The organism is Puerhibacterium puerhi (assembly GCF_009846865.1).
Taxonomy (GTDB): Bacteria; Actinomycetota; Actinomycetes; order Actinomycetales; family Cellulomonadaceae; genus Puerhibacterium; species Puerhibacterium puerhi.
In genome coordinates, this window is record NZ_WUWN01000018.1 from 1 (window position 1) to 46,253 (window position 46,253).

41 protein-coding genes are annotated in these 46,253 nt (G+C 75.9%); 18 read left to right on the plus strand and 23 right to left on the minus strand.

What is annotated here, in order from left to right:
- Positions 1 to 138 precede the first annotated feature (138 nt).
- Both GSF02_RS11055 and GSF02_RS11060 read right to left on the minus strand, forming a co-directional pair.
- Positions 139 to 2,361, minus strand: coding sequence for an acyl-CoA dehydrogenase family protein (locus tag GSF02_RS11055; RefSeq protein WP_159796032.1), 2,223 nt, complete (start codon positions 2,359 to 2,361; stop codon positions 139 to 141).
- A 52-nt stretch (positions 2,362 to 2,413) separates the two neighbouring features.
- Positions 2,414 to 3,193 (minus strand): TetR/AcrR family transcriptional regulator, encoded by a 780-nt coding sequence (locus tag GSF02_RS11060; protein WP_159796035.1) that lies wholly within the window; start codon positions 3,191 to 3,193, stop codon positions 2,414 to 2,416.
- Between the two features lie 171 nt (positions 3,194 to 3,364).
- On the opposite strand from GSF02_RS11060, the gene GSF02_RS11065 reads away from it, so the two are divergent.
- The 4 genes from GSF02_RS11065 (at position 3,365) to GSF02_RS11080 (ending at position 7,402) form a co-directional block, all read left to right on the plus strand.
- Positions 3,365 to 4,672: an acetyl-CoA C-acetyltransferase gene (locus tag GSF02_RS11065; RefSeq protein WP_159796203.1), complete on the plus strand. Its 1,308-nt coding sequence runs from the start codon at positions 3,365 to 3,367 to the stop codon at positions 4,670 to 4,672.
- A gap of 28 nt (positions 4,673 to 4,700) precedes the next feature.
- Positions 4,701 to 6,068, plus strand: a complete 1,368-nt coding sequence (locus GSF02_RS11070) for a 3-oxoacyl-ACP reductase (RefSeq protein WP_159796038.1) — start codon at positions 4,701 to 4,703, stop codon at positions 6,066 to 6,068.
- A complete protein-coding gene (locus GSF02_RS11075) occupies positions 6,065 to 7,105 on the plus strand; it encodes a MaoC/PaaZ C-terminal domain-containing protein (RefSeq protein WP_159796041.1) in 1,041 nt (346 codons plus the stop codon). The genes GSF02_RS11070 and GSF02_RS11075 overlap by 4 nt, the downstream gene beginning before the upstream one ends.
- A gap of 78 nt (positions 7,106 to 7,183) precedes the next feature.
- Positions 7,184 to 7,402, plus strand: a complete 219-nt coding sequence (locus GSF02_RS11080) for a helix-hairpin-helix domain-containing protein (protein ID WP_159796044.1) — start codon at positions 7,184 to 7,186, stop codon at positions 7,400 to 7,402.
- 45 nt (positions 7,403 to 7,447) lie between these two features.
- Here GSF02_RS11080 and GSF02_RS11085 read toward each other — a convergent pair whose 3' ends face one another.
- Entirely contained in the window at positions 7,448 to 7,918 is a 471-nt protein-coding gene (locus GSF02_RS11085) for a GNAT family N-acetyltransferase (RefSeq protein ID WP_268892871.1), read from the minus strand.
- Positions 7,919 to 8,011: 93 nt separating this feature from the next.
- Here GSF02_RS11085 and GSF02_RS11090 point away from each other — a divergent pair, with 93 nt between their 5' ends.
- The 5 genes from GSF02_RS11090 to GSF02_RS11110 all read left to right on the plus strand — a co-directional run bounded on the left by GSF02_RS11090 (position 8,012) and on the right by GSF02_RS11110 (position 13,339).
- Positions 8,012 to 8,905, plus strand: coding sequence for an LLM class flavin-dependent oxidoreductase (locus GSF02_RS11090; protein WP_159796050.1), 894 nt, complete (start codon positions 8,012 to 8,014; stop codon positions 8,903 to 8,905).
- A 56-nt stretch (positions 8,906 to 8,961) separates the two neighbouring features.
- Positions 8,962 to 10,467 carry an amidase gene (locus GSF02_RS11095; RefSeq protein WP_159796053.1) on the plus strand — a complete coding sequence of 502 codons (1,506 nt, stop codon included), beginning with the start codon at positions 8,962 to 8,964 and terminating at the stop codon, positions 10,465 to 10,467.
- Between the two features lie 86 nt (positions 10,468 to 10,553).
- Positions 10,554 to 11,243 carry a hypothetical protein gene (locus tag GSF02_RS11100; protein WP_159796056.1) on the plus strand — a complete coding sequence of 230 codons (690 nt, stop codon included), beginning with the start codon at positions 10,554 to 10,556 and terminating at the stop codon, positions 11,241 to 11,243.
- Positions 11,244 to 11,343: 100 nt separating this feature from the next.
- Positions 11,344 to 12,405 (plus strand): LLM class flavin-dependent oxidoreductase, encoded by a 1,062-nt coding sequence (locus GSF02_RS11105; protein ID WP_159796059.1) that lies wholly within the window; start codon positions 11,344 to 11,346, stop codon positions 12,403 to 12,405.
- Positions 12,406 to 12,469: 64 nt separating this feature from the next.
- The gene (locus tag GSF02_RS11110; protein WP_159796062.1) at positions 12,470 to 13,339 is read left to right on the plus strand and encodes an MBL fold metallo-hydrolase; all 870 of its coding nucleotides are present in this window, start codon (positions 12,470 to 12,472) and stop codon (positions 13,337 to 13,339) included.
- A gap of 44 nt (positions 13,340 to 13,383) precedes the next feature.
- Here GSF02_RS11110 and GSF02_RS11115 read toward each other — a convergent pair whose 3' ends face one another.
- From GSF02_RS11115 to purS, 3 genes are all read right to left on the minus strand, one after another.
- Entirely contained in the window at positions 13,384 to 13,818 is a 435-nt protein-coding gene (locus GSF02_RS11115) for a hypothetical protein (RefSeq protein WP_159796065.1), read from the minus strand.
- Positions 13,819 to 13,990: 172 nt separating this feature from the next.
- Positions 13,991 to 14,710 carry a phosphoribosylformylglycinamidine synthase subunit PurQ gene (gene purQ / locus GSF02_RS11120; RefSeq protein WP_159796068.1) on the minus strand — a complete coding sequence of 240 codons (720 nt, stop codon included), beginning with the start codon at positions 14,708 to 14,710 and terminating at the stop codon, positions 13,991 to 13,993.
- A complete protein-coding gene (gene purS, locus GSF02_RS11125; RefSeq protein WP_159796071.1) occupies positions 14,710 to 14,994 on the minus strand; it encodes a phosphoribosylformylglycinamidine synthase subunit PurS in 285 nt (94 codons plus the stop codon). Before purS ends, purQ begins: the two co-directional genes overlap by 1 nt.
- A 449-nt stretch (positions 14,995 to 15,443) precedes the next feature.
- Here purS and GSF02_RS11130 point away from each other — a divergent pair, with 449 nt between their 5' ends.
- A complete protein-coding gene (locus GSF02_RS11130; protein WP_159796074.1) occupies positions 15,444 to 16,448 on the plus strand; it encodes a DUF4190 domain-containing protein in 1,005 nt (334 codons plus the stop codon).
- Between the two features lie 93 nt (positions 16,449 to 16,541).
- On the opposite strand, the gene GSF02_RS11135 is transcribed toward GSF02_RS11130, so the two are convergent.
- The 4 genes from GSF02_RS11135 to GSF02_RS11150 form a co-directional block, all read right to left on the minus strand.
- Entirely contained in the window at positions 16,542 to 17,462 is a 921-nt protein-coding gene (locus GSF02_RS11135; RefSeq protein WP_235915507.1) for a phosphoribosylaminoimidazolesuccinocarboxamide synthase, read from the minus strand.
- Between the two features lie 406 nt (positions 17,463 to 17,868).
- Positions 17,869 to 19,158: a phosphoribosylamine--glycine ligase gene (purD, locus tag GSF02_RS11140; RefSeq protein WP_159796080.1), complete on the minus strand. Its 1,290-nt coding sequence runs from the start codon at positions 19,156 to 19,158 to the stop codon at positions 17,869 to 17,871.
- Positions 19,159 to 19,273: 115 nt separating this feature from the next.
- A complete protein-coding gene (locus tag GSF02_RS11145) occupies positions 19,274 to 20,566 on the minus strand; it encodes an adenylosuccinate synthase (protein WP_159796083.1) in 1,293 nt (430 codons plus the stop codon).
- Positions 20,567 to 20,777: 211 nt separating this feature from the next.
- On the minus strand, positions 20,778 to 21,236 hold the full coding sequence (locus GSF02_RS11150) for a DUF3151 domain-containing protein (RefSeq protein WP_159796086.1): 459 nt from the start codon (positions 21,234 to 21,236) through the stop codon (positions 20,778 to 20,780).
- 138 nt (positions 21,237 to 21,374) lie between these two features.
- Between GSF02_RS11150 and GSF02_RS11155 the strand changes: the two genes are divergently transcribed.
- Positions 21,375 to 21,791, plus strand: a complete 417-nt coding sequence (locus GSF02_RS11155; RefSeq protein ID WP_235915505.1) for an STAS domain-containing protein — start codon at positions 21,375 to 21,377, stop codon at positions 21,789 to 21,791.
- 50 nt (positions 21,792 to 21,841) lie between these two features.
- Here the strand turns inward: GSF02_RS11155 and GSF02_RS11160 are convergent, their stop codons facing one another.
- A complete protein-coding gene (locus GSF02_RS11160; protein WP_159796089.1) occupies positions 21,842 to 24,256 on the minus strand; it encodes an ATP-binding SpoIIE family protein phosphatase in 2,415 nt (804 codons plus the stop codon).
- A 158-nt stretch (positions 24,257 to 24,414) separates the two neighbouring features.
- Here GSF02_RS11160 and GSF02_RS11165 point away from each other — a divergent pair, with 158 nt between their 5' ends.
- A complete protein-coding gene (locus GSF02_RS11165) occupies positions 24,415 to 24,780 on the plus strand; it encodes an STAS domain-containing protein (protein WP_159796092.1) in 366 nt (121 codons plus the stop codon).
- Positions 24,781 to 24,940: 160 nt separating this feature from the next.
- Here the strand turns inward: GSF02_RS11165 and fbaA are convergent, their stop codons facing one another.
- Together fbaA and GSF02_RS11175 are read right to left on the minus strand one after the other, a co-directional pair.
- Positions 24,941 to 25,960, minus strand: a complete 1,020-nt coding sequence (fbaA, locus tag GSF02_RS11170; RefSeq protein ID WP_159796095.1) for a class II fructose-bisphosphate aldolase — start codon at positions 25,958 to 25,960, stop codon at positions 24,941 to 24,943.
- A gap of 139 nt (positions 25,961 to 26,099) precedes the next feature.
- Positions 26,100 to 26,840, minus strand: a complete 741-nt coding sequence (locus GSF02_RS11175) for a TrmH family RNA methyltransferase (RefSeq protein WP_159796098.1) — start codon at positions 26,838 to 26,840, stop codon at positions 26,100 to 26,102.
- A gap of 142 nt (positions 26,841 to 26,982) precedes the next feature.
- On the opposite strand from GSF02_RS11175, the gene GSF02_RS11180 reads away from it, so the two are divergent.
- Together GSF02_RS11180 and GSF02_RS11185 are read left to right on the plus strand one after the other, a co-directional pair.
- Positions 26,983 to 27,873 carry a VTT domain-containing protein gene (locus GSF02_RS11180; RefSeq protein WP_159796101.1) on the plus strand — a complete coding sequence of 297 codons (891 nt, stop codon included), beginning with the start codon at positions 26,983 to 26,985 and terminating at the stop codon, positions 27,871 to 27,873.
- A gap of 104 nt (positions 27,874 to 27,977) precedes the next feature.
- A complete protein-coding gene (locus GSF02_RS11185; protein ID WP_408003885.1) occupies positions 27,978 to 28,718 on the plus strand; it encodes an HAD-IIA family hydrolase in 741 nt (246 codons plus the stop codon).
- 162 nt (positions 28,719 to 28,880) lie between these two features.
- Here GSF02_RS11185 and pyrE read toward each other — a convergent pair whose 3' ends face one another.
- The gene (gene pyrE, locus GSF02_RS11190; protein ID WP_159796107.1) at positions 28,881 to 29,456 is read right to left on the minus strand and encodes an orotate phosphoribosyltransferase; all 576 of its coding nucleotides are present in this window, start codon (positions 29,454 to 29,456) and stop codon (positions 28,881 to 28,883) included.
- Between the two features lie 50 nt (positions 29,457 to 29,506).
- Here pyrE and GSF02_RS11195 point away from each other — a divergent pair, with 50 nt between their 5' ends.
- Positions 29,507 to 30,571, plus strand: coding sequence for a magnesium and cobalt transport protein CorA (locus tag GSF02_RS11195; RefSeq protein ID WP_159796110.1), 1,065 nt, complete (start codon positions 29,507 to 29,509; stop codon positions 30,569 to 30,571).
- A gap of 31 nt (positions 30,572 to 30,602) precedes the next feature.
- On the opposite strand, the gene GSF02_RS11200 is transcribed toward GSF02_RS11195, so the two are convergent.
- From GSF02_RS11200 to GSF02_RS11230, 7 genes are all read right to left on the minus strand, one after another.
- Positions 30,603 to 31,376 carry an SDR family NAD(P)-dependent oxidoreductase gene (locus GSF02_RS11200; RefSeq protein ID WP_159796113.1) on the minus strand — a complete coding sequence of 258 codons (774 nt, stop codon included), beginning with the start codon at positions 31,374 to 31,376 and terminating at the stop codon, positions 30,603 to 30,605.
- Between the two features lie 10 nt (positions 31,377 to 31,386).
- Positions 31,387 to 32,040: a hypothetical protein gene (locus GSF02_RS11205; protein WP_211100088.1), complete on the minus strand. Its 654-nt coding sequence runs from the start codon at positions 32,038 to 32,040 to the stop codon at positions 31,387 to 31,389.
- A gap of 115 nt (positions 32,041 to 32,155) precedes the next feature.
- Complete coding sequence (locus GSF02_RS11210; protein ID WP_159796119.1) at positions 32,156 to 33,298, minus strand: M24 family metallopeptidase; 1,143 nt, start codon at positions 33,296 to 33,298, stop codon at positions 32,156 to 32,158.
- A gap of 62 nt (positions 33,299 to 33,360) precedes the next feature.
- A complete protein-coding gene (locus GSF02_RS11215) occupies positions 33,361 to 35,196 on the minus strand; it encodes a dipeptide ABC transporter ATP-binding protein (protein WP_159796122.1) in 1,836 nt (611 codons plus the stop codon).
- Positions 35,193 to 36,056, minus strand: a complete 864-nt coding sequence (locus GSF02_RS11220; RefSeq protein ID WP_159796125.1) for an ABC transporter permease — start codon at positions 36,054 to 36,056, stop codon at positions 35,193 to 35,195. Before GSF02_RS11220 ends, GSF02_RS11215 begins: the two co-directional genes overlap by 4 nt.
- Positions 36,053 to 37,048 carry an ABC transporter permease gene (locus GSF02_RS11225; protein ID WP_159796128.1) on the minus strand — a complete coding sequence of 332 codons (996 nt, stop codon included), beginning with the start codon at positions 37,046 to 37,048 and terminating at the stop codon, positions 36,053 to 36,055. Before GSF02_RS11225 ends, GSF02_RS11220 begins: the two co-directional genes overlap by 4 nt.
- Positions 37,049 to 37,125: 77 nt before the next feature.
- Positions 37,126 to 38,730 carry an ABC transporter substrate-binding protein gene (locus GSF02_RS11230; RefSeq protein ID WP_159796131.1) on the minus strand — a complete coding sequence of 535 codons (1,605 nt, stop codon included), beginning with the start codon at positions 38,728 to 38,730 and terminating at the stop codon, positions 37,126 to 37,128.
- Between the two features lie 286 nt (positions 38,731 to 39,016).
- Between GSF02_RS11230 and GSF02_RS11235 the strand changes: the two genes are divergently transcribed.
- Entirely contained in the window at positions 39,017 to 39,847 is an 831-nt protein-coding gene (locus GSF02_RS11235; RefSeq protein WP_159796134.1) for an exodeoxyribonuclease III, read from the plus strand.
- A gap of 189 nt (positions 39,848 to 40,036) precedes the next feature.
- Positions 40,037 to 40,720: a septum formation family protein gene (locus tag GSF02_RS11240; RefSeq protein WP_159796137.1), complete on the plus strand. Its 684-nt coding sequence runs from the start codon at positions 40,037 to 40,039 to the stop codon at positions 40,718 to 40,720.
- A gap of 40 nt (positions 40,721 to 40,760) precedes the next feature.
- Here the strand turns inward: GSF02_RS11240 and GSF02_RS11245 are convergent, their stop codons facing one another.
- Both GSF02_RS11245 and clpB read right to left on the minus strand, forming a co-directional pair.
- Positions 40,761 to 41,948: a glutamate--cysteine ligase gene (locus GSF02_RS11245; RefSeq protein WP_159796140.1), complete on the minus strand. Its 1,188-nt coding sequence runs from the start codon at positions 41,946 to 41,948 to the stop codon at positions 40,761 to 40,763.
- Between the two features lie 202 nt (positions 41,949 to 42,150).
- Positions 42,151 to 44,790 (minus strand): ATP-dependent chaperone ClpB, encoded by a 2,640-nt coding sequence (clpB, locus tag GSF02_RS11250; protein ID WP_159796143.1) that lies wholly within the window; start codon positions 44,788 to 44,790, stop codon positions 42,151 to 42,153.
- Between the two features lie 282 nt (positions 44,791 to 45,072).
- Between clpB and GSF02_RS11255 the strand changes: the two genes are divergently transcribed.
- Positions 45,073 to 46,107, plus strand: coding sequence for an alpha/beta hydrolase (locus tag GSF02_RS11255; protein WP_159796146.1), 1,035 nt, complete (start codon positions 45,073 to 45,075; stop codon positions 46,105 to 46,107).
- Positions 46,108 to 46,253 lie beyond the last annotated feature (146 nt).

The window sequence follows — 46,253 nt, forward strand, 5'->3', positions numbered from 1 at the left end:
CGAGCGCCGAGGCGGTCACGGACGGTGCGCCGGACGCGGCGCCCGGCGAGGCGCCCGTCGGCGCCGAGCCGCCGGCCGCCGCGCGGCAGGAGCGGGCGCCCGTCGGCGCCGAGCCGCCGGCCGCCGCCTGACCCCGCGTCAGCGCCGCGCGGCGCGCTCCTGCTTGCGCAGAGCCTTCTCGCTGACCGGCGCCGCGCCCTCGGCGCGCTGCCGGGCGTAGTAGGCCCGGGCCTCGTCCTGCCGCTGCTTCTCCGCCCCGGAGGCGATCTTCGCCCGCAGGTGGTCCGGCCCGTAGCCCCACGCGTCGACGAGGTCGAGCACGTGCGGGCGGAGCCTGGCCAGCAGCGCCTCGAGGGCCGGTGCGACGGCGCGGCCGCGCTGCGTCGACAGCCGCCCGTGCAGCAGGAACCACGCGAGGTCGCGCTCGATCACCGTGAGCGCGTAGACGTCGCGCAGCCACGTCAGCACGGTGCGGGTGCCGGGGTCCTCGACCTTGGCCAGCGCCGCGGTGAACGCCTCCCAGCGCACGAGCTCGGCGTGGGAGCGGGCGGCGTCCACGAGCGCCACCTGGTTGTCGTCGAAGAGGCGCTGGGCCGTGACCGGGTCCGCCTTCTGCGCCGGGCGCAGCGCGAGCGCCGCCTCCTCGACCTTGGTGGCGACGCGGTCGGCGAGCAGCTCGCGCTGCGTCGCGGCGTCGAGCAGGTGCTCGGCGGCGCCGCCGGCGACGTCGCCGAGCACCTGCGCCGCGCGCTTGAGCGGGGTGCGGTGCAGCACGCGGTCGACCGCCTGGTCGACGACGAACCGGGCCATGCCCTGGCCGCTCCTGACCTGCTTGCCCAGCTGGCGGGCGTAGTCGCCCACGAGCCGCTTGGCGACGAGCTGCAGCAGCACCGTGTTGTCGCCCTCGAACGTGGCGTACACGTCCATGTCGTGGCGCAGGCTCGTGATGCGGTTCTCCGTGAGGAACCCCGCGCCGCCGCACGCCTCGCGGCACTCCTGCAGGGTCGTCAGGGCGAAGTCCGTGGAGGTGGCCTTGAGCGCGGCGGCCATGGTCTCGAGGTCCTCGCGGTTCTCCGGGGTGTCGCCGGCGCCGGAGAACACCTCGTCGAACAGGTCGAGCAGCCCGTCGTGCGCGAAGTGGATCGCGTAGGTCTCCGCGATGCGGGGGAACAGCCGACGGCGGTGCGTGGCGTAGTCGAGCAGCACGACCTCCTCGACGGGCGAGGCGCCGGTGAACTGCCGGCGCTCGGCGCCGTAGCGCACGGCGATCGCGAGGCCGAGCTTCGAGGCCACGGAGGCGGCGCCGTCGAGCGAGACGCGCCCCTGGACCAGCGAGCCGAGCATCGTGAAGAACCGGCGGCCGGGGCTGTCGATCGACGAGGTGTAGGTGCCGTCCTCCGCGACCTGGCCGTAGCGGGCCAGGAGGTTCTCGCGCGGCACGCGCACCCGGGTGAAGTGCAGCCGGCCGTTGTCGACGCCGCGCAGGCCGCCCTTGAGCCCGTCGTCCTCCCCGCCCACACCGGGCAGGAACTCCATCGTCCCGGCGTCGCGGACCGGCACGTAGAAGCAGTGCACGCCGTGGTTGACGCCGTTCGTCACGAGCTGGGCGAACACGGTGGCGGCGGTGGCGTGCGCGGCGGCGTTGCCGAGGTAGTCCTTCCACGCCGCCCGGAACGGCGTGTGGATCACGAACTCCTGCGTCTGCGGGTCGTACGTGGCGGTCGTGCCGATCGCCGCGACGTCGGACCCGTGGCCGGTCTCCGTCATGGCGAAGGCCCCCGGCACCGACAGGTCCATCGCGCCCGGCAGCCAACGGTCCTGCTGCTCCGGCGTGCCGAGGTGCAGGATCGCGGAGGCGAACAGCCCCCACTGGACGCCGGCCTTGATCTGCAGCGAGGGGTCGGCGACCGTCAGCTCCTCGAACCCGGCCAGGTTGGCGCCCGGAGCCTCACCGCCTCCGAGCCGCTCCGGGAACGCGAGCCAGACCTGGTGGGACCCCTCCTGCGCGAGGCGCCGCAGCTGCTCGAGCGTCCGCTCGCGGTGCTCCGCCATCGACAGCGACTCGTCCTTCCAGAAGTCCGGGTCGGCGGCACGGTCGCGGGCGGCCTGGCGCCACTGCGGCCAGCGGCCCAGCAGCAGGTGGTGCAGCGCCGGGACGTCGACGCGGGGGGCACCGTCGGCGTCCGGGCGGCCGACCGGCACGCGGCGCGGCCGGGGCGGCGCGGCGGGCGCCGCGAGCGCCTCGGGCGCGGCGGCCGCGTCGCGGACGAACGCCGGCCCGGTGAGCCGGTCCGTCTCGGGCGCCTCGGGCGTCTCGGCGGCGGTCGGCTGGGCTGCTGTGCGGTCGGAGGTGGTCGTCATCGGTGGGTCTCCGTGCTTCCGTGGGGTGTGCCGGCGTCCGCGCCGGCACCGGTCACAGGCTCGGCGTCGGTGCCGTGCTGGGTGCGGTCGGGTGCTGCTCGGTGTCGGGCGGCGTGCCGTGCAGGGCGTCGTGCGGGGTGCTGTGCAGGGTGTCGTGCAGGACGCCGACGGGGCCGTTCCACAGCCACCGGGTGACCTGCTCGGTGAGCTCCTCGCGCTCGGGGCGCTCGCCCGGGTGGCTGAGCCACCACTCCCCCGCGCCGCGCACAAAGCCGACGGCGCCCGCCGCCCACGCGGCGGCGACGCCGGGGGGCACGTCGGCCACCTGGGCGAAGGGGTGCGCGACGAGCTCGATGACCGAGTCGAGGTAGGCGCTCAGCGGGGCGTCGGCCGTGCCGACGGCGCCGGGCCGGCGGTCGGCGGGGCCGGCCGGGCCCGCGCCGTCCGCGGGGCTGTCGGCGGGCTCGACGCCCGCGATCGAGGTCCGGGTCACGAACCAGTAGACGTGCGGCGAGTGCTCGATCATCTCGAGGTAGACCCGCACCATGGCGCGCAGCGCGGCCAGCGGCGTCGGGGCCGCCTCGGCCGCCTGGCGCAGCGCGTCGTGCATGTCCGCGACGACGGCGGAGGAGACGGCGAGCCGCAGGCCCGCCTTGTCCTCGAAGTAGCGGTAGACGATCGACTTGGACGTGCCGGCCTCGGCGGCGATCTCGTCCATGGAGACGCCGGGGCCGTGCCGGTGGACCGCCTTGCGCGCGGCGTTCACGAGCTGGGCGCGCCGCGCCGCGCGATGATCGTCCCAACGGGTCGACCGCCCGTCCACCGCCGTCATCGTCCGCCTCCTGTGACCCGCCTCACGAGACCGAGAGTATCAGGTACTGTGAGTCCTACATCACGGGCAGCACCCACCCCCGAGCGAAGGAACGACGAAGTGGCCACACGCTCCACCGCCGCCGCGACCGCCTCCCGCAAGGCCCCGAAGGGCACCACCGCCGCGCCCGGCCTGCGCGACGCCGTCGTCGTCGGCGGCAACCGCATCCCGTTCTCGCGCGCCGGCAAGAGGTACGCCGACGCCTCCAACCAGGAGATGTTCACCGCCGCGCTCGAGGGCCTGGTGGCCCGCTTCGGGCTGCAGGGCGAGCGCCTGGGCGAGGTGGTCGGCGGTGCCGTGCTCAAGCACTCGCGCGACTTCAACCTGGTCCGCGAGTGCGTGCTCGGCTCGTCGCTGTCGCCCCAGACCCCCGCGTACGACCTCCAGCAGGCCTGCGCCACCGGCCTGGAGGCGGCCATCGCCGTCGCCAACAAGATCCGGCTCGGCCAGGTCGAGTCCGGCGTGGCCGGCGGCACCGACACCGTCTCCGACGCGCCGATCGCCGTGAGCGAGGGCCTGCGCCGGGCCCTGCTGGCCGCCTCGCACGCCAAGACGCTGCAGCAGCGCCTCAAGGCGCTGGCCAGGATCCGCCCGGGCGACCTCAAGCCGCTCACCCCGGCCACCGACGAGCCGCGCACCGGCCTGTCCATGGGCGAGCACCAGGCGGTCACCACCGCCCGCTGGGGCATCACCCGCGAGGCGCAGGACGAGGTCGCGCTCGCCAGCCACCAGAACCTCGCCCGTGCCTGGGAGTCCGGGTTCTTCGACGACCTCGTGACCCCGTTCCGCGGCCTGACCCGCGACGACAACCTGCGGCCGGACACGTCGGCGGAGAAGCTCGCGGCGCTCAAGCCGGTGTTCGGCAAGAGCCTGGCCACGTCGGGCACCCCGGCGGAGCCGACGATGACCGCCGGGAACTCCACCCCGCTCACCGACGGCGCCTCCGCCGTGCTGCTGGCCTCGCGGGACTGGGCCGCCGAGCACGACCTGCCCGTGCTGGCCCGCTTCGTGGACGCCGAGACGGCCGCCGTCGACTTCGTGCACGGCCACGAGGGCCTGCTCATGGCCCCCGTCCACGCCGTGCCGCGCCTGCTCGCCCGCAACGGGCTGACGCTGGAGGACTTCGACTTCTTCGAGATCCACGAGGCGTTCGCCGCGACGGTGCTGACCACGCTGGCCGCGTGGGAGGACGACGAGTACTGCCGCACGGAGCTGGGCCTGCCGGGCGCGCTCGGCAAGGTCGACCGCTCCCGGGTGAACGTCAACGGCTCCTCGCTCGCCGCCGGCCACCCGTTCGCCGCCACGGGCGGGCGCATCCTGGCCACGGCCGCCAAGCTCGTGGCGCAGCGCGCCGCCGAGACCGGACGACCGGCCCGCGCCCTGGTGTCCGTGTGCGCGGCCGGCGGCCTCGGCGCGACGGCGATCCTCGAGTCCGCCTGACCGCCCGGGACCAGGGAGGAGAACACCGATGACCGACTCCTACACCCGGCTCGTCAACACCGGGATCACCAAGACCCTCGCGAAGAGGCTGGGCCTGCCGCGCCCCGCCGTGCTGCGCCGGTACGCCCCGGGCCAGCCGCTCACCGTCGGCCCCGTGCTCGTGCTGTCCGACGCCGCGTCCAAGGCCGACGCCGACCGCGTCGCCCAGGCCCTGCTCGCCTGGGACCTGGACGTGCGGCGCGACCCCGTCGAGGTGCGCGCCGACCCCGGACGCCTCGGCGCCGCCGTCCTCGTGCTGACCGAGCTGGCCACGCCGCAGGACGCCTCCGAGGCCGTGCTCGCCACCGGGTCCGTGCTGCGCAAGCTCGCCCCGCAGGGCCGCGTCGTGACGGTCTCGCGCGCCCGCACCGCCGAGGACTCCCCCGAGCTCGCCGCCGCGCGCCAGGGCGTCGACGCCTTCTGCCGCTCGCTGGCCAAGGAGCTGCGGGCCGGGGCCACCGGCAACGGCGTCGTGCTCACCGACGGGGCGGCCGCCGACTCGACCTCCGCGCTGGGCGCGCTGCGGTTCTTCCTGTCGGCGAGGTCCGCCTACGTGGACGGCCAGCTGCTCGAGGTCGGCCCCACCGACGCCCCGCTGCCGACCACGTGGGACCGCCCGCTGGAGGGCCAGGTCGCCGCCGTCACCGGCGCCGCCCGCGGCATCGGCGCCGCCATCGCCCGCACGCTCGCGCGCGACGGCGCCACCGTGGTCTGCGTCGACGTTCCGGCCGCCGGCGAGGGCCTGGCGCGCACCGCCAACGCCGTGCGCGGCACCGCGCTGCAGCTCGACGTCACCGCGCCGGACGCCGGCGCCCGGCTGCTCGAGCACGCCCGGGCCCGGCACGGGCGGCTCGACGTCGTGGTGCACAACGCCGGCATCACGCGGGACAAGCTGCTGGCCAACATGGACGCCGCGCGGTGGGACTCCGTGGTGGCCGTCAACGTCGCCTCCCAGCTGCGGATCAACGCCCAGCTGCTCGAGGCGGCGGAGCGCGGCGAGGTCTCCGGGCTGCGCGTGGTGTCGCTGGCCTCCACCAGCGGGCTGGCCGGCAACCGCGGCCAGACGAACTACTCGTTCACCAAGGCCGGCGTCGTCGGCCACACCGCGGCCACCGGCCCGCTCCTGGCCGCGCACGGGGGCACCGCCAACGCCGTCGCGCCGGGCTTCATCGAGACCGACATGACCCGGGCGATCCCGTTCGCGACCCGCGAGGTGGCCCGGCGCCTGTCGTCCCTGCTGCAGGGCGGCCAGCCGGTGGACGTCGCCGAGGCGATCGCGTTCCTGGCCTCCCCGGCCGCGGCCGGCGTCAACGGGCAGACGCTGCGCGTCTGCGGGCAGAACATGGTGGGCCGGTGACCGCCGGACCGCTCTCCGTCACGACCGCAGGCGGCGGCGTGCTGGCGGTGGAGACGCTACCTTCGGTGCCCCGGCTGACCGGCCTCTACGCCCGCGGCGCGGCGTCGTCGGGCCGCATCGCGGCCGGGCGCGCGCTGCCGTCCCTGCCCGTCATCGGCGGCGGGGAGGACTCGCTCACGCTGCCGCCCGTCGCCTACCGCGTCGCCGAGGTGGACACCGCCGACATGGCGTCGCACCTGCGCGACTACCAGCGGCTGCTGCACGAGCCGGTCTCGGACCACCTGCCCTCGGGCTACCTGCACGTGCTCGCGTTCCCGCTCGCCACGGCCGTCATGGTGCGCGCAGACTTCCCGCTGCCGCTGCTGGGCATGGTGCACCTGGCCAACGACGCCGCCCTGGCCCGCCCCGTCCGGCTGGGCGACCGCCTCGAGGTCCGGGCGTGGGCCGAGGACCTGCGAGCGCACCGCCGGGGCGTGCAGGTGGACCTCGTGGCGGAGGTCCGCGTGCAGGGCGACGACGACGCGGTGCCCGCGTGGCGCGGGGTGTCGACGTACCTGGCCCGGGGGTTCGACCCCTCGGAGGTCGAGGGCGCCGACGGCGCTGACGGCGGCGACGGGCAGGCGCCGGGAGACGTCCCCGGGGACGCCGGCGGCGACGGCACGGCGCCGTCGGACGCGTGGGCGCCGCCGCTGCCGACCGGCCGGTGGGTGCTGCCCGCCGGCACCGGCCGCGCCTACGGCGCGCTGTCCGGCGACCGCAACCCCATCCACATGTCCGCGCTGTCCGCCAAGGCGTTCGGCTTCCCGCGGGCGATCGCGCACGGGATGTACACCGCGGCGCGGGCGCTGGCCGACGTCGGCATGGCCAGGGGTGACGCGTACCGGTGGACGGTGCGGTTCGCCAAGCCGGTGCTGCTGCCCGGCACCGTGGACGTCGCGGTCACCCCGGCCGAGGACGCGCCCGGCGGGTTCACCTACGTGGGGTGGAACGCGCTGCGCCGGCAGAAGCACTTCGAGGGGACGGTCACGCCCCTCTGAGCCCACCGGTCGCGCTTCCGGCGCGGCCGGTGGGAGCCCGCCAGGGCGCAGGACGAGACCCGGACGAGAGGCAGCACGATGGCCACGACCCCCGACGTCCGCCCGGTCGGCGACCTCCCGGACGCCATCGGCCGGACCGCCGCCCGCGCCCTCGCGCTCCACGGCGTCACGAGCCTCGAGCGCGTGGCCGAGCACTCGCGGGCGGAGCTGCTGGACCTCCACGGCGTCGGCCCCAAGGCCGTCGCCGTCCTGGGCGCCGCGCTGGCGGCGAAGGGCCTCGACTTCAGGGCGTCGTGAACCTCGCGCCGCGGCCCGGTGCGCGCCCCGGCCGCCGCAGGCGCCTCAGGCGCCCGGCGACGGCAGGCGGGCGGTCAGGTTCGCTCGGACGGTCGGCCACTCGTCGTCCGTGACCGAGAAGTAGACCGTGTCGCCCGAGGTGCCGTCCGCGGCGACCCGGTGCTTGCGCAGCACGCCCTCGCGCACCGCCCCGAGGCGCTCGATCGCCGCGCAGGAGCGGGTGTTGCGGGCATCGGCGCGCAGGGCCACGCGCTGGAAGCCCCAGGTGTCGAAGGCGTGGGCGAGCAGCAGCAGCTTGCACGCCGGGTTGGTGACCCCGCCCCACCACGCGCGCCCGTAGAAGGTGGAGCCGACGTCGGTGCGACGCTGCGCGGGCACCAGCTCGTAGTAGGAGGTGCTGCCGCGCACCTGCCCGTCGTCGGGCCCGCCGTCGGTGACGACGGCGAACACCATCTTCGCCTCGGCGGCCCGCTGGGCGCGGGCCCGCGAGGACGAGGTCGTGGTGCACGCCCGGATCCCATCACGGCGGTCGCCCGAGGCAGCACGGACGCGCCGTCGCCGACGGCGTGTCTGCGCCGGTCACCGCGCCGCGCGGGCGAGGGTCGGGGCATGACCGCACCGACGCTGGGGTTCATCGCGCGACCCACGCTGCCGCCCGCCCGGCACCTGGAGCTGGCCCGCGCCGTCGAGGCCGCCGGGATCGACGAGCTGTGGCTCTGGGAGGACTGCTTCAAGGAGACGGCGGTGGCCGGCGCCGCGGCGGTGCTGGGCGCCACCGAGCGGCTGCGCGTCGGCACCGGCGTGCTGCCCGTGCCGCTGCGCAACGTGGCGCTCACGGCGATGGAGATCGCCACGATCGACGGCATGTTCCCGGGCCGGCTCGTGCCCGGCGTCGGGCACGGCGTCCAGGACTGGATGGGTCGGGTCGGCGCCCGGGCGGCCTCGCCGCTGACCCTGCTGCGCGAGCACCTGACCGCGCTGCGCGCGCTGCTGGACGGCGAGCGGGTGACCACCCGTGGCCGGTACGTGACGCTCGAGGACGTCGTGCTCGACTGGCCGCCGGCCACCCGCCCGCCCGTGCTGTCGGCGGCCGTCGGCCCCAGGACGCTGCGCCTGGTGGGCGAGCACGCCGACGGGGTGATCCTCACGTCGTCGACCGGCCTGGACCGCCTGCCCGGGGCGCTCGAGCAGGTCGGCGCCGGCCGCCGGGCCGCGGGCCGCGAGGAGCCGTTCGAGGTCGTCGTCTTCGTCGCGGTGGCGCGCCGCGCCGAGCACCTCGCTGACACCCGGGCGATGCTCGCCGGCGAGGGCCACGACGTCGCCGACGACGCCGGGCTCGCCCGCCTCGCCGCGTGGGGCGAGGCGGAGCAGGTGGCCGCCACGCTGCGCGCCTACGCCGACGCCGGCGCCACCACCGTGGTGGCCGAGCCGGACGCGCACGAGCCGGACCCCGAGGGGCTGGCCGCGTGGTTCGGGCAGGAGGTGGCGCCGCTGCTGCGGTGAGCCGGCCGCAAGGTCCGGGGCGGTGCGCCGTCGCCGGCCCCTCCTAGGCTGACGGCATGACCGAGCTGCACGAGCGCACCGCCGTCGAGCTGCGCGACCTGCTCCGGGACGGCTCCCTGACGCCGCCCGACGTGGTGGAGCACTACCTCAAGCGCGTGGAGGCGGGCAACGCGGCCGTCGGGGCCTTCACCACGGTGACCGCCGACGCCGCCCGCGAGCGCGCCGCCGGCCTGCTCCGCGAGCGGGACGCCGGCGCGCTGGTGGACGACTGCCCGGACGACGACGCCGTGCTGTGGGGCCTGCCCTCGGGCGACAAGGACCTGTGGGACCGCGCGGGCGTGCCCACGGGCTTCGGCTCGCGGGCCTTCGCCGGCGAGCACCGCTACGTGCCCGAGGCGAGCAGCGACGTCGTGCGGGTGCTCGACGCCGCCGGGACGGTGTCGCTGGGCAAGACGGCCGCGCCCGAGCTCGGTTTCCCCGCGTACACCGAGACGCTGGCCGGCCCGCCGGCGCGCAACCCCTGGGACCCCGGGCGCGGGGCGGGCGGCTCCAGCGGCGGCGCGGCCGCCGCGGTGGCGGCGGGCCTGCTGCCGTTCGCGCCCGGCTCCGACGGCGGCGGCTCGGTCCGCATCCCGGCGGCGGCCTGCGGGCTCGTGGGGCTCAAGCCGACCCGCGGCCTGCTGCCGGCCGGCTCGGGCGTCGACTCGCTCGGCGGCCTCGTGGTCAACGGACCTCTCGCCCGCACGACGGCCGACGCCGCGCTGCTCCTGGAGGGCATGCTCCCGCGCCGCGGCGACGACGCCGTGGACCACCCGCTCACCCTGCGCACCACCGCAGGCCCGCGGGGCAGCTACCTGGCCGCCGCGCAGCGCGGCGAGGCCCCGGACGGCCGGCGCCGGTTCCACCTGGCGGTGAGCACGTTCAGCGCGTGGGACGGCTTCTACGACTTCCCGGCGGGCCCCGAGGCGCTGGCCGCGCTCGACGCCGCGGTGGCCGAGCTGGGCGCGCTCGGCCACGGCCTCGAGGAGCCGGCCTGGGAGCCGGACGCCGCCTACGCGCCCGCGTTCCGGACCCTCTGGATGGCGGGGGCCTCGGCGGTGCCGATCGACGACCCGGCGCGCCTCGAGCTGCTCGAGCCGCTGACCCGCTGGCTGGTCGGCGTGGGCCGCAAGGTCTCGGCCCGGCAGCTCGCCGAGGCGCTCGCCGCGCTCTCGCGCTTCGAGCGCACGATGGTGGCGCGCGTCGAGCGGTACGACGCCGTGGTCACGCCGGCGCTGGCGATGACGCCCCGCCCGCTGGGCTGGTTCGACGCCGAGGACCCGGAGCGCAACTTCGAGCAGCAGTGCCAGTACACCCCGTACACCTCGATGATCAACGTGTGCGGCCTGCCCGCGATCACGGTGCCGGTGACCTGGACGGAGCCCACGGACTCCGCGCCGGCGGGCCTGCCGATGGGCGTGCAGCTCGTCGGGCGGCCGGGCGGCGAGCACGTGCTGCTGGCGCTGGCGGCGCAGCTGGAGGAGCGGCTGCGGTGGTCGCTGCGGCGGCCGGCCGTCTGGTGACCTGACGGGTCTTCCCCTCGCCCGGACCCCCGCGTAGCGTTACCCCGAGGGGGTATACGGCCGCCCGGAGCACGAGGGAGTGACCCATGTCCGAGACCCCGGCCCTGCGCCCCGCGCCCGGCGCACCGACCCCGGCCGGCGCAGCCGCCGGCCACCCGCCCGCGGCGAGGTCGGCCCCGTGGCCCTGGCCGCGCACCGCCGCGTGGCTGGCGCTGGGCGCGCTCGCCGCGGCGGGCCTGCTGGTCGGCGGCGCGCTGCTCGACGGCGGCGCGCTCGACAGCGGTCCGGGCGGCGGCAGCCCGGGCGGCGCGATCCGGCTGGACGCCGTCAGCGCGACCACGCCCGCCACCGCCGTCGGCGTGGCGGCGCTGTGCTACCTCGCCGCGGCGGCCAGCGGGCGCCGCTGGGCGTCCTGGGCCGCCGTGCCCGTGGCGAGCGCCCTGCCGTTCCTGGCCGAGGTGCTCGGCGTGCCGCGGTGGACGGCGATCGCGGCGGCCGGAGCGGTGCTCGTCGCGCTCGGGGCGCTCGCTCGGCGCGGCGCGACGTGGCCGCAGGCGCTCGCCATGGTCGGCTGGTTCGGTGCCTGCGTGGTGGCCCTGGAGCTCGCCCCGCGGGTGGGGCTGGCGCTCGCCGGCGCCGCCCTCGCCGCCCACGCGGCGTGGGACGCGGTGCACTACCGGCGCGACGCCGTCGTGCACCGCTCGCTCGCCGTGTGGTGCATGGGCCTCGACGTGCTGCTCGGCGGGGCGTGCCTGGCGCTGGCGGCCGCCGGCTGAGCCCGCGCCGTCCCGGGAGCCGGGCGCGGGCGCGCCCGGCGGGACGCGCCGGCGCACCGGCCGCGGAACACGCCGCCGCCGCGCGGTGTTGCCCTAGGCGATGAACGCCGTGAACCCCTCCCCCGCGCTGTCCGTGCTCGACCTCGTCCCCGTCCGCTCCGGGCAGAGCACCGCCCAGGCGATCGCCTCGTCGCTCGAGCTCGTCCGGCTCGCCGACCGGCTCGGCCTGACGCGGTACTGGTTCGCCGAGCACCACAACATGCCGGCCGTCGCGGCGTCGACGCCGCCCGTGATGATCGCCGCCGCGGCGGCGCAGACCGACCGCATCCGCATCGGCTCCGGCGGCGTCATGCTGCCCAACCACGCGCCGCTCGTGGTCGCCGAGCAGTTCGCGGCGCTCGAGGCGCTCGCGCCGGGGCGCGTCGACCTCGGCATCGGCCGCGCGCCGGGCAGCGACCCGGTGATCACGGCGCTGCTGCGCTCCTCGGGCCCCACCGCGGACGTCGAGCGGTTCCCGCAGCACGTGCAGGACGTCATGGCGCTGCTGCAGCGTGACGGCGCCACGATCCGCCTCACCAGCGGCGAGACCTACCCCGTGCGCGCCACCCCCGCCGCCGAGGGCACGCCCACGGTCTGGCTGCTCGGCTCCTCCGACTACTCCGCGCGCCTGGCGGCCGAGCTCGGCCTGCCGTACGTGTTCGCCCACCACTTCGCCGGGCCCGGGCTCCAGCAGGCGCTGACGCTCTACCGCGACGGCTACCGGGCCAGCGAGGAGCACCCCGAGCCGCGCACCTTCGTCACGGCGAACGTCGTCGTCGCGCCGACGCAGGACGAGGCCGACGAGCGCGCGCTGCCGCAGCTGCGGTCGATGGCGCGCCTGCGCACCGGCAAGCCGATGGGGCCGCTGGAGACGGTCGAGGAGGCCAAGGCCGCGCCGCTGGACACCCTCGGCGAGCAGGCGGTCGCGGACATGCGCGCCCGATGGATCGTCGGCACGCCCGAGGCCGCCGCCGACGAGCTCGCGCGGCTCGCCGCCGCCCACGGCACCGGCGAGGTCATGGCCGTGCCCGTGGCGGCGTCGTACGCCGGCGAGGACCTCGCCACCACGCCGGGCCGCGCGCAGACGCTCGAGCTGCTCGCCGGCGCGCTCGCCGCGCGCTGACCGGCGCTCCGCGGGGCCGCCGGCGGGCGGCCCCGCGGCGGCGCCGCCGTCTAGGCTGCCGCGCATGACGACGCCCGCCCCGGTGACCTCGTTCGCGTCGGTGCTGCGCGCCGACAACCCGGGCCCCATGACGCTCGACGGCACCCGCAGCTACGTGCTGCGTGCGCCCGGCGCGGAGGCGGCCGTCGTCGTCGACCCCGGGCCGGACGAGCCTGACCACCTCGCCGCGCTGGCCGCGGCCGGCCCGGTCGCGCTGGTCCTCGTGACGCACCGGCACGCCGACCACACGGACGGCTCGCCGCGGCTGCGCGGGCTCACCGGGGCGCCGGTGCGCGCGGCCGACCCGGCGCACTGCCACGGCGGCGACCCGCTGGTGGGCGGCGACGTGGTCGAGGCGGCCGGGCTGCGCATCGAGGTGCTGGCCACGCCGGGTCACACGGCGGACTCGGTGTCGTTCGTCGTCGCGCCCGCCTCGGGTCCCAGGGCGTCCGGCGCGCCGGACGCGCCCGTGGTGCTCACCGGGGACACCGTGCTCGGCCGCGGGACCACGGTGATCGCCGAGCCGGACGGGTCGCTGCGCGACTACCTCGCCAGCCTCGACGCCCTGGAGCGCCTCGCGACCGGGGGCGTGCCGGTGCGCGGCCTGCCCGGTCACGGACCCGTGGTCGACGACCTCGGCGCCGTCGTGCGCGCCTATCGCGCGCACCGGCAGGAGCGCCTGGCGCAGGTGCGGGCGGCCGTGGCGGCCCTGGGCGTCGTCCTGCCGACCCCGGCCCAGGCGTCCGCGGGGGCGCCGGGCGACCTGCCCCCGGGCGTGCCAGACGACCTGGCGGACGCCGTCGTCGACGCCGTGTACGCCGACGTGGACGGGTCCGTGCGCGCGGCCGCGCGCCAGTCAGTCGTGGCGCAGCTGGAGTACCTCGCCGGGCGCTGACCGGGCCCGTCCGCCTTGGACGCGCGGACCCGCGAGCCCAGACCTCAGGCGTCGACCTCGTGCGGCAGCACCAGCGCCCCGCCCGTCGGCACCGCCAGCTCCCAGCGCGAGCCGTGGCCGCCCGAGGCGGCGTAGTACGGCGTCTGCACGACGACCCGGCCGGGCCGCACGGAGGCGATCTCGACCGGCGTCGGCTCGTCGACACCCTCGCCGCGCAGCAGGACCCAACGCTCGGCGAGCACGGCGATGCCGGTCGTGTGCAGCAGCTCGCGGGCGTCCGCCTCGTCGCCGGCCGGGCCGACCGGGTGGCCGAAGACCGTGGCGGGGACCCACTGGGGCTCGCCGTCGCCGCGCTCGTCGTCGCCGTCGGTGCGCCCGCCGGCGGGCAGCAGGTAGCCGACGAGCTCGCCGTCGTCAGGTCGGTGCACGGGGACCCAGGACGCGGGAACCGGGGCGGGGGCGTCGGCGGGACCTCTCATGCGCGGCACCGTAGCGACGCGGCACGGCGGACGGCACGGCATTTCCGTCCGTGCGTACCCCTTCCTCGCGCATCCGGGTCCCTGGCGGTCCGAGACAGAAGGGTCTGTCTCGGACCGCCAGGGACCCGGAACGGATCAGGCTCGCGAGGCCTGCAGGGTCAGGCGGGCGGCGTCAGGCGCGCACCAGCGACGCGAGCACCGACGTGAAGAACGTCAGGCCGTCGGTGCCGGCACGCACGCCGTCGGCGGCGTCGGGGCCGAAGCCGGCCTCGACCGCGTGCTCCGGGTGCGGCATGAGCCCGACGACGTTGCCGCGCTCGTTCGTGATGCCGGCGATGTCGCGGCGCGAGCCGTTGGGGTTCTGCCCGACGTAGCGGAACACCACGCGGCCCTCGCCCTCGAGCTCGTCGAGCGTGCGGTCGTCGGCGACGAACTGCCCGTCCTGGTTCTTCAGCGGGATGGTGATCGTCTGCCCCTGGGCGAACTGGTTCGTCCAGGCGGTCGAGGCGTTCTCGACGACCAGCTGCTGCTCGCGGCAGACGAAGTGCAGGTGGTCGTTCTTGACCATCGAGCCGGGCAGCAGGTGCGCCTCGGTGAGGATCTGGAAGCCGTTGCAGATGCCCAGCACCGGCATGCCGCCGCGGGCGGCGTCGACGACGGCGCCCATGGCCGGCGCGAACCGGCTGATCGCTCCGGCGCGCAGGTAGTCGCCGTAGGAGAAGCCGCCCGGCAGGACGACGGCGTCGACCCCGTGCAGGTCGGCGTCGGCGTGCCAGAGGGACACCGGCTCCCCGCCGGCGAGGCGCACGGCGCGCGCGGCGTCGCGGTCGTCGAGCGTGCCGGGGAACGTGAGGACGCCGATGCGGGCGGCGTCGAGCGTCGGGGCGGCCATCAGGCCGCACCCTCGACAGTCGTCGCGGCCGCGTCGGCGGCGACGTCGGCCACGCGGACGACGTCCTCGATGACCGGGTTGCTCAGCAGCGTCACCGCCGCCTCCTGGGCCGCAGCCAGGACCTCGGGCGTCACGTCGCCCTCGACCTCCAGCTCGAAACGCTTGCCCTGGCGCACGCTGGTGAACTGGGTGAAGCCGAGGCGAGGCAGCGCCCCGACCACGGCCTTGCCCTGGGGGTCCAGGATCTCGGGCTTGGGCATGACCTCGACGACGACGCGTCCCACGGGGGCTCCTCTGGTGGGTCTTCCGGCACGTGCCGCCGCTCCGGGATCCCGCGCACGGGCGCCAGCGGCCGGTGCGGTGCACGCGATCGGTGCACTCGACGTCTGGCGCGGTCTGGCGCAGGTGTGCGCGAGCGGGAGCACGACGGCGGGGTTCCGCGGCCAGTCTACCCGCGGCTCGCGGGCCGCCGGTCCGTCGTCCCGCACCGCTCGGCCACGACGGCTCTCTGTGAAGAACTTCCAGGTCACGATCCTGCAACACCCTGCCGCCCTGGCGGCGGACCAGTCCGGCGCGCGGGCGCCGCGCCCGATAGGGTCGCGGCGGCGGCTCGCACGACCGCGCCCTCACGGGCCGGGTGCGCCGTCGTCCTCGAACCCCGCCTGTACCCGTGGCGCCGTCCCGCGGGGTGACACCTGCCCGCGCCACGACAACGCCGACCTGTGAGGCCGCATTGAGCACCACGCCCCCGGAGGGCACCGCCCCGGACCCGTTCGCCCCGCCGTCCTCGACCCCCGAGACGCCGGCTCCCACCCCGTCGGGCACCACGCCGCCCGCCGCGCCGTACGGCACGCCGTCCGCGCAGCCGACGCCTGAGCAGCCGGCGCCGTACACCGAGGGTGGCGCGCCCAGCACCGACGCCCCCGCCTCGCCCTACGAGGCCGCCCCGTCGTCGCCGTACGGCACGGCTCCGGCCGCGCCGCAGGCGCAGCACGGCTCCCCGTACGGCCAGCCCGCCGCCCCGGGCACCGACGGCTTCGCCATCGCGTCGCTCGTCACGGGCATCCTGGGCACCGGCATCGTCGCGCTCGTGCTCGGCATCGTCGGCCTCAACCGCGTCAAGAAGTCCGGCCAGAACGGCAAGGGCATGTCCATCGCCGGCATCGTGCTCGGCGCGCTGGGCATCGTCGGCGGGATCATCTGGGCGATCTTCCTCGTGTGGGCGTTCAGCAACGCCGACGAGCTCCAGGACCTCGACACCGCCTCCGGCACCTCGGTCGTCGAGGAGACCGAGGCGCCCGCCGCCACCGACGCGCCGAGCGACGACGCCGCCGAGGACACCGCGGACGAGTCCGGTGCGACGTCCCTCCAGGGCGCCGTCGCGGCCGACGCCGGCTTCGAGCTCGGCGGCTGCTTCGACGCCCCGCCCAGCGGGAACGTCTACGACATCGACTTCGTCGACTGCACCCAGTCGCACGAGTACGAGGTGTACGCCGTCGACGCCTTCGCCGAGGGCTCCTACCCCGGCGACGAGGCGATCACCGACGTCGCCGTCGACTTCTGCAAGTCCTCCTTCGAGGACTACGTGAGCGTGGACTACTTCGACTCGTCGCTCGACTACGACGCCTACATCCCCGACGCCGAGTCGTGGGAGCAGGGCGACCGCGAGCTCGCGTGCTACGCGTACTCGATGGACGGCGATCCGCTGACCAGCAGCGTCAAGGGCTCCGGCCTCTGACCGGTCCGACCCGGCCCCGTGGGGCCGCTCGGCGCACCACGGGGCGCCCTCCGCACGGAGGGCGCCCCGTCGTCGTCTGGGCTCAGCGGCGGCTCAGCGGCGGCTGAGCGGCGCACCGGTCAGGCGCTCGTACGCCTCGAGGTAGCGGTCGCGGGTGCGCAGCACGACGTCGGCCGGCAGCGCGGGCGGCTCGCCGCCACCCGCACGGTCCCAGCCCGAGGAGGGCGAGGTGAGCCAGTCGCGGACGAACTGCTTGTCGAAGCTCGGCTGGGCGCGGCCCGGCTGCCACTGGTCGGCCGGCCAGAAGCGCGAGGAGTCGGGGGTGAGCACCTCGTCGCCCAGGACGACCTCGCCCGTGACGGGGTCGGTGCCGAACTCCAGCTTGGTGTCCGCCAGGACGACGCCGCGCTCGCGCGCGATCTCCTCCGCGCGGGCGTAGACCGCCAGGGTGAGGTCGCGCAGCGTGCTCGCCGCCGCCTCGCCGACGCGCTCGACGACTGCCGAGAACGGCACGTTCTCGTCGTGCTCGCCGATCTCGGCCTTGGTCGCGGGCGTGAAGATCGGCTCGGGCAGGCGCGAGCCGTCCACGAGGCCGTCGGGCAGCGGGATGCCCGTCACCTCCCCGGACGCGCGGTACTCGGCCAGCCCCGAGCCGGTGAGGTAGCCGCGGGCGACGCACTCGACGGGGAACATCTCCAGGCGCCGGCAGATCATCGCCCGCCCGGCCACGACGTCGGGCACCAGCCCGTCGAAGGGCGCGGCGCTGACCTGCGTGCTGACGACGTGGTTCGGCACCAGGTCGGACAGCTGCTCGAACCACCACAGGCTCAGCTGGGTGAGCACCACGCCCTTGTCCGGGATGCCGGGGGCGAGCACGTGGTCGTACGCCGAGACGCGGTCGGAGGCGACGACGAGGACGACGTCGCCGAGGGGGTGCGCCCCGCCGAGGGACGGCAGGTCGGGCTCGTACAGGTCCCGCACCTTGCCCGAGTAGACGTGCCGCCAGCCAGGCAGGTCGAGCGGGCCGCCGGCGAAGGCCTCGGGGACGTCGTCAGCAACGTGGTCAGCGCGCGTGTCGGTCACCCGGTCAGTGTCCCATCCCGCCGGCGGACGACGGCGCCGCGTCCCGCGGGCGGCGCCCCGGCGGTCGGCGCCGGTGTCTGGTGCGGTCGGCGCCCCGCCGCTCGGCGCCGGTGTCTGGTGCGGTCGGCGCCCCGTCGCTCGGCGCCGCGTTCTGTTCGGTGAATCGTTGGCTGATCGGTGATCCGGATCGCCGATCAGCCAACGATTCACCGAACAGACGCGGGGCGGGGCGCGGGGCGGGGCGCGGTGCCGCGCGGTGCGGGGCTCGGTGCGGCCGGGGCGGAGTGCGGGGCCCGGCGGGGTGCGCCGGGGCGGGGCGGGCGCCCGGCCGGACGTGTCAGCCCGCCGTCGGGACCGTGACCTCGCCCCGCGCCGCCCTGAGCGCGATGTCCGTGCGGTGGTGGGAGCCGGCGAGCCCGATGCGGGCCACGCCGTCGTAGGCGAGCCGGCGCGCGGCGTCGAGGTCCGCACCGCGCGCGACGACTGACAGCACCCGCCCGCCGGAGGCGACCAGCGCGCCGCCGGACGTCGCCGTGCCGGCGTGCAGCACGTGCACGCCGTCGAGCGCCTCGGCGTCCTCGATCCCGGTGATCGGGTCGCCCTTGCGCGGCGTGCCCGGGTAGCCGGCGGCTGCGACGACGACGTTGACGACGGCGTCGTCCGACCAGCGCAGCGGCTCCAGGTCGCCGAGCCCGCCGGTGGCGGCGGCGTGCAGCACCGACGACAGGGGCGTGGCCAGCCGGGCCAGCACCACCTGGGTCTCGGGGTCGCCGAACCGGGCGTTGAACTCCACCACCCGCGTGCCGCGGGAGGTCAGGGCCAGGCCCACGTAGAGCACGCCGGCGAACGGGGTGCCGCGGCGGGCCATCTCGTCGACCGTCGGCTGCGCGATCCGCTCCAGGACCTCGTCGACGAGGCCGGCGGGCGCCCAGTCGAGCGGCGAGTACGCGCCCATGCCGCCGGTGTTCGGGCCGGCGTCGTCGTCGCCGACGCGCTTGAAGTCCTGGGCGGGCACGAGCGGCACCACGGTGGCGCCGTCGCTGATGCAGAACAGGGAGACCTCGGGCCCGTCGAGGTACTCCTCGACGACGACGCGGCCGGCGCCGCCGGCGGCCCCGAGAGCGGCCTCGGCGTGGGCGAGGGCGGCGGCGCGGTCGGCGGTGACGACGACGCCCTTGCCGGCGGCCAGGCCGTCGTCCTTGACCACGTGCGGGGCGCCGAAGTCGTCCAGCGCGTCGGCGACCTCGGCCAGGGTCGTGCACACGTGCGCCCGGGCGGTCGGCACGTCGGCGGCGGCCATGACCTCCTTGGCGAACGCCTTGGACCCCTCGAGGCGCGCCGCCTCGGCCGAGGGGCCGAAGCACGGGATCCCGGCGGCGCGGACGGCGTCGGCGACGCCGGCCACCAGCGGGGCCTCGGGCCCGACGACGACCAGCTCCGCGCCCAGCGAGGTCGCCAGGGCGGCGACGGCGGCGCCGTCGTTCGCGTCCACCGCGTGGAGCGTCGCCTCCCGGCCGATGCCCGGGTTGCCGGGCGCCGCGTGGAGCTCGTGGCCCCCGGGCTCGCCCGCCAGGGCGTGGACGATGGCGTGCTCGCGAGCACCGTTCCCGACGACGAGGATCTTCACGGGCGCCCAGTGTAGGTGGGTGCCCGGGACGCACGACGCGCCCGCCCGGTCCGCGGCCAGGGCGGCCGGGGACGTGCCGGGCGGGCGCGTCGGGTCAGCGACCGGGGGGCGCCGGTCAGCGACCGTGGATGAGGTCGTGCACGGGGATGATCTCGTCGCGGCGCGGGCCGACGCCCACCGCGGAGATCCGCGTGCCGGAGACGCTCTCGAGGAACTTCAGGTACTCCTGGGCGTTCTTCGGCAGGTCCTCGATGGTGCGGGCGTGGGAGATGTCCTCCCACCAGCCCGGCAGCTCCTCGTAGATCGGCACGGCGTGGTGGAACGCGGTCTGGTCGTCGGGCATCTCGTCGTAGCGGGTGCCGTCGACGTCGTACGCCACGCACACCGGCACCTTGTCCATGCCGGTGAGCACGTCGAGCTTGGTGACGACGAGGTCCGTCAGGCCGTTGACGCGCGAGGCGTAGCGGGCGATGACGGCGTCGTACCAGCCGGTGCGGCGCGCGCGGCCGGTGGTGACGCCGTACTCGCCGCCGGTCTTGCGCAGGTACTCGCCGGAGTCGTCGAACAGCTCGGTCGGGAACGGCCCCTCGCCCACGCGGGTGGTGTAGGCCTTGATGACGCCGATGACCGAGTCGACCCGGGTGGGGCCGATGCCGGAGCCGGTGACGGCGCCGCCGGCGGTGGCGCTCGACGACGTCACGAACGGGTAGGTGCCGTGGTCGATGTCGAGCATCGTGGCCTGGCCGGCCTCGAACAGCACGGTCTTGCCGGCGTCGAGGGCCTGGTTGAGCACCAGCGGGGTGTTCGCGACCATCGGCTTGAGGCGCTCGGCGTACGCCAGCAGCTCGTCGACCGTCTGGTCCACGTCCACGGCGCGGCGGTTGTAGACCTTCACCAGCAGGTGGTTCTTCTGGTTCAGCGAGCCCTCGACCTTGTCCCGCAGGATCTTCGGGTCGAACAGGTCGGAGATCCGGATGCCGACGCGGTTGATCTTGTCCGCGTACGCCGGGCCGATGCCGCGGCCCGTGGTGCCGATCTTGCGCTTGCCGAGGAACCGCTCCGTCACCTTGTCGATGGTGCGGTGGTAGCCGGTGATGACGTGCGCCTGGCTCGAGACCAGCAGGCGCGAGACGTCGACGCCGCGCGCGATGAGCGCGTCGAGCTCCTCGAACAGCACCTCGATGTCGACGACGACGCCGTTGCCGATGACCGGCGTGACGCCCGGCGACAGGATGCCCGAGGGCAGCAGGTGCAGGGCGTACTTCTCGTCCCCGATGACGACCGTGTGCCCGGCGTTGTTGCCGCCGTTGAACTTCACCACGTAGTCGACGCGGGACCCGAGCAGGTCCGTCGCCTTGCCCTTGCCCTCATCGCCCCACTGGGCACCGACGAGCACGACCGCTGGCATGGGGGATCCCTCTTCCCTAGGTAGACGAGGCCGGCGCCCGCCTCCTGGCGGCGGCCCGACCGCCTGCCGAGTTTACCCTCTCGTGACCTTTCCCCGGAGGGGAAGGCCCGAGGCGGTGGACGACGTCGCGGGGCGGCCGGTGGAGGACACCGCGGGCGGGCCGGTGGCCGACGCCGCCGGCGGGCCCGTCACCAGGCGCGATGCCCGCGCGTCAGCGCAGGCCGGCGACCTCGGCGGAGGAGGTGCCGGAGTCGACGAGGAACTGCTTGCAGCGCTCGACCTCCTCCGTCTCGCCGATGAGCTCGGCGGCCGTGGCCAGCGCCAGCAGCGCGCGCAGGAAGCCCTGGTTCGGCGCGTGGTCGGCCGGGATCGGGCCGCGCCCGCGCCAGCCGGCCCGCCGCAGCGCGTCGAGGCCCCGGTGGTAGCCGGTGCGCGCGTAGGCGTACGCCGTCACGACACGAGCGGTGCCCAGCTCGGCCCGCTCGTCGCCGCCGTAGCCCTCGAGCGTGTCCTCGGCCAGCGCCGCCCAGGCGAGCGACGACGACGGGTGGGCCGCGGCGAGCGCCGCGGGGTCCTCGCCGGCGTCGAGGCCGGCGGCCACCTCGGGGTGCTCGTCGGGCAGCAGCGTGGGCTCGGGGGCCAGCAGGTCGGGCCGCGGGGAGTCGCTCATGGCCCCATCGTCCCACCGCGGCCCCGGGCGCGTCGGGCGCCCCGCCGCCACGCCGCCACCCCGCCGCGGTCCGGCCACCGCGCCGCCGCGGTCCCGCCACCGCGCGTGCGCCCCGCGCCAGCACGTAGGCTCGATCACATGATCGAGATCGCGACGTCCTCGACGACTGCGACGCTCGTGATCGCCGGAGACCTCGACCTCGCTGAGCGGGACCAGTTCCCGGAGATCGCGGCGCGGGTCGTCGGGCTGCGACGTCAGCTGCTGGTCATCGACATGTGCCGGGTCACCTTCATGGACTCCACCGGCGCGGCGTTCCTCATCTCCCTGGCCGACGCCGGCCGCAAGCGGGGCGGGGCCACCGTCCTGCGCGGCGCCGACGAGCGCGACCTGTTCGTGCTGGAGGTCTGCGGGGCGCTCGACCTGTTCCGCGTCGACGCCGACCACCGCTGCGACCCGGCGTCCATGCCCGCGACGCCGCCGCGGCCCACCAGCGCCCAGCCCCCGGCGTACGGCGGCCGCCGCGCCGCGCTGTCCCAGCGCCGTCGGCGCGCCTGAGCCCGCCGCGTCGACGCCTCAGGCGGACGGCTCGTCAGGCGGACGGCTCGTCAGGCGGACGGCTCGGCGACGCGCCCCTCGGGCGCACCGGCGTGCCCGCCGTCCGCGGGCCGCCCCGCCTCCGCCCCAGCCTCGCCCGCGACGCCGGGGCCGGCCCCGGGCTGCCGGAGCCGGGCCCACACGAGCTTGCCCGTGGCCGTGGGGCGCCAGCCCCAGTCGGCCAGCCGCTCCACGATCTGCATGCCGAAGCCGCCCATGCGATGGGCGTGGCCGTCCGTGGCGACGGGCGGGGCGGGGTTGGAGTCCTCGACCTCGATGCGCAGACCCTCGCCGGTGTCATAGAGGCGCAGCGCCACGTTGCCCCAGCCGTGCAGCACGCCGTTGGCCACCAGCTCGGAGACCACCAGCTCGGCCGCCGCCGACTCCGCGATGCCCCACGCCTCGCACGAGCGCAGCACCGCGTGGCGGGCCCGTCCGATGGAGGTCGGCTCGCTGGGCAGCAGCCAGCGCCGCGAGCGCGGGCTGAGCGTGCGGCCCGCCGCGGCGTCGTTGACCGGGTCGGGCACGCGTACGACGACGAGCGCGACGTCGTCCTCCGGGGCGTCGGCGAGCCGGGCGAGCAGCTCCTCCCCCACCCCGGCGGCGTCCCGGGCAGTGATCCGCCCGGAGGTCTCGACGAGCGCGTCGAGCCCCGTGCGCAGCGAGCGGTCGCGCCGCTCGATGAGCCCGTCGGTGTACAGCAGCAGCACGTCGCCCGGGCGCAGCTCCGCGGTCGCGGTGGTCCGCTCGGCGAACCCGAAGCCGACCAGCGAGCCGCCGACGGCGGCGAGCTGGTGCACCTGCCCGTCCCGCAGCAGCAACGGCGGCAGGTGCCCGGCACGGGTGTACTCCACGGCCCAGGTCTGGCCGGCGGCGCCCCGGTCGCCCTCGGCGTCCGACGTCGAGCGGCGCAGCGCCGCGTAGACGAGGCTCGCCGAGCGCGGCACGCGCATGCCCCGGACCAGCTGGTCCACCCGGTCCAGCACCACGCCGGGCGTCGTGAGCTCGTACGCGTACGAGCGCACCACCGAGCGCAGCTGGCCCATCGCCGCGGCCGCCTCGACGTCGTGCCCCACGACGTCGCCGATCACCAGGCCCACCGTGGTGTCGTCGATCTGCAGCACGTCGTACCAGTCGCCGCCCACCTGCGCGTGCTCGGAGTTGGGCGCGTAGTAGGTCCACACGTCCAGGCCGGTGACGTCGGCCTGCTCGGGGAGCATGGCCCGCTGCAGGGCCTCGGCGAGCCGGTGCTCGCGCGCGTACAGCCGGACGTTGTCGATGGCGGTGCCGGCGCGGCGGGCGAGCACCTCGACGACGGTGCGCACGTCCCCGGACTCCGGCTCCTGGCGCTCCTGCGACGCCCAGGCCGGCACCTCGGCCGGCGCGTCGGCGGGCGCACCGGCGTCGTCGCCGGGCCACGTGACCAGCAGCCCGAGCACCTGCCGCCGCCCGCCCACGGCGTGCACGACGACCGAGCCCGGCCGTGCGCCGGTCTCGGCGCCGATGCGGCGCACCAGGTCGCGGCGCAGCCAGCCGGACGCCGAGAACGGCGGGTAGGCGACGTCGAGGCGCAGCGCGACCGGCCCGTCGACCAGCCCGTCGAGGAGGTCCTGCACGGCGTCGACCGCCTCGGCGCCGCGCGTGGGCACCGACGGGTCGTCCTCCAGCGCGTCGAGCGCCGCGTCGCCGACGTGGCGGGCGTGCCGGCGACCGCGACCGCTCGGCGGGGCGGCGACGTCGATGCCCTCCGCGAAGACCAGGCCGTCGTCGTTGAGGTAGAAGCCCGCCCACGGCACGAGGCTGCGCAGCAGGGCGGCGATCTCCCGCAGGGCGTACGGGTGGTCCAGGTCAGCCAGGAGCTCGGTGGACCGGGCGACGAGGGCGAGGTCGGCGCGCTCGCGGCGCTCGACCTCGAGGGAACGCTGCTGCGCCGACTGCTCGTCCACGAGCCGCGAGACGTCGATGCTCACCATGAGGTAGTGGGTCACCGCACCGGCGGCGTCCTGCCGGGGCGTGAACGTGGTCAGCGCCCAGTACGTCGCGCCGTCCCGGCGCCGGTACTGCAGCGTGACGGTGACGACGTCGCCGCGGGCCAGCCCGGCGCGCAGGTCGTCGTCGGCGCCGGGGTCGGCGAGCAGCGCGACGAGGCCGCCGAGACCGCCGGCCGGCGCACCGGCGCCGTCGTTCCCGGCTCCGTCGTTCCCGGCACCGTCGTTCCCGGTGAGATCGCTCTCGTTGAGGTTGCTGCCGGCGAGGTCGTCGAGGCGGTAGCCGGTGGCGGTGGTGAAGGCCTGGTTCGCCCACAGCAGGGGCATGCCGGCGTCGTACGGGCCGGTCAGGAGCACGGGGACCGACGTCGCGGCGGCGATGTCGGCCAGGACGGACGGGTCCCCGCGCCACTGTGACGGACCGGACAAATCCGTCATTGCGCCTCCGCCGTCCCGAGTCGTAGGTGAAGATGGTGTTCCTGCAGGTCAATCAAACCGTAGTGTGGTGCCTGACGAGGCGCGAGGGATGCGCAGCAGGCACCCGGGGGGCTGGAAGGAGCACCGTGCGCGACGGAACGGAACCGAAGGCGGCCGCGATGAGCGGCACGGAGACCGACGACCACCTGCCGTCGGACGGTGACCCGGCGAGCGTCCACCTCATCGTGGGCACGACCCGGGCGCGCATCGTGCTGTCCGGCGAGATCGACGCGGACATCGGCCCGGAGCTGGGCGAGGCGGTCGCCGAGGCGGAGGCCTCGGGCCTGCCGGTCGAGATCGACGCGCACCACATCACCTTCATGGACTCCTCGGGCGTCGCGTTCCTCGCGCGCCTCGCGTCGCGGATGCCGCACAAGGTGCGCATCCTGCGCGCGCCGCCCACGGTGAAGTTCCTCCTCGAGGTGACCCGGATCGGCGAGATGCTCGAGATCGTCGACACCGACGAGGGCTTCGACGTCCAGTGACGCCGAGATAGAGAGCTTCGGCGCCGAGATAGAGAGCCCCCCGGCCGAGATAGAGAGGCCCCCCGGCCGAGATAGAGAGGCCCCGCCCGCCGCGATCGGATCGCGGCGGGCGGGGCCTCTCTATCTCGGCGCCGAAGCTCTCTGTCTCGGCCTCGGTGCGTCACATCTTGTGGCCGGCGGAGCGCAGCTGCTGGCAGGCCTCGACGATGCGCTGGGCCATGCCGCCCTCGGCCTGCTTGCCCCAGGCGCGCGGGTCGTAGGCCTTCTTGTTGCCGACCTCGCCGTCGATCTTGAGCACGCCGTCGTAGTTCTTCATGACGTGGTCGACGACCGGGCGGGTGAACGCGTACTGCGTGTCGGTGTCGATGTTCATCTTGATGACACCGTTGTCGACCGCCTGGGCGATCTCCCCGGCCGTGGAGCCCGAGCCGCCGTGGAAGACCAGGTCGAACGGCATGTCCTTGCCGATCTCCTTGCCGACGGCCTGCTGGATCTCCAGCAGGATCTCCGGGCGCAGCTTCACGGCGCCCGGCTTGTACACGCCGTGCACGTTGCCGAAGGTCAGCGCGGTGAGGTAGCGGCCCTTCTCGCCGGCGCCGAGGGCGCGGACCGTCTGGAGGCCGTCCTCGGGCGTCGTGTAGAGCTTGTCGTTGATCTCCGCGGCGTGGCCGTCCTCCTCGCCGCCGACGACGCCGATCTCGATCTCGAGGATCGTGCGGGCGGCCTGCGACAGCTCGAGGAGCTCGGCGGCGATGGTGAGGTTCTCGTCGATCGGCACGGTGGAGCCGTCGAACATGTGCGACTGGAAGGTCGGCAGCTTGCCGGCCTTGACCTGCTCGGCCTCGAGCGCCAGCAGCGGACGGACCCACGAGTCCAGCTTGTCCGCCGTGCAGTGGTCGGTGTGGATGGCGATGTTCACGGGGTAGTTCTTGGCGACCTCGGTCGCGTACGCCGCCAGGGCGAGGGAGCCGGCGATGCGGTCCTTGATCGTCGAGCCCGAGGCGTACTCCGCGCCGCCGACCGACACCTGGATGATGCCGTCCGACTCGGCCTCCGCGAAGCCCTGCAGCGCGGCGGTGATGGTCTGCGACGAGGTGATGTTGACCGCGGGGTAGGCGAACTTGCCGGCCTTCGCCCGGTCGATCATCTCGGCGTAGACCTCGGGGGTAGCGATAGGCATGTCAGTGCTCCAAGGACGAACGGATCTGCCTGGTCGATCCTCCCACGGCGTACCTGCGGGCGTCATGCCTCCGGCGGCTGCATCGACGCCCGCGGCGCTCGCCGGCACGGGCGATGACGAGGCGTCGGACGCCCGGACCCTATCGGGTCTCGGCCGCGGCGGCACCGGCGTGTCCGCCGACGGCGCCGGAGACGGCGTCGGTGCTGGTGGGAATGCCTGCGGCGGCCCCGGGCCGCGCGTGCTGGAGCGCCCAGGCGTGCATGGCGATCGCGGCGGCCGCGCCGGCGTTGAGGGAGCGGGTGGACCCGTGCTGGGAGATGTGGACGACGTCGGCGCAGACTGCCTGCATCGCCGGCGTCAGCCCCGTGGACTCCTGGCCGAGCACCAGCACGCAGCGCTCGGGGAACCGGTAGCCCTCGATCGGCACGGAGCCGGGCACGTTGTCGACGCCGATCACCGGCATCCCGGCGTCGGCCGCCCACGCGGCGAGGGCCGCCGCGTCGGGCCGGTGGTGCACGTGCAGGTAGCGGTCGGTCACCATCGCGCCGCGGCGGTTCCACCGCCGTCGGCCCACCACGTGGACGCCGGCGACGTTGAACGCGTTCGCGGTGCGCACCACGGACCCGATGTTGAGGTCGTGCGCCCAGTTCTCGATGGCCACGTGCAGCGGGTGCCGGCGCGTGTCCAGGTCGGCGACGATGGCCTCCACGGTCCAGTACCGGTAGCGGTCGACGACGTTGCGGCGGTCGCCGTGGGCCAGCAGCTCGGGGTCGTAGCGCGGGTCGGGCGCGCCGTCGGGCCCCGTGGGCCACGGGCCGGGCCAGGGGCCGACGCCGACCTCGGGCGCGGACGAGCCGGGCGCGGCCAGAGGGTCGGTCATGCGCCCATCCTCGCGCACCGGCCTCCCGCACCCGACCGGTGCCCGACCGGTGCACGGCTGCGCGCCGCCGGCCGCGCCCGGGCACAGGACCCGACCAGGGCGCCCGCGGGTCGGGCACACCGGCCCGGCTAGGCTCGTCCCCATGCTTGCGACGACCGCGCTCGCGGACGCCCTGCCCGCGCTGGCAGCCCACCTCCCCGCCGCCGGCGCCGTGCACGCGCTCGGCCCGGACTGGATGGACCCCCAGACCCTCATCGACCGGTTCGGCGACGCCGCGCTGGTGGGCATCGCGCTCGTCATCTTCATCGAGACCGGCCTGCTGTTCCCGATCCTGCCCGGCGACTCCCTGCTGTTCACGGCGGGCGCGCTCGTGGCCCAGGGGACGCTGCACATCAACCTGCCCGTGCTGTGCGTGATCCTGTTCGTCGCGGCGTTCCTCGGCGACCAGACCGGCTACCTCATCGGCCGGTTCGCCGGCCCCAAGATCTTCGACCGGCCCGACTCGAAGATCTTCAAGCGCCAGTACATCGACCAGACCAACGCCTACTTCGACAAGTACGGCGGCCGCACCATCGTCATCGCTCGGTTCGTGCCGATCGTGCGCACCTACGCGCCCGTCGCGGCCGGCGTCGGGCGCATGGGCTACCGCCACTTCGTCGGCTTCAACGCCCTCGGGGCGCTGCTGTGGGCGGTGGGCATCACCGTGCTCGGCTACCTGCTGGGGAACATCACGTTCGTCAAGGACAACATCGAGGCGCTGATCGTCCTGATCGTGCTGATCTCCGTGGTGCCGATGGTCGTGGAGGTGCTGCGGGCGCGCAGGCAGGAGAAGGCGGCCGCACAGGCAGCCGCGCGGGCGGGCGACGCCGCGGCCGCCACGGTGACCGGCAGCGCGCCGGAGGCCGCCGGTGCGCCGACGGCCACGGGTGCGCCGACGGCCGTCGGACCCGCCGCGCCGGGTGCCGCGCCGTCGCCGGGTACTCCCGGTACCTTCCACGACGACGGCACGCGCCCGCCCCGCCACGCGCGCTGACCGCACCGCCACCGCGCCGGCGCCTGCCGGCGCCCCGCTCCGAGAGAGGTACAGCGTTGACCGAGCGACTGATCGAGCGCCCCATCGAGTCCTGGCTGACGGACATGGACGGCGTGCTCGTGCACGAGGGGTACGCCATCCCGGGCGCGCCGGAGTTCGTCAAGGCGCTGCGCGACGCCGGCAAGCCGTTCCTCATCCTCACGAACAACTCGATCTTCACGCCGCGCGACCTGCGCGCCCGCCTCGCGGCGAGCGGCATCGACGTGCCCGAGACGGCGATCTGGACCTCGGCCCTGGCCACCGCCCGGTTCCTCGACGACCAGAACCCGGGCGGGTCGGCGTACGCGATCGGCGAGGCCGGCCTGACGACGGCGCTGTACGAGGCGGGCTACACGCTCACCGACAACGACCCGGAGTACGTGGTGCTGGGCGAGACCCGCACGTACTCGTTCGAGGCCATCACCAAGGCGATCCGCCTGGTCCAGGGCGGCGCCAAGTTCATCGCCACCAACCCGGACGTGACCGGCCCGTCGCAGGAGGGCCCGCTGCCCGCCACCGGCGCCGTCGCCGCGATGATCACCGCCGCCACCGGGCGCCAGCCGTACTACGTGGGCAAGCCGAACCCGATGATGTTCCGCTCGGCGCTCAACCGGATCGACGCGCACTCGGAGACGACGGCGATGGTCGGCGACCGCATGGACACCGACGTCGTCGCGGGCATCGAGGCCGGCCTGCACACGTTCCTGGTGATGACGGGGTCCACCACGTCGGCCGACGTCGAGAAGTACCCCTTCCGCCCGTCGCAGGTCGTCGACTCCGTCGCGGACCTCATCACGCTCGTCTGACGCCCGGCATCACGCTCGTCTGACGCCCGGCCGGGCCGCCCGAAGACCCCCGGAGACGCCGACGGCTGGAGAACTGGGACGAAACTCGCGGAGTTTCGTCCCAGTTCTCCAGCCGTCGGCGTCCCAGGCGCGGCGGGCGGGTGCGGCGCGTGCCGTCCCGGCTCAGCTCAGGCCGAGGTCCGCCAGCCCGAACAGGTAGTGGTAGGCGTAGCCGCGCTCCTCGATCTTCTCGCGGGCGCCCGTGTCGCGGTCCACCAGCGTGGCGACGCCCAGGATCTCGGCCCCGGCCGCCTCGACGGCGTCGATCGCCTGCAGCAGCGAGCCGCCCGTGGTCGAGGTGTCCTCGACGACGACGACCTTGCGGCCCGCGATGTCCGGGCCCTCGATCTGGCGCTGCATGCCGTGCGCCTTGGCGACCTTGCGCACCACGAACGCGTCGAGGTCCTGGCCGCGCGAGGCGGCGGCGTGCAGCAGGGCGTCGGCGATGGGGTCGGCGCCCAGGGTCAGGCCGCCGACGGCGTCGATCTCCGCCGTGCCGAGGCCGACCTCCTCCAGGTGGTCCAGCAGCACGTGCCCGACCAGCGGCGCGGCGCGGTGGTGCAGCGTGATGCGGCGCAGGTCGACGTAGTAGTCGGCCTCCTTGCCGCTGGCGAGCGTCACCTTGCCGTGCACCACGGCGAGCTCCTTGATCAGCTCGGCGAGCTGCTCGCGCGGGGTCGGGGAGAAGTCTGCGGTCATGGCGGCCAGCGTAGTGCGCGCCCGACGCCGTCTCGGCGCAGAGTGTCCCCGTGAGCATCATCGACAACGCCGTGTACGTGGACGGCCGCCGCACCGCGCCGCCGTCGCTCGAGCTGACCTTCGAGACGCTCCGCGACCGGGGCGGCGTGGCCTGGATCGACCTGTACCGCCCGTCGGAGGCCGAGCTGCGGGCGGTGGCCCAGGAGTTCGAGCTGCACCCGCTGGCGGTCGAGGACGCGGTGCACGCCCACCAGCGCTCCAAGCTGGACCGGTACGACGACGTCGTCTTCGTCGTCGTGCACCCGGCGCGCTACCTCGACGACGCCGAGCGGGTCGAGTTCGGCGAGCTGCACGCGTTCGTCGGGCCCGACTTCGTGGTCACGGTGCGCCAGGCCGAGTCGCCCGACGTCGCGGCCGTCCGCGCGCGCCTCGAGGCGGACCCGGACCGGCTGCGCCACGGGCCCGTGCCCATCCTGCACGCGCTGCTCGACCAGGTGGTCGACGAGTACGCGCCGGTGCTCGACGGGCTGCGCAACGACGTCGACGAGATCGAGGACCAGCTGTTCGACCGCAGCCCGGGCGTCTCCCGGCGCATCTACGAGCTGTCGCGCGAGGTGATCGCCTTCCAGCGGGCGACCCACCCCCTGGCGGACATGCTGCGCGCGCTGGAGTCCGGCGCGGTGCTGGCCGGGGCCGTGGGAGCCGGCCGCTCGGGGGCGGCGAGCGCGGCGCCGGACGGGACGCTCGACGTCGAGATGCAGCGCAGCCTGCGCGACGTGCTCGACCACACGATCCGGTGCGCCGAGCAGGTCGACGAGTTCCGCACCCTGCTGGAGAACGCCCTGACCGTGCACTCCACGCTCGTGGCGCAGGAGCAGAACGAGGAGATGCGGCGGCTGTCCGAGACCAGCGTGCGCCAGGCCGAGCAGGCCAAGAAGATCTCGTCCTGGGCGGCGATCCTGTTCACCCCGACGCTCGTGGCCTCGATCTACGGCATGAACTTCGAGCACATGCCCGAGCTGCACTGGCTGCTGGGCTACCCGATGGCGCTCGCGCTGATGCTGGTGCTCGCGGTGGCGCTGTACCGGGTGTTCAAGAAGGTGGACTGGCTCTAGGGGCGCCCCGCCGCGCCGGCCCGGCCGCCGGTCAGCGGTACTTGCCCACGCGGCGCACCGCGCCGCGCGGCAGCACCCGCAGCAGCGCCGAGGCCGCCTTGTAGCGCGCCGACGGCACGGACAGCACGACGCCGCGGCGCACGTCCGCGAGCGCCTCGGCCACGACGTCGGACGCGTCGAGCCACGCGACCTCCGGCATCCGCGACATGTCGAGGTCGGCGCGGGAGTGGAACTCGGTGTGCGTGAAGCCGGGCGCGACGACGGTGGCGGTCACGCCGGTGCCGCGCAGCTCCACGGCCAGCCCCTCGGTGAAGGAACGCACCCAGGCCTTGGCGGCGGCGTACGTGCCGCCGGCGGTGAGCGCCGCGACCGACCCGACGTTGAGGATCGCCCCGCGCCCGCGCTGCGTCATCTGCCCGACGGCGGCCCGGCTGAGCACCAGCACGGCGCGCACCATGACGTCCAGCGCGCGCTCCTCCACGGCGAGGTCGCCGTCGACGAACCGCTGGCCGGTGGCGAAGCCGGCGTTGTTGACGAGCAGGCCCACCGGGCGGCGGCCGTCGCCGTCCTCGGCGCCCGTGACCGCGAGCCGCTCGGCGACCCGGTCCAGGTCCTCGCGCACGGACAGGTCGGCGGGCAGCACCTCGACGTCGACGCCGGCCACCACGCGGATGCGCTGCGCGACGACGTCCAGGCGCTCGGCGTCGCGCGCCACGAGCACCAGGTGGTGCCGGGCCGTGGCCAGCTGCCAGGCGAACTCCAGTCCGAGGCCGGCGGTGGCGCCGGTGACGAGCGCGGTACCCATGCGGGCCAGCCTAGAGGCGGGCCGCCGCCGCGCGCGCGAAGGCCACGATCCGGCGCGCGCGGAACACCAGCGCGAAGCCGATGGCGGTGACGTGCCCGGCGACGCGCATCCGCTCGTTCACGGCGCCCGGCAGCACCGGGTCCGCGTCGGGGACGATGCCGTCCTTCGCCGAGCGCAGCGACAGCACGCGGGCCCGCTCGGCCGGCCCGATGCGCTCCAGCAGGCGCGGCACGGCGTGCAGCGACTCGTCGAAGACGTCGTTGTAGGTCAGCACGGGGTCGGGCAGGTGGTCCGGATGGCGGAACTTGCCGACCACGAGCACGGCCGCCGCGAGCGTCGGGTGCTCGGCGAGCACGGCCAGCGCCGCGCCCGCCCCGGCGGAGGCGCCGACGACGACGACCCGCTCCCCGCGCGCCTCGTACCCGCGCACGACGTCGAGCAGCGCCGCGGTGCGGTCCGCGAACCGGGCGTCCGAGGACCAGCCCACGCGGAACACCGCCGTGCGCACGCCGAGCGACCGCCAGGTGCGCAGGCCCTGGCGCTGCAGCCAGACCAGCCAGCCCATCCGGTCGCCCAGGCCGGGCACCAGCACGACCCGCAGGGGCACCCGGTCCCGGCGGCGCGGACCCGCGGGCGCGACGCGGCGGCGGGACTGGCGGGGCACGGCGGTCATCGTGCCAGGCGGGACGCCACGGCGCGCGGCGTCCCAGGGCACGGCGTGCCAGGGCGAGGCGTCGCAGCGCGCGGCGTCACAGGGCGCGGCGTCACAGGGCGCGGCGTCACAGGTCGAGCGCGAAGTCGCTCATCACCTCGGCACCGTCGGCGCCGACCCGGACCATCCACTCGAGCCGGACGCCGCCCACCTCGGGGTCGTACGCGCCGGGCTCCAGGAGCACCACCATGCCCTCCTCGAGCGGCACGTCCACCCCTGGCGCGATCGTCGGGAACTCGTGGCTCGCCGCGCCGACGCTGTGGCCGGTGTGGTGGGGGTACGCGTAGCCGTCCCGCGCGAGGGCGGCGCGCACGACGTCGTCGAGCGCCCCGGCCGTCACGCCCGGCCGCAGGGCCGTCAGCCCCGCGTCCAGGGCGCCCCGGACGGCGGCGTGCATGGCGCGCAGCCGCGCCGTCGGCTCGCCGAGCACGAACGTGGCGGCGCTGTCGCCCCAGTAGCCGTCCAGGCGGGGGGCGAGGTCGGCGATCACCGGGTCGCCCTCCCGCAGCACCCGGTCCGTCGCCCAGCCCACCACCGCGGCCGTGCGCTCGACGCCGGAGACGAAGTCGCCCGTCACCTCGCACCGGTGGCCGACGTCGCCGTCCCACACCGCGCGCACGTCCGCGAACGCCTCCAGCTCGGTGCGCCCGGGCAGGGCGACCTCGCGCGCCCGCCGCTGCGCGGCCGACGTCAGCCCGGCGCACCGCCGCAGCGCCGCGAGCTCCTCGGCGGTCTTGACCTTGCGCGCCGTGCGCAGGGCGTCGGTGGCGTCGACCAGCCGGTGCGCGCGCTCGCGCAGCAGCTCGGCGACCGGGGCCGTCAGCGAGTCGGGCTGGACGAGGACCCGTCCCGCACCACCCAGCGCCTCGCCCGGTGCCCCGTCGAGCAGGCCGCGCACGGCCGCGGCGTAGGCGGTCGCCGGGGCGAGCGCACCGAGCGTGTCGTCCCCGTACTCCACGACGTGGTCGGCGCGCGAGGCCCGCGCCGCGCCGGCGCGCATCCGCGGGACCACCAGCCAGGTCTCCCCCTCGGGCGAGACCACCGCGAGGTCGGGGCCGCCCGCGACGAACGGCACCCCCAGCTCCTGGGACACGAGCATGCCGGTGGCGTAGAAGACCGCGTCGTACCCGCTCAGCACGGCGAACGACGCCTCTGCGGACCGGACGGCGGCGGCCACCCGCGCGGTGCGCTCGTCGAGCGTGGTGCTCACGCGATCTCCTTCGATCGGGGTCGGCAGGCGGGCACGACCGCCTGCGCCGGAATGCTACGGGGCTAGCGCCGGGTCCGCGCCAGCACCGGCGTGGCGGCCTGCAGCCGACGGGTGTACTCGTGCTGCGGGTCGGCCCAGACCTGCTCCGTGCTGCCCTGCTCGACGATCTCGCCGGCCCGCATCACGGCGACGCGGTCGCACAGGTGGCGCACCACGCCGAGGTCGTGCGAGACCAGCACGAGGGTGAGCTCGCGCTCGTCGGCGAGGTCGGCCAGGAGGTTGAGCACCTGCGCGCGCACGGACACGTCGAGGGCGCTGACCGGCTCGTCGGCGACGAGCACCCGCGGCCGGCACACGAGCGCGCGGGCGATGGAGATGCGCTGGCGCTGCCCGCCGGAGAACTGGTGCGGGTAGCGGTCGGCGGAGTCGGCCGGCAGCCCGACGGCGGCGAGCATCTCCGCCACGAGCCCGCGCCGCCCGTCGGCGGTCGCCGCCTCCGGGAGGGCCGCGCGGTTGGCGGGGTTGAGCAGCGGCTCGGCGACGACGTCGCCCACGCGCATGCGCGGGTCGAGCGACCCCATCGGGTCCTGGAAGACCATCTGCAGGTCGCTGCGCACCCGCGCGAGCTCGCGCGGGCCGGCCAGCCGCTGGCCGGCGGGCCCGTCCTCGGCCAGCCGCACGCCGGCCACCTCGACGCTGCCCGACGTCGGGGTGTCCAGGCCCGCCAGCAGCCGCAGCGCCGTCGTCTTGCCCGAGCCGGACCCCCCCACGAGGCCGAACCGCTCACCCGGCGCGACGTCGAACGAGACGCGGCGCAGGGCGTCGACGACGTGGGCGGGCCGCCGCCAGCCCGCGCGCGAGCGCACGTAGCGACGGGTCAGGTCGCGGACGCTGACGACCGGCGCGGCCGCTGCCCCGTCGCGCTGCGGCGCCCGGTCGACGGCGGTCGCGGCCGGCGGCGCGGGCGCCGGCGCTGGGGCCGGCACGGCCGCGGCGGCCGGCGAGGCGCCGGGCCGGTACCCGTCCGCCGTCGCCACCGTGAACAGCCGCCCCCGCGCGTCGGTGGCGGTGAGGTCCGACGCGGCGAGCAGGCCTCGGGTGTACGGGTGCTGCGGGTCGGCGAAGACCTCGGCCACGGGCCCGGACTCGACCACCTGCCCGTCGCGCATCACCACCACGCGCTCGCAGACACGCGCCACGACGGCGAGGTCGTGGGTGATGAACAGCAGGCCGGTGCCGCGGCGCGCCACGAGGTCGGTCATGAGGTCGAGCACCTGCGCCTGGACGGTGACGTCGAGCGCGGTGGTCGGCTCGTCGGCCACCAGCAGCGCGGGGTCGTTGGCCAGCGCCATGGCGATCATCACGCGCTGGCGCTGGCCGCCCGAGAGCTGGTGCGGGTAGGCCCGCGCGGCGCGGTCGGGGTCCGGCAGGCCCACCTCGCGCAGCAGCCCGACGGCGTGCTCGGCGGCCTCGGCGCGCCGGCGCGCGCCGTGCAGCGTCATCACCTCGGCCACCTGCGCCCCCACCCGCACGAGCGGGTCGAGCGCCGTCATCGGCTCCTGGAACACCATCGACATCAGCTGCCCGCGCAGCGGCGCCAGCCGGCGGTCGCCGCGCGCCAGCAGGTCGCGCTCGGCGGCGACGTCCACGCCGCCGGACGCCGTGACGCCGTCGGGCAGCAGGCCCAGGACCGCCAGGGCCGTGAGCGACTTGCCCGACCCGGACTCGCCGATGAGGCCGACGCGCTCGCCCGCCCCGACGGTCAGGGAGACGCCGTCGACGAGCACGCGGTCGGGGGTGCGGACGGCCAGGTCGCGCACGGCGAGCGCGGGCGGCCCGGCGGGGCGCGCGGCGCCGCGGGGCTCCGCCCGGCGGGGCGCGGACGAGGCGGCGGTCATCGCACCCCCCGCAGGCGCGGGTCGAGCACGTCGCGCAGGCCGTCACCGAGCAGGTTGAACCCGAGCACGGCGACGGCGATCGCGACGCCGGGCGCGAGGGCGAGGTAGTCGTGCGTGCCCAGGTACTGCTGGGACTCGGCGAGCATGCGCCCCCACGACGGGGTGGGCGGCGCGGTGCCCAGGCCCAGGAACGACAGCCCGGCCTCGGCCAGGACGGCGAGGGCGAAGTTGACCGAGCACTGCACCACCACGAGCCCGGCGACGTTGGGGAGCACGTGGCGCACCGCGACCGCCAGCGCCGGCCGGTTCGCTGCCCGCGCGGCGAGCACGTAGTCGGTGCGCACCACCTGCAGGGTGCCCGAGCGCGCCACCCGCGCGAACGCCGGGACGGAGCCGATGCCGAGCGCCACCATCGCCGTCGTCGTCCCCGCCCCGAACGCCGCGCCGAACACCAGCGCGAGCAGCAGCCCCGGGAACGCGAGCAGCACGTCGGAGCCGCGCATCAGCAGCGTGCCCGGCACCCCGCCGCGCATCCCGGCGACCACGCCGACCGGCACGCCGACGAGCGCGCCGATGCCCACGGCGACGACGCCCACGTACAGGGAGATGCGGGCGCCGACCATGAGCTGGCTCAGCACGTCACGGCCGAACCGGTCGGTGCCGAGCCAGTGCGCGGCCGACGGGCCCTGGAGGCGGTCGAGAGGGACGGCCCGTACCGGGTCGTACGGGGTCCAGACGAGGGAGACCAGGGCGAGCACGACGACGACTGCCACGAGCGCCGCCCCGACCACGAGCTGGGCGTGGACGCCGGGCTCGCGGCGGCCGGGGACGTCGACGGCGGCCGGCTGCAGGAGGCTCATCGCGCGCCTCCCGCCGCCAGCACGCCCGCGCCACGCACGCCGGTGCCGCCGGCGGTGCGCAGCCGCGGGTCGAGCACGGTGTACAGGGCGTCGACGAGGAAGTTCACGACGACGACCAGCAGCACCAGCACCATGACGATCGACTGCACGGCGAGCAGGTCGCGGTTGGCCACGGAGTCGACGAGCAGCGAGCCGAGGCCGGGCACCACGAACACCCGCTCGACGACGACGGCGCCGACGAGCAGGGCGGCGAGCTGCACGCCCACGACCGTGACCACCGGCACGCCCGCGTTGCGCAGGCCGTGGTGCACCAGCGCGCCGGTGCGCGTGCGGCCGGCCGCGCGGGCGGTGCGCAGGAAGTCCTCGCGCATCACCTCGAGCACGGCGCTGCGCACGTACCGCGTGACGATCGCGGCCTGCACCGTGCCGAGCGCGAGGACCGGCAGCGCGACGTGCCGCCAGAACTCCGCGGGGTCCTCGGCCGGCGGCACCCAGCCGCCCGCCGGCAGCCAGCCGGCGCGCACGGCGACGAGGGAGACCAGCAGCACGCCGACCAGGAAGTTCGGCACCGCGACGCCCACCTGGGAGGCGCCGGAGACCAGCGTGCCCCACAGCGACCGCTGCGTCACCGCGGCGAGCGTGCCCAGCGGCACGGCCACCACCAGCGCCAGCAGCATGGCCAGGCCCACGAGGATGAGCGTGACCTGCACGCGGTCGGCCACCAGCGGCGTGATCGGCCGGCCGGTGACGAACGACGTGCCGAGGTCGCCGCGCAGCAGCCCGCCCACCCAGTCGAGGTACTGGACCACCAGCGGTCGGTCCGTGCCGTGCTCGGCCCGCCAGGCGGCGAGCGCCTCGGGCGTCGCGTGCACGCCGAGCGCCACCGCGGCGGTGTCGCCGGGCAGCACGCGCAGCACGAGGAACACCACGATCGAGGCGACCACGAGGGTGGTGACGAGCTGCGCGAGGAGGCTCAGCAGGTGGCGGGTCATGGGTCCAGACCGGGGAGGGGGACGGGGACGGGGGGACGAGGGCGGGACGCGAGGGGGACGGGCCGGCGCTGGGGCGCTCAGGACCAGTGCAGGTCCGTGAGGTCCATCGACTCGGTGACGGCGTTGGCGGGGATGCCCTCGAGGCCCCGGGCGGCGACCACGAGGTTCGGCATGAGGTAGAGCACCTGGCCGGGGGCGTCGGCGACGATCGTGCGCACCACCTGCCGCATCCCCGCGACGTACTGCTCGGGCGTGCCCGCGTCCGCCGCGGCGGCGGCGTCGGCGATCTTCGCGGCGTCGTAGCCGACGTAGTAGTCGGGGTCGCCGTAGATCGTCATCAGGTCGTGGGCCTCGGAGTGCAGGATGAGCGTCATCTGGTAGTCGTGGCGCGCGAACACCTTGTCGAGCCAGACGGCGGGGAACTCGTCGGTGACGATGTCCGCGGTGACGCCCACGTCGGCGAGCTGGGAGACGATCACCTCGGCCGCCGAGGTCGCGTACGCGCGGTTGGGCACGTCGAAGGTGATGTGCAGGTCGCTCGCGCCGGCCTCGGCCAGCAGCTCGCGGGCCTTGTCCGGGTCGTACGGGTAGGCGTCCGAGAGGTCCTCGTAGTACGGGTCGGTCGGCGGCACCATCGCGCCCAGCAGGGTGCCGTGGCCGCCCGCGGTGGCGTCGAGGACCGCCTGGCGGTCGATCGCGTGGTTGAGCGCCTGGCGCACGCGCACGTCGTCGAACGGCGCCACCCGGTTGTTGTAGCTGAGCAGCACCTCGCCGGTGGACGTGCCCTCGACCACCTGCAGGCCGGTGTCGGCGGCGAGCTGGTCGACCGAGTCGGCCTGGACGAGGTTGAACAGCATGTCGACGTCGCCGGCGCGCAGCGCGTTCTGCGCGGCCACCGGGTCGGTGAGGTAGCGGACCGTGATCGTGTCGAGCGCCGGCGCGCCGCCCCAGTAGTCGTCGCGGCCGGTGAGCGTGATGTGGTCGCCCTGGACCACCTCGGTCACCTCGTACGGGCCGGACCCGACGGTGGTGGTCCTGAGGTCGACGTCGAGCGTGTCGGGGAAGACCGCGCCGACGGCGGTGCCCATGTCGAACAGCCACGCGTTGGACGGGTGGGCCAGCGCGACGCGCACGTGCGTCGGGTCCACGGCCTCCGCCTCCGCGACGACGTCCATCTTGTTCTTGAGGCTGGTCGTCCAGTCGGTGCGCACCCGCTCGATCGAGGCCACGACGTCGTCGGCGTCGAGCGGCGTGCCGTCGCTGAACGTGACGCCGTCGTGGAGCGTGAAGTCGTAGACGGTGCGGTCGTCCGAGACCGTCCAGCTCTTCGCCAGGAGCGGCTGCGGCTCGCCGTGCTGGTCGATCTTGACGAGGGTCTCGTAGACGTTGTTGAGCAGCAGCTGCGGGATCGCGGCGCCGGCGGTGGTGGTGAAGTCGAGGTTGACCGGCTCGGCGCCGACCGCGACCGTCACGTCGGTGCGGGTCGCGCCGCCGCCGTCGTCGGTGGCGGTGCTGCCGGCCGAGCAGGCGGCCAGGGCGAGGGCTGCGGCACCGGCGACGACGGCCGCGGCGCCGCGCAGCGCGCGGCGGGCCCGTCCGACGGCGGACGGACGGCCGGTGGCGCGCCCGGCGGCCGTGCCGGACGCGTCGGGGCGCGGCCCGGGGCGGGCGCTTCGTGCCATGACGGCTCCTTCGTGGCGCCTCCGGCGGGAGGCGGTCGGTGCGACGCGGGCCGCGGCGGCGGGACGAGGACCGGAGTGGGGCTGGAACTGGGTCTCACCGGCGCGGGCTGTCCGCAGACCGTAGAGCCGCGCCGCACAGGGGCGCAAGACGTCCATCATCCCGCGTCACGGGCGCGTCCGCGCGGTTTCTGGGGTTTGGGGCAGCGCCTGGGATGCTGTCTCAGCAAAGTCGAGACGCCGTCTCGACCCGGGTGGGGCGGCGCCGCTCCCCCTAGGCTTGACGACCGTGCGCCTCGCCAGCTGGAACGTGAACTCGATCCGTGCCCGCGTCGACCGGGTGGTCGCCTTCCTCGAACGGTCGCAGACCGACGTCCTGGCGATCCAGGAGACCAAGTGCCGCGACGACCAGTTCCCCTACCTGCCGTTCGAGGCGGCCGGGTACCAGGTGGCGCACGTCGGCTTCTCGCAGTGGAACGGCGTGGCGGTGATCTCCCGCGTGGGCCTCGAGGACGTCGAGACGGCGTTCGCCGGCCAGCCGGGGTTCACCAAGACCGCCCCGGGCGCCGACGCCGCGGCGGGCGACGCCCCCGACGCGGCGCACGAGGCCCGCGCGCTCGGCGCCACCTGCGGCGGCGTGCGCGTGTGGTCGCTGTACGTGCCGAACGGCCGAGCCCTGGACGACCCGCACTACACGTACAAGCTCGCGTGGCTGGAGGCGCTGCGGGCCGAGGCCGGCCGCTGGCTCGAGGAGGACCCGCAGGCGCAGGTCGCGCTCGTCGGCGACTGGAACGTGGCCCCGCTCGACACCGACGTGTGGGACATGGCCCCGTTCGCCGGCGCCACGCACGTCTCGCCCGCCGAGCGCGACGCGTTCGCCGCCTTCGGAGCGGCGGGGTACACGGAGGTCAGCCGCGAGCAGCTGCCCGAGCCGCACACCTACACCTACTGGGACTACAAGCAGCTGGCGTTCCCGCGGAACTACGGCATGCGGATCGACTTCACCTGGGCCTCCCCCGCGCTGCGCGCCCGGGTGACCGGCGCGCGGATCGACCGCGACGAGCGCAAGGGCAAGGGCGCCAGCGACCACGTGCCGGTGATCCTCGACCTCGCGGACTGACGCCCAGGCAGCCGCCTCCGCCGCCCAGTCCTCCTGCCGCCCGAGGGGACTGTCTCGGCACCGGAGCGGGCTGTCTCGCGGGGCCGGGCGACCATCTCGGCGGGGCGGCCCGGCGGGGGCCGCCCGGCGGGGCGGCCCGGCGGGGGCCGCCCGGCGGGGCGGCCCGGCGGGCGACGCTAGGTTGGGCGCATGACGCGCCAGGACTCCGCCGAGCCCGAGGGCCCCGTCTTCGCCCCGCCGACGCCCGCGGGCGCCGTCCCGGACCTCTCCGGCGTCGTGCTCCCCGGCCGGGACCCCGGCCGGGACCCCGCGCCGTCCGCCCCCGTCGGCCCCGGCCGGCACGCGCCGACGCCCGGCGGCCCGGACGCCACCGCACGCACCGCTGCCCGGGGCGCCCGCCGTCGCCGGACGTTGCTGGTCACAGGCTGCGTCGTCGCCGTCGCGCTGGTGTCCACCGGCGTCGCGCTGGGCGTCGCCCAGGCCCGGGAGCGCGCGTGGGCCCCGGTCGACGCCGCGCTCGAGGCGCCGCGCGAGGCGAACGTGGTGCAGCTGGTGCTCGGCTCGTGCGTGCGCGACCTGCCCGACGGCGACGTCCGGCGCGTGACCGCGGTGCCCTGCGACGCCGAGCACGTCGCCCAGGTGGTGGGCCGCACCGACGCCGGACCGGACGCCGTGTGGCCGGGCGCCGAGGCGCTCGTCCGCCGCGCCGCCGCCGTCTGCGGCCCGCAGGACCTGGGGAGCGCCGGCCGCGAGGTCGACGGCGTCGAGTTCCTCGTGGTCACCCCGACGGAGCCGGGCTGGGAGGCGGGCGACCGCACCAGCCTGTGCCTCGCCGTCACCGCCGAGCCGGGGACCGCCGACCTGCTCCGGTGACGCCTCGTGGCGCCTGGGGCGGTGCCTCGTGCGGCGCCCGTCAGCCCGCCCGCCGCTGCTCCTGCGCGTCCGCGGCCGCCGCGCCCGACGCCGGCGCCGTCGCGGCCGGCGCCGTCGCGGCCGGCGCCGCGGCGGGCACCGACGCGAGGATCGCGGCGTCGACGACGTCCGCGGGGTCCTGCCGGCGCTCGAACGCCTCGCGCTGGCGCCGGGCGCCGGACCCGGCGGTGACCATCTCCGCCACGGCGAGCCGCACCTCCTCCTCCTCGCCGAGCTCCGCGAGCACCGGCTGCACGAGGTCGAGCAGCTCGGCCACGACCGACGCGGCCGGCGCCGGGGCGCCGGTGCTCGGGCTCACGAGGTCACCCTCGACGCCGAACCGGCTCGCCCACCAGCTCCACGACTGCAGCTGCGTCTGGCTCGCCTGGACCGGCGTCACCCCGGCGTCCCACTGCCGCGCGGCCGCCTCCACGAGCGCGCGGCACAGCGCGGCCAGGACCGCGGCGTGGTGGGGCTCGAGGCAGACGTCGGCCACCCGGACCTCCACGGTGGGGAAGCGCGCCGACAGCCGGGCGTCGTAGTAGAGCATCCCGTCGTCGAGCGGCGCCCCGGAGCGCAGCACGGCCTCGGCCTGCCGGTCGTAGAACTCCGCCGACCCGAAGATCTCGCTCGGCCCGGCGGTGGGCCAGCGCGACCACGCCTGGTAGCGGTAGCTGGCGAAGCCCGAGTCGGCCCCGTACCAGAACGGGGAGTTGGCGCTCAGGGCCAGCAGCACGGGCAGCCACACCCGGATCCGGTCGAGCACCGCCACGCCCTCGGTGCGGTCGCCCACGGCGACGTGCACGTGGAACCCGCAGGTGAGCTGGTCGGCGACCATGAGGCCGCCGTGCTCGCGGATCTTGCGCAACCGCTCCTTGGGGACCAGGTGCGGAGGCTCCGGCGACACCGGGCTCGCGAGCGCGACGGCGCGTCCGCCGACCGCCTGCGCGGCGGCGTCCGCGATCCGGCGGCCGGTGCGGATGGCCGCGAGCTGCTCGGCGAGCGTCGAGCACGGCGGCCCGACGACCTCCAGCTGCTCCTGCTGCAGCTCCACGGTCAGGGTGTGCGCCTGGTCGGCCCCGTCGGAGGCCTGCGCCGCGTGGGCCACCGCCGCCTCGCCCGCGGCCAGCGGCCGGCGTGTGCCGGCGTCCACGAGCAACAGCTCCTCCTCCACGCCGAACGTGCGCACGCGATCGCCTCCTCGCCCTCGGTGTCCCCCGTCGGTGACGACCATCCTGCGGGCGCGCCACGGCGCTCGCAGCGGGTGAGACGACGAACGTCCCGCGCCGTCGTCCTCCGCCGGGGGGAGGACGACGGCGCGGGACGTCCGCGCAGCGCGGCCGGCGCGGCCCGGCCGACGGCGTCGGGTCGGGCCGGGTCGGGTCGGGCCGTCAGGCGGCCTGGACCTCGGCGCCGCGCCGCAGCTCGAGCCCGTCCTGCGTGGGGTCGGCCGGCCGGTCGACCACGACCGCGTCGCCGTCGGAGACCTCGCCGGCGAGCAGCAGCCGGGCCAGCCGGTCGCCGATCTCGCGCTGCACCAGGCGGCGCAGCGGGCGGGCGCCGTACGCGGGGTCGAAGCCCTCGAGCGCCAGCCACTCGCGGGCGGCCGCGGTCACGTCGAGCGTGATCCGCCGGTCGGCCAGGCGCCGGGCGAACGCGGCGACCTGCAGGTCGACGATGCGGCCGAGCTCCTCGAGGGACAGCGCGTCGAAGATCACGACGTCGTCGAGCCGGTTGAGGAACTCCGGCTTGAACGCCGCGCGCACGGCCGCCATGACGTTCTCGCGCTTGGCCTCCTCGGTCAGGCCGGGGTCCACGAGGAACTGCGAGCCGAGGTTCGAGGTGAGCACGAGGATGACGTTGCGGAAGTCGACGGTGCGGCCCTGGCCGTCGGTCAGCCGGCCGTCGTCGAGCACCTGCAGCAGGATGTCGAAGACCTCGGGGTGGGCCTTCTCCACCTCGTCGAGCAGGACGACGGAGTACGGCCGGCGCCGCACGGCCTCGGTGAGCTGGCCGCCCTCCTCGTAGCCGACGTACCCCGGGGGCGCCCCGACCAGGCGCGCCACCGAGTGCTTCTCGGAGTACTCCGACATGTCGATGCGCACCATGGCGCGCTCGTCGTCGAACAGGAAGTCCGCCAGCGACTTGGCCAGCTCCGTCTTGCCGACGCCGGTGGGCCCGAGGAACAGGAACGAGCCGGTCGGGCGGTCGGGGTCGGAGACGCCGGCCCGCGAGCGCCGCACCGCGTCCGAGACGGCGCGCACGGCGCTCGACTGGCCGATGAGGCGACCGCCGATGACCTCCTCCATGCGCAGCAGCTTCTCCGTCTCGCCCTGCAGCATGCGCCCGGCCGGGATGCCGGTCCAGGCGGAGACCACCTCGGCGATCTCGTCGGCGCCGACCTTGTCGGCGATCATCGGCGCGTCCCCGCCCGCGCGGCCGGGCACGCCGTCGCCGTCGGCCGAGGCCTCGGCGCGCTCCGCCTCGACGAGCTCCTTCTCCACCGCCGGGATCTCGCCGTACTGGACGCGCGCCGCGCCCTCGAGGTCGCCCTCGCGCAGCTTGCGCTCCATCTCGGTGCGCAGCTCGTCCAGGCGGGCGCGCAGGTCGCCGACCCGGTTGTGGCCGGCCTTCTCCGCCTCCCACCGGGACGTCAGCGCGGCCAGCTCCTCACGCTTGTCGGCGAGCTCGGCGCGCAGCCGCTCCAGGCGCTCGCGGGAGGCGGCGTCCTCCGACTCCGACAGCACGACCTCCTCCATCTCGAGGCGCGTGACGGCACGCTGCAGCTCGTCGATCTCCACCGGGGAGGAGTCGAGCTCCATGCGCAGCCGGCTCGCGGCCTCGTCGACCAGGTCGATGGCCTTGTCCGGCAGCTGGCGCCCGGAGATGTACCGGTCGGACAGCGTGGCGGCCGCGACCAGCGCGGAGTCGGCGATGGTCACCTTGTGGTGGGCCTCGTAGCGCTCCTTGAGGCCGCGCAGGATCGCCACGGTGTCCTCGACCGAGGGCTCGCCGACGAACACCTGCTGGAAGCGGCGCTCCAGGGCCGGGTCCTTCTCGATGTGCTCGCGGTACTCGTCGAGCGTGGTGGCGCCGACCAGGCGCAGCTCGCCGCGGGCGAGCATGGGCTTGAGCATGTTGCCCGCGTCCATGGCGCCCTCGGAGCCGGCGCCCGCGCCGACGACGGTGTGCAGCTCGTCGATGAAGGTGACGACCTCGCCGTCGGAGCCCTGGATCTCGGCCAGCACGGCCTTGAGGCGCTCCTCGAACTCGCCGCGGTACTTCGCGCCGGCCACCATGCTGGCCAGGTCGAGCGCGACGAGGCGCTTGCCGCGCAGCGAGTCCGGCACGTCCCCGGCGACGATGCGCTGGGCGAGGCCCTCGACGACGGCGGTCTTGCCGACGCCGGGCTCGCCGATGAGCACGGGGTTGTTCTTGGTGCGGCGGCTCAGCACCTGGATGACGCGGCGGATCTCCGCGTCGCGGCCGATGACCGGGTCCAGCTTGCCGTCGCGGGCGCGCTGGGTGAGGTCGGTGCCGTACTGCTCGAGCGCCTTGTACGTGCCCTCCGGGTTGGGGCTGGTGACGCGTGCGCTCCCGCGGACGGCGGGCAGCGCGGCGCGCAGCGCCTCGGGCGTCGCGCCGGCGTCCGCGAGGATCTGCGCGGCCTGCGACTGGCCGGCGGCGATGCCGATCAGCAGGTGCTCGGTGGAGACGTACTCGTCGCCGAGCGCCTGGGCCTCCTTCTTCGCGCCGTCGAGCACGACGGCGCTGGCGCGGCTCGCGCTCGGCTGCGCGACGGCGCTGCCGGACGCGGTCGGCAGGGCGACGAGCGCGGCGCGGACCTTCTGGCCGATCGCCTGCGGGTGGGCGCCGACGGCCTCGAGCAGGCCGACGGCGACGCCGCCCTGCTGCTGCAGGAGCGCCGCCAGCAGGTGCACGGGCTCGAGCTGGGGGTTGCCGGCCGCGGACGCCGACTGCACGGCGTCCGACACGGCCTGCTGCGACATGGTCGTGAGCTTGGTGTCCATGGACTCTCCGGGGATGACGCTGACGGGGAACTACTCGGTGGAACCCTGCCGAAGTTGAGTCTATTCCACTCAACTTTGCTCGACCACCGCGACGGGCGCGGCGCGCGCACCGCGCCGGGCCCCTGAGCCCGCGCGCTACCGTCGGAGCGACGAGCCCCGGTGTCGCGAGCCCGCGACACTCGGCCGGACGCCAGCAGGACGCCAGGCAGACACACCAGGCAGACACACCAGGCAGGACGCCAGGCAGGTGGGCGCGGCACTCCGCGCCGGCAGGGAGGGCTGATGAGCAGGGGTACGGACGGCGCGGAGGCGCGCGGTGCTGTGGCGCCCGGCGAGGATGCGCCCGGCGCCGCCGGCGTCGGCACCGGCTGGCGGCCCGACGTCCTGGGCGACGGGTTCGAGCAGCGCACGCTGCCGCTGCCCGGCGGCGCGGAGGCCACCCTCGTGCGGCACGTGCCGTCCGTCGCGCCGACCGGGCCGCCCGCCCGCACCGCCGTGCTCTACGTGCACGGGTTCGTCGACTACTTCTTCCAGCGCCACCTGGCCGAGGCGTTCGCCGCGGCCGGGCACGCGTTCTACGCCGTCGACCTGCGCGGCTACGGCCGCTCGATGGCGGCCCACCTGCGCGCGGGCCGCGACCCGAACCTCGTCGAGGACGTCGCCGTCCACGCCCAGGACCTCGACGCGGCGACGTCGGCCGTCCGCGCCGCCGGGCACGAGCGCCTCGTGGTCCTGGGGCACTCGACGGGCGGCCTCGTCGCGGCGCTGTGGGCCGACGCCCGGCCCGGCCGCCTCGACGCGCTGGTGCTCAACAGCCCCTGGTTCGACCTCAACGAGGGCTGGCTGCTGCGCGGCCCGGCCACGCGCGTGATCGACGCCGTCGGCCGGTTCGCCCCCCGCCTGCCGGTCGGGCGCCTGCACCCGCACTACGGGCGCGCGCTGCACGCGGGCACGGGCGGCGAGTGGGACTACGACCTGGCGTGGAAGCCGCACGAGGGCTTCCCGGTGCGCGCGGGCTGGTTCCGGTCGGTGCGCCGGGCGCAGCGCCGCGTGCGCCGCGGCCTGCACGTCGGCGTGCCGGTGCTGGTGGTCGCGTCGGCCCGCACCGGGTCGCACACGAAGGACCACCCCGACGTGCTCACCACCGACTCCGTGCTGGACGTCGCGCACATCCGCGCCGGCGCGCAGCGGCTCGGCGACGACGTGCGGTTCGTGCAGGTGGACGGCGGCGCGCACGACCTGGCGCTGTCCCCGCCGCCGGCCCGCGAGCGCTACCTGGCGGAGGTGCTCGGCTTCCTGGCCGAGCGCCTCGGCTGAGACGCCCCTCCCCGGCGCCCGGCACCCCGCAGGGTCGGGGACCGCCGAGGAGCGACCCGTGAGCTCGGCACCTTGTCGTGAGCTCGGCACCTCGTCGTGGGGGGGGGGGGGGGGGCGGGGGCGGGGGCCCGGCGGCGGGGGGGGGG

Excerpts from the sequence above, each read along its gene's own strand:
- GSF02_RS11055 (WP_159796032.1), bottom strand. The coding sequence starts at position 2,361 with ATGACGACCACCTCCGACCGCACAGCAGCCCAGCCGACCGCCGCCGAG.
- GSF02_RS11060 (WP_159796035.1), bottom strand. The coding sequence starts at position 3,193 with ATGACGGCGGTGGACGGGCGGTCGACCCGTTGGGACGATCATCGCGCG.
- GSF02_RS11070 (WP_159796038.1), top strand. The coding sequence starts at position 4,701 with ATGACCGACTCCTACACCCGGCTCGTCAACACCGGGATCACCAAGACC.
- GSF02_RS11080 (WP_159796044.1), top strand. The coding sequence starts at position 7,184 with ATGGCCACGACCCCCGACGTCCGCCCGGTCGGCGACCTCCCGGACGCC.
- GSF02_RS11090 (WP_159796050.1), top strand. The coding sequence starts at position 8,012 with ATGACCGCACCGACGCTGGGGTTCATCGCGCGACCCACGCTGCCGCCC.
- GSF02_RS11095 (WP_159796053.1), top strand. The coding sequence starts at position 8,962 with ATGACCGAGCTGCACGAGCGCACCGCCGTCGAGCTGCGCGACCTGCTC.
- GSF02_RS11100 (WP_159796056.1), top strand. The coding sequence starts at position 10,554 with ATGTCCGAGACCCCGGCCCTGCGCCCCGCGCCCGGCGCACCGACCCCG.
- GSF02_RS11105 (WP_159796059.1), top strand. The coding sequence starts at position 11,344 with ATGAACGCCGTGAACCCCTCCCCCGCGCTGTCCGTGCTCGACCTCGTC.
- GSF02_RS11110 (WP_159796062.1), top strand. The coding sequence starts at position 12,470 with ATGACGACGCCCGCCCCGGTGACCTCGTTCGCGTCGGTGCTGCGCGCC.
- GSF02_RS11115 (WP_159796065.1), bottom strand. The coding sequence starts at position 13,818 with ATGAGAGGTCCCGCCGACGCCCCCGCCCCGGTTCCCGCGTCCTGGGTC.
- purQ (WP_159796068.1), bottom strand. The coding sequence starts at position 14,710 with ATGGCCGCCCCGACGCTCGACGCCGCCCGCATCGGCGTCCTCACGTTC.
- GSF02_RS11145 (WP_159796083.1), bottom strand. The coding sequence starts at position 20,566 with ATGCCAGCGGTCGTGCTCGTCGGTGCCCAGTGGGGCGATGAGGGCAAG.
- GSF02_RS11150 (WP_159796086.1), bottom strand. The coding sequence starts at position 21,236 with ATGAGCGACTCCCCGCGGCCCGACCTGCTGGCCCCCGAGCCCACGCTG.
- GSF02_RS11155 (WP_235915505.1), top strand. The coding sequence starts at position 21,375 with ATGATCGAGATCGCGACGTCCTCGACGACTGCGACGCTCGTGATCGCC.
- GSF02_RS11160 (WP_159796089.1), bottom strand. The coding sequence starts at position 24,256 with ATGACGGATTTGTCCGGTCCGTCACAGTGGCGCGGGGACCCGTCCGTC.
- GSF02_RS11165 (WP_159796092.1), top strand. The coding sequence starts at position 24,415 with ATGAGCGGCACGGAGACCGACGACCACCTGCCGTCGGACGGTGACCCG.
- fbaA (WP_159796095.1), bottom strand. The coding sequence starts at position 25,960 with ATGCCTATCGCTACCCCCGAGGTCTACGCCGAGATGATCGACCGGGCG.
- GSF02_RS11175 (WP_159796098.1), bottom strand. The coding sequence starts at position 26,840 with ATGACCGACCCTCTGGCCGCGCCCGGCTCGTCCGCGCCCGAGGTCGGC.
- GSF02_RS11180 (WP_159796101.1), top strand. The coding sequence starts at position 26,983 with ATGCTTGCGACGACCGCGCTCGCGGACGCCCTGCCCGCGCTGGCAGCC.
- GSF02_RS11185 (WP_408003885.1), top strand. The coding sequence starts at position 27,978 with ATGGACGGCGTGCTCGTGCACGAGGGGTACGCCATCCCGGGCGCGCCG.
- pyrE (WP_159796107.1), bottom strand. The coding sequence starts at position 29,456 with ATGACCGCAGACTTCTCCCCGACCCCGCGCGAGCAGCTCGCCGAGCTG.
- GSF02_RS11200 (WP_159796113.1), bottom strand. The coding sequence starts at position 31,376 with ATGGGTACCGCGCTCGTCACCGGCGCCACCGCCGGCCTCGGACTGGAG.
- GSF02_RS11215 (WP_159796122.1), bottom strand. The coding sequence starts at position 35,196 with ATGACCGCCGCCTCGTCCGCGCCCCGCCGGGCGGAGCCCCGCGGCGCC.
- GSF02_RS11220 (WP_159796125.1), bottom strand. The coding sequence starts at position 36,056 with ATGAGCCTCCTGCAGCCGGCCGCCGTCGACGTCCCCGGCCGCCGCGAG.
- GSF02_RS11225 (WP_159796128.1), bottom strand. The coding sequence starts at position 37,048 with ATGACCCGCCACCTGCTGAGCCTCCTCGCGCAGCTCGTCACCACCCTC.
- GSF02_RS11230 (WP_159796131.1), bottom strand. The coding sequence starts at position 38,730 with ATGGCACGAAGCGCCCGCCCCGGGCCGCGCCCCGACGCGTCCGGCACG.
- GSF02_RS11240 (WP_159796137.1), top strand. The coding sequence starts at position 40,037 with ATGACGCGCCAGGACTCCGCCGAGCCCGAGGGCCCCGTCTTCGCCCCG.
- clpB (WP_159796143.1), bottom strand. The coding sequence starts at position 44,790 with ATGGACACCAAGCTCACGACCATGTCGCAGCAGGCCGTGTCGGACGCC.
- GSF02_RS11255 (WP_159796146.1), top strand. The coding sequence starts at position 45,073 with ATGAGCAGGGGTACGGACGGCGCGGAGGCGCGCGGTGCTGTGGCGCCC.